The sequence below is a fragment of the Enterobacter cloacae complex sp. ECC445 genome (assembly GCF_021892025.1).
Taxonomy (GTDB): domain Bacteria; phylum Pseudomonadota; class Gammaproteobacteria; order Enterobacterales; family Enterobacteriaceae; genus Enterobacter; species Enterobacter chengduensis.
The window spans coordinates 1-54041 of the sequence record NZ_JAKLRZ010000031.1; the positions used below are offsets into that span (position 1 = coordinate 1).

Consider the following 54041-nt stretch of genomic DNA (forward strand, 5'->3'; position numbering starts at 1 on the left):
GGGTAAGGGGGGATTGGGTGTAGGGGTAGGAATAGGGTCTTTTCCAACAGGAGAGATCCATTGGTTAAGTAGATCACTGTCTTAAGGGCGCAATTTAAAAAACGTCTGTATCAGCAAAGTAGTACAAAGCGCTCAGGCGCAGAGAAACGAAAAGGGTTCTTCCTGGAAGAGTGATTTTTTCAGAGGAGCTGAATCAGAAGGGAGGCTGGCAGCCTTTGGGGAGGCCACCAGCCATGTGAGGGGGAATCCATGAAAACCACATCACAAAATTATTATCTCATCAGCACGGGAGCTGCACAATGGAGCTGACGATCACGCCGAATTTTGCACAGGAACGAGCGCTCAACATGTTGCGCCGTGACTGGAGGGCAAATGACACTTTCATGGTGTACTCGCCAACCGGTAGCGGTAAAACGGGTTTGGCCGCCTTCATCGTTGCCGGGTTTGTTAGCCGTGGTATGCGCGTCCTGTTCTGTGCACCGTACACCATCCTGATTGGTCAGACGGCTAATCGCTTCGTGGAGTATGGGTTACCGGGGGATGAAATCGGTTATATCTGGGCGGATCACCCGAACTACGATCCGGACCGGAAAATCCAGATTGCCAGCGCCGACACGCTTATCCGTCGTGTTTTTCCTGAAAATATTGATCTGCTGATTATCGACGAAGCACACCTGCGTAAAAAACGCATCCTGAAGGATATCGAACGTCTGCGCGGCAAAGGCGTAAAGGTGATTGGCCTGTCGGGTACTCCGTTTTCCCCGTTCCTGGGCAAATACTATGACCGACTGATTAAGCCGACCACCATCGGCGAGTTAATCCAGCGTGGAGATCTGAGTAAATACGAATTTTACGCGCCAACTAAGCCGGATCTGAAAGGTGTTAAAACCAAAGCATCGCTTGAGTACGGCAGCGATTACAACGAAACGCAGCTGGCTGAAATCATGTGCGGCTCTACGCTGGTGGGCGACATCGTACAGAACTGGCTGGAGAATGGCCGGGATCTGCCTACCATCGCTTTCTGCGTCAACGTAGCCCACGCCAATTACCTGACAATCCAGTTTAACCTGGCGGGTGTTAATGCTGAGGTCATGACCGCCGACACTCCAGTGGATGAGCGCCAGACCATCATTCACCGCTTTGAAACCGGTGCAACGAAAATCATCGTTAGTGTGGGCGTTCTGGTGGCCGGCTTCGATAGTGACGTTCGTTGCATCATCTACGCCAGGCCAACAAAAAGCGAAATTCGCTGGTTGCAGGCGCTCGGGCGTGGCCTGCGCACCGCACCGGGTAAAGAGTCCTGCCTCATCTTCGATCACAGCGGCACCGTACACCGTTTGGGTTATCCGGATTCAATCGAGTACGACGATCTTCCCGGTAAATCTGACGGCATGGAGGAAAGCGCGCGCCGCGCAGCTGAGGAACGGGCCGAAAAGCTGCCACACGAATGCTCTCAATGCCATTACATGAAGCCAGCTGGCGTCTATGTATGCCCGAAATGTGGGCATAAGCCGCTGGGCGGTGAGGACGTCGATACCGACACCGGCCGCAAACTCAAAAAGCTGGGTAAAAACCAGCATCAGCCCACTAAGGCAGAGAAACAGGCCTGGTGGAGTCAGATCAAATTCTATCAGCGCCAGCGCGTATCGCAGGGGAAAAAGCCCGTCAGCGATGGCTGGTGTGCAAATACCTTTCGAGAACGGTTTGACGAGTGGCCTAACGGGTTGAGCGATTTCCCGATGGAGATCACGCCGACCGTCTCTAATTTCATCCGGCACAAATTGATTGCGTATGCGAAAGGGCAGGAGAAGGCCAAGCGCCTGCAGGAGGCATCAGGCACGGTTGCCCCATCCTCAGTACAACAAGCACAGAAAGCGATTAGCGATATCAAACAGCAGTTAGGAAAACGAGCATGAAGACGGCAGAAGCGGCAAAAGGTCAATGGGCAATGATTTTTGAGCACTTCGGGTTACCCCCCATTAATGCCAGAAATCATTTTAAAGGCGAATGTCCGGTATGTGGTGCGCGGGGAAAGCTCCGTATTGATGATCGGGATGGCCGGGGAACATGGATCTGTACCTGCGGCAGCGGTGACGGAATGAAGCTTGTCACTCTGACACAAGGGAAGCCATTCAATGAAATTTGCAGGGAAATAGACCAGCTGATTGGTAACAACTTTACCCGCGAAGCGTTCCCGCGCACTTCAGATGCAGTAAGCGCCCGTGATCGGGTTCTGTCCAAATTTTCGAAACTGGTCAACCTGAAAGGAACTACCGGGGCGGATTATCTGCAGTCCAGGGGAATTTATCAGCTCCCACAAGAGGCGGTGAAGTTCAATGATAAACAACGCTACGGCGGTAAGGTTTACCAGTGTCTGTATTCACTCGCAACCGACGATAAAGGCGAGCTTTGCTATCTGCACAGAACCTTACTGGACGGTAACCGGAAAGCCCAACTAAGGGATTCTGCCGGAGCGAAGCGCCAGAAATCTCTTCAGGACGAAAGTTATCTGGATCATGCCCGTTCTGTCGCTATTCGCATGTTCCCGGTAGCGACGACCCTCGGAATTGCCGAGGGTATCGAAACGGCTCTTTCCTGCAAGCAGCTGTACAACGTTAACACCTGGGCCACCATGACCAGCGGATTCATGAAGAAATTCCGTGTTCCTGCAGGTGTGAAAAATTTGATTATTTTCGCAGATCGAGACGTAAACAGCGCCACTGGATTGGCTGCGGCCACGGAATGCGCCCATGCCAACTTACTGGCAAAAAATGACCTGGAAAAAATCAGCATCTACTACCCGGATCTCGGGGATTTTAACGACATGCTCATGAACGGCGATCAGGTTCGTGAGGTGGTTTTCTTCAAGAAAAAGGCGGCTGCGTAATGCGTACTGATAACAACGAACATAAAGCACTATTCACCATCCCGACGGCAGCGCACAGCTCCGCCCTCGCAAACATCAAGCCTCTGCCCGAGCAACGGAGAATCACCGGGCATAAGCAGACGGATGCTTATCTTTGGGTGCTGGAGGTTATCCGCCTGAACGAACCCGTGCATCTGGACGCAGCTGAAGCCGCGCTGGAGAAAATTAAAATCTCCCCAAAAGAAGCCGAGGAACGCTATTCGCGTTATCTGCTGGCGAATGGTGGCGATCCTTTCCAGGTTGCTTTCGGTACCATCGGTATGGATAACCCGGCTCGAGCTATCAAGAACGCCCGGGAGAGTATCAAAAAAGCAGCATCGGTCAGGGCTACGTTCGGCAGCTATGATGCAGCACTCGAAGATGTGGAAGCTGAGCGAGTAATCATGTCTTCCTCTAAATTTATCGACGATCACCTTTGGGGATGGACTCCGGCCGAGAAGAAAGCTGGCAGCATTAACGGCAGCCGTATGAACGAAATTGATGAACAGCGCCGGGCATTTGTTGAAGGCTATCGTGATGTGCTGCCAGAGCCCAATACGCTTTCTGACGTTGTCCGTGAGTTTGTTTACTGGGACTGGCTCTACAGCGTTCGCCACACTGCAACTAAAGAACAGGGCTATGAGTTTGGTTACTCCGAGCATCACGAATCGGTATATGACCGCGAGCGCTACCTTGAAAAATTGCTTGCTACCATCAAACCCGTGACGCGAGCTGAAGCTATCGAGGTATGTCGTTGGTTCCTTGAAAGTGAAAAGGCCCAGTACATGGAAAACGACGGCGCGGCGGTGATTCTTAACCTGGTAGGGGAGTGTGAAGAATGAAACTGGAGGCATCACTCAAACATTTTAGCCCTCAGGGAATGCACATCAGCGACGACGTGAAAGGAACCTCTCCGGATCGTATCACCGGCACCGATGTTATGGCGGCCATTGGTACCACCAGCAGCCGAGCGCGGTTTGGTCTGGCTGCCTTCTTTGGTAGGACCGGGATCAGCAAAAGCGATGAGCAATTGGCTGTACAGGCTCTGGCGCGTCATGCAATGGAATCAGCGCCCAGGAATGTACGTAAAGCAGCGGCAGGCGAGTTTGGCTGGTGCATGATGGTGCTCGCACAATTCGCCTTTGCCGAATACTCCCGTTCTGCGGAAACCAGCGTGACGTGTCACAGCTGCAGCGGCAGCGGATTAATCTCTCAGTATGAGGATGTGATCAAACATCCTGGAGTCTTCAACTCTGACGGAATGGAAATCGTACCGCCGAAAATCAAGCACGAACTGGTCAAGCGTAAATGCGCGGCATGTAACGGTAAAGGTGAGCTGCTGGCCCGATGCCGTTGCGGCGGCAAAGGTGAGGTGCTCGACCGCAAAGCCACAAGCGAGCGCGGCGCGCCGGTGTTTAAAACCTGCGAGCGCTGCAGCGGAAATGGATTTTCTGGGGTACCGTCTACTGCAGCCTATAAAGCGATACTGAAGCGAGTCCCAGATCTGCACGTCAGAACGTGGACCCGTAACTGGAAACCGTTCCTGGAGGTGCTTGTCGACGTCTGTCACCGGGAAGAACAAAAAGCAGACTCTGCGTTTCAGGGCGCAACGAGCTTACGTGACGATGTGAACAAAATTTAGCATATTAGCGACTTTAAGCTTGATTTTGTCCGAACTTGTCGTGTATGCTTCAAATCGTAGGTTATTGCGCCTGCACGAAATCAAACCCGCCTCCGAGCGGGTTTTTTTATGCCTAAATTTGGTCGCCGCGAATGAATACATTCATCATTTGTGCATCCGGCCCGTCTCTCAATAAATCAGATTGCGAACTGATCTCCGGATCGGGGCTGCCGGTTATTGCTGTTAACTCCACCTGGCGAGCCGTGCCTGATTGTGAATACATTTACGCGGGTGATCTGCGCTGGTGGGATGCAAACATCGATGTTCTGCCGTCCTCCGCCTCTCGCTGGACCTGTAATTACCGGGCTCATAAACGCTATGGGCTAAATCTGTTTGATACAGATACCCGGTGGGCCTTCAACTCCGGGCAGCGCTCGATTCTCTTTGCTGCGAGCCTGGGGGCGAAAAACATCATCCTGTTAGGGTTTGACTGCTCCATTAATTGCGGTAGTCACTGGCATGGTGATCACGTCGGGCTGGATAATCCTACAGCAGAGAGTGTTACGCGATGGCGCGGGGAGTTTGCCAATACCGCCGGAGCGCTGGCCGGTAAGGTGAATATCATCAACAGTAGCCGCCAGACTGCGCTTAAGTGCTTCCGGCGTCTCGGCCTCAATGAGGCTTTACGCGAGGTAGCATGTTAAACGTTCCTCTATTCATTGAAGGCATGCTGGGCATGGGTGACAACATCTACCAGCGCGCTTTCGTTAAGCAGTTGGCCGCCGGTACTTATATCCGGACCGCCTGGCCCGAACTGTATGAAGATTTGCCCGTTCTGCCCGTTCGCAGTTTTACAACGCTCCGCACGCAGCGCAAAAACGAGTACCGGACGCAGGCAGCTTTTCACCTGCCGCCAGATATGCGCCAGACAAAACGGATTTTCTACGGTCCGGATCATCTACGGCGCGGTTCAATATTTGACGCGATGCGCCAGCAGTTTGGCACCGAGCCGTCAGAACTCGACTTGCCCTCTTACGGACCCGCTGAATTTACGTCTGAAAAGCCGATAGCGGTAATTCGTCCGGCATCAGTTCGCAGCGAATGGCGCAGCGACTCCCGTAATCCTGATCCGGATTACCTGCTGCAGGCATCCCGGCTACTGAGAAAGCATTTCTGCGTAATCAGCGTGGCTGACCTGCAGGAGGGGGAGGAGTGGGCCGTCGGTGAACTTCCCGAAGCAGATCTGCGCATGCACTCCGGCCAGCTCAACTTCAAATCGCTGATGCGCCTGATTGAGCACGCCGCCGTGGTGGTTACGCCGGTGGGCTGGGCGCTTCCTGCTGCTATTGCCTATAAAACGCCGGTGTACGTTGTCGCTGGTGGGCGAGGTGGTCACAACGCCCCGGAAATCGTAACCGATCCGGCGATGGACCTCTCCCGGGTTGGCTGGGCAATTCCCGACAATTACTGCCGCTGTGAAGCATGGGATCACCACTGCGACAAGCGGATTTCAAATTTCTCCGATAAATTCGAGGCCTGGCTCCATGAAGTCGTTTTATCAGGAACTGGAAAGCGGGCTGGTATTTTTACCGGAGCTGGGGATCGGACGTTATCCCGTTCCGGCATCACGCCCGTATGACGAGCAGTATTTCGCGAAGTATCAGCAGCTGGCCGACACCGAAACGGGCAGAGCTTTAACGCAATCCCGTATTGAGCTGGTGGAGCGCCATTTTCACGGCCCTGTTCTCGACGTTGGTATCGGTGCCGGTCAATTCGTCTCAACCCGACCGGGAACGCTTGGGTATGACGTTAATCCGGCAGGTATTGCCTGGCTGAACGAGCGGGGCGCATTCGCAGATCTCTACGCCAATAAGTGGCGAGCACTGACGATGTGGGATGTACTTGAACACATCGACGAGCCGGAGCTGGCGGTACAGCAGGCCAGTGAATACGTGTTCGTGTCGATCCCGATTTTCACTGATGCCGGAGACATTCTCCGCTCCCATCATTTCAGAAAGAACGAGCACATCTGGTATTTCACTGATGAAGGTATCAGGCGCTGGTTTGCAGAGCAGGGCTTCACCTGCGCAGAGCAAAACACAATCGAATGCCAGTTAGGGCGTAGAGGCGTCGCGTCGTACGCTTTCCGCAGAATTTAACTTCCTTTCACACACACAGCACCCCGAACCCGGAGGTGTGGAATGCACAGAACTATGCCTGACAAAATCGCATCGATAGCGGGGTACTGTACATCCGGCGGCCTCATTTGCTGGGGTGGCATAGCAAAATGGATACATGACCTTGACTGGAACCTTGTCGCAGTCGTCGGCGGCTTCGTTATTGGCTTGCTGACTTTCTTCGTTAACTTTTACTTCAAACGCCGCCAGACAAAAGCCTATGAGGCAGCGCTGGCGCGTGGCTATGTTACCCCTCCACCGCAGGACAACTAATCATGGCATCCATGAAAAGCAAGCTCAGCGCGGCCATGCTTGGGTTATTGGCTGCCGGTGCCACTGCGCCGGTGCTCATGAGTCAGTTTCAGGATGAAAAAGAAGGCACCAGCCTGGTTGCTTACCCTGATGCTGGTGGCGTGTGGACGATTTGCGGCGGTGTGACTCGCGTTGACGGCAAACCCGTGGTTAAGGACATGCAGCTGACGCGCCAGCAGTGCGATAAAATCGACAAGGCAGAACAGGCAAAAGCTTTGGCCTGGGTGGAAAAAAACGTTCGAGTTCCGCTGACCGAGCCACAAAAAGTCGGTATAGCGTCCTTCTGCCCCTGGAACATCGGCCCCGGAAAATGCCTGCCGTCAACGTTCTGGAAAAAGCTCAATGCTGGTGATCGGCCTGGTGCCTGCGCAGAGATAAAACGCTGGATCTATGACGGTGGTCGCGATTGTCGTATCCGTTCGAACAATTGTTACGGGCAAGTTCTACGCCGTGACCAGGAATCCGAACTGGCATGCTGGGGGCTCGATAAATGACCCTGAAAACCTGGTTACTTCTGGGCGTTGAGCTGCTGCTGTCCGGAATCATTATTTTTGTGCTGCTGGGACAGATTAGCGAACAGCGTGGCAGGGCAGAAAAAGCAGAGAAAGAGGTCGATGGCCAGCGGCAGGTGATAGCCACTCAGGCTTTCAACATCAATCGTTTCAATCAGATTGCCGACTATACCAACCGGAACAATTCACTGATTGATGCCAGCACCGATAACACGGTTATCGAATACCGGGAGATTCTCCGCCGTGAAAAAACCTGTGATCTGCCTGTTCCTGCTGATGTTGCTGGTGGGTTGCTCGAATACGCGAACCGTTTACGTGCCAGCGCAATGCACCCCGATACCAGCAACGCTGACGCAGCCAATGATAGTGCCGCTGCCGCCGGCACAATAACGTACTGCCAGGCTGTGCTCTGGATTAAGCCGCTGCTGGCCGTGATTGAGAAGGGCAACAATAACCTGGCTGGCATACGGCAGATTGAAAAAGAGCGCCAGTAAGCTTTTAAAAAAGCATGGCAGGCGAACTGCCAGAAGGAGAACGCTGAATTGAAGTAGCAAAACGGTAAGACCGCAGCCGAAAGGTAATGCAGCAGTCATGATGCTGCCCCGAGTCGCGTAGTGGCGAGCAGGTATAGCAGACCGTTGTGAGGGTAAATAAGGGGACATGCTCCGGTAAAGCAGCGCGAACGCCAGACGCGCACCGGTTATAAGCGGCGATGAAGCGACAGCAACTCAAAGGCATGAGCGTGGCCACTCCGGGAAGTGGCAGCCATTACAAAGCTCATCTGCTGGTGGGCTCGATAATGCTTATCCCCTTACGCGGATAAGTAACCATATATCCCTTTAAGGGGATAAATAGAGCCTCGCAATCAGCGGGGCTTTTTTCTGCGCCTCGTACGCGCACTCTAGAGAGTCTTTCAGCAGTGAGCCTGAGGAGCATCGTTAAAGGTGGCGACCTCTCTCGGGCGGTGCTCCTGTACGACAGGCTCACACCTCAAAGGAAACGCAATGAAGAAATTTTTCACTAGTGCAGTAGCAAAAATAACCTTTTACGTGCTGCTCGCCGTTTTGCTATTTGCTGTTATGACCGGGGCTAGTTCTTTATTGAGAGTAGTAGCTGCCGCCTACTGGGTGATCGTATTGCTTGGCGCGATAGTCGGTTTGTTAGCGCTAGTTATTACGTTTGGTGTCGAGTATTCAAAGGATGAAAAGTCCCGGCGTGAAGGCATTGAATACCTTAAACGCTTTGCTAAGCGCAAGAACGCAATAGCGAGAGTATGGGGATGGTTCTGCCTGGTGCTGGGGGCTTCCCTGCTTGCATACGGTGGGTGGGTGTTTACAGCGGTAGCCTACGTAATAGCGTCCTTGTTTGTGCGCCTGTGCTGTTCGCTTGCTCGTGATAAGGTCGAGAAACTAACCGAAAAGAGGCGGCCTGATGTCTCGCTTAAATATTGAAGTAATCCCGCCGAGCAATGAGCAGATAAATCAGGTGATTGAAGAAATAAGCCGGAAATACGCCGGAAATACGCACGTAAGCCACTTACCCCTCAGATCGAAGGCGAGCTCCAGCGTGAAGCCGCTCGACTGGTGCGCCGGTTTACAAAAACGAAAGTTACTTTAGTGCGAGATTAACGCGATGAAAAAAATAACAGTCACTGTATCGGGGCTTTCTCCATTTGAAATGGAAGTGGACTATCGCCCGGAAAAAAGTGAATTAGGTAATATTCTTCGCGCCCTTTCATGCGCAACTGTAAAAACTTCAAAAGAGGCGGTGAAAATCGGCGAGGAAATACCAGTTTATATACTTCGTGAAACTGAATTATTCTATCATTTAACTGATTGTGAACCTGCTGATACCGGGAAAACCGTTTATGAGGCGGTTTTTGAACTGAATGATGGTAAAAAAATCCTCGGCTATTCGGATCAAGACCAACCGAAGGCGAACGGAGAATATTACCACTGTGCAGCTACCAAAGACATGAAAGGGCGAGTTATCGTAGTGGCTAAATATGTCACTAATTTCCGTTTTACTCCTCTTTAAAGCTGATATTACAGAAGCTCTTCACTGAGGGGCTTCGATAATGTTTTTTGAGTGAGGATTGTTCAGCATGGCTTCGATAAAAGAATCCACTGATGCCAATGGACAATCAAAATATTACGTCCACTGGAAGGATGAAAAATCCGGTCATGGACGCCGCCGCATTTTTAAGACTATTGATGATGCCGCACATCTTTTCTGGCAAAAACAGAATATCGAGCTGGATTGTCGAACCGCCAGCTGGACCGGAATAGACCATTCCTGGACTTTCCGAAAGTTAATTCTGTTTTATCTGGGGTATCAGGCCGGCAAGCTGGAAAAAAATATCATACGGCTGTCGTCATATACGAAATGCCGTCACGATCTTCTCGCTGTAGACGGGCCGATACTGGAAAAAAATATTCTCCATATCAGCCATCGCGATATCGTTGATTCGGTTCGCACCGGCTGCCATCGCTGGATTCGTTCGGCTTTCTTCCTGCTGGTGGAAAAGCGGCTTATCACCTTTAACCCAGTTGATCGCCCCGCGCGCCGGAAGCGCCGACCCATCACCATACCACCATCATCATCGGTCAGGGAGCTACTGAATAACGCGCCAGTTCGTGAGCGTATCGCGTGCTGGTTCGGGATTTGTGGCCTGCGCATCGGTGAGGCTCTGGCGGTTACTTATAACGACGTGTCAGCAGACTGGATCGATATCCGGGCGCATGTTGTTGATGGCGTTATACATGAAGGTTTAAAAAGAGGGGTAGAGCGCCGGGTAAGAATGCCCCGTGAGCTTTTCGCGTTGCTGGATAAAAGTAAGCTCGGTTCCTGTGAACCTCTTATCTGCAACCAGTTCACTGGGGCTTGCCTCGCTACCAGCTATGGCACTCAGGGGATTCTCGTCAAAACCTTGAACGCCTATGGCATTAAGCGGTTCCATCATCTTCGCCACTTTGCTGTTTCTCGCCTGGCAAACAAAGGTGTCGATATCCTGAAGGTTTCCCGACTGATTGGACACTCAAACATCAAAACAACGATGGATGTATACGGCCACCTGTTCGGTGAAGCGGTGGCGATGGATTTGGACTGAGTTATCCACATAGTGGAAATATTAGGGCGATCCACTATCTCCCCATTCTGCGCGGCCTCAGGGCATCAAATCGCAGTTTTCCCGAAAAAAAGGATATGCCGCATTTTTACCCCCTTTGATATGCCGCACTCGGCACCAGAGAGGACGCGGCCTGCGCGCCAGAATTTACCGCGTGATACGCCGCACCCGGATCGGAGAAAATGGATTTTGAACAAAAAATAATCACATTGACTTAGGCGGAAGTATGGCTCCTAAAAAAAGCTTCAGAAAAGCCTACGTCGGTATCGTTATGGACATGGCATTAGCCCGTAGCAAAATCAGCAATCGGATGGTTGCTCAGCGCTTAGGTGTGGATGAGACGACGATCCGTCGCTGGCGTAAAGAGAATATCGAGTTTGAGCGTGCTTTTACTGAGGCTCGCGAAGCTCTCAGAGAGAAGATTAACCGCGTGGCTGGTAAGAGCCTGGACGTTCGTAAGCGGAAGGTGATCACCACATCGCCTGATGGTGTTAAGACCACCATAGAAGATGTTCTGCCCACTCATAACGATATTGCTGTTTTCTCGAAGGCGCTCGGTCTTGGTACCAGCGTGTATAGCGAGGAAGAACGCCAGCGTGATGCGCTTCGTGAAGTGATGAAACAGAAGGTCGCCGGAAAATATTCCGCGCTTCAGGCGGCGCAGCTGCTTGAGGCTGAGGGGATAAAGGTTCCTCAAACCCTGCTTATGGAGCTGGGAGCACCGAAAATCTTCGAACCGTTCACCAATATGGACGAGGCAGCCAAAGCCGACGCGGCGAATCTAACTCCGCACGAAGCCGCTGATCTCTACAAAAAATACATGGGGTGAGAAATGCAAAAACAGGCGTTTCGAATCGAAAAAACGCTATGCAATTTCACCCCTGTTTTATGCACGTTTTATTCACTCGTTTTTACCCTGCATCAGGGGCTTAACCCACACTAATAAACGCTTCATGCATTTAACGTAATGAACCCATTTTTGATAGTTCGTGTAACGGTCATTATGTTAAATCGGGGCGTTTTTGAGGAATTTATCTGTGCCGATTCCGTTTCCCTTTGACTTCCGAAAACCGGATTACACAGCCGTGTTTGAGTGGAGAATGGAGAGGCTGGAGCGGATCAGGAAAGCGCCTGAAATGCTTCCGGCGCTCCGTGAGTTTTACCGTACTAACCCGGCCCAGTTCATCATCGACTGGGGCATGACGACAGACCCGCGTAACCTCGATTATGGCCTGCCTGCGACCATCCCGTTTTTGCTGTTCCCCCGCCAGGAGGAATGGATTCACTGGATCATGGACAGGCGCGCGAGTCTTGAGCATGGACTGACAGAAAAAAGTCGCGAAATGGGGCTGAGCTGGACCTCTATCGGTCTGGCCTGTTCGCTTTGCCTGTTCAACAAAGAAATGGTGATCGGGTTCGGTTCCCGTAAAGAGGAATATGTCGATAGCACCGGCGACCCGAAAGCGCTGTTCTGGAAGGCACGGAAGTTTGTCGAGCTGCTGCCGGTTGAGTTTCGCGGTTCATGGAGTGACAAAAAACATGCCCCTTACATGCGCGTGGAGTTCCCGGAAACGGGCGCGGTCATTAAGGGAGAGGCTGGCGATAACATTGGCCGTGGTGACCGTACCACGCTTTATTTCGTGGATGAGTCGGCATTTCTCAAACGGCCATTACTCATCGATGCCGCGCTCTCTCAGACGACCCGCTGCCGTATAGACCTCTCATCCGTCAACGGCATGAATAACCCGTTTGCCCGTAAGCGCCACAGCGGAAATATCCCGGTGTTTACGTTCCACTGGCGCAGCGACCCGCGCAAGGATGATGAGTGGTACCGCAACGAATGTCTGAAAATTGATGATCCGATTATCGTTGCTCAGGAACTGGACCTGAACTACAGCGCATCCACAGAGGGGATTCTCATTCCTTCTGAATGGGTGCAGGCTGCCGTCGACGCGCATTTCAAACTGGGTATTCAGCCCAGCGGCCAGCGCCTCGGCGCAATGGATATCGCAGACGAAGGGAAAGACAAAAACGGCTTTTCTTGCCGCTATGGCTTCCTTCTGCAGAACGTTCACGAATGGTCTGGCATTGGCAGCGACATCTACGCTTCTGTCGTTAAATCGTTTGGATACTGTGACGATTACGGTCTGGATGAGTTCCGTTTCGATGAGGACGGTCTGGGTGCTGGTGCACGTGGCGATGCTCGCGTGATAAACGAGCTCAGGCAAGCTGAAGGCCGGGGAACAATCACAGCTACGCCTTTCCGTGGTAGCGGTAGCGTATTCGATCCGGAAGATGAAGCCGTTCCTGGTGATAACGGTAAAGCGGCGCGCCTGAATAAAGACTTCTTTGCGAACGCGAAAGCACAGAGCTGGTGGCATCTTCGCAAGCTGTTTCGTAACACCTTCCGCGCGCTGAACGGGATGGACTACAACCCCGACGAAATCATTTCGATAAGCAGCGAGATAGAAAATATTGACCGCCTGTTGATGGAGCTTTCACAGCCTACATGGTCGAAAAACGCCGTCGGTAAAATCCTCGTGGATAAACAGCCGGAAGGCACAAAATCGCCGAACCTTGCAGACGCCGTAATGATTAATTACGCGCCGATGGATTCCTCTCTTGATACCTGGGCCAAACTGGCCGGAGCGTGACATGTCCCGAAAGAACCGCCAGAACGGCGCACAGCAGCCCGTTAGGACATCTGACGGGTACAACAATTTCACGGCCAAACTTGGCAGCGACACCAGAAACATCCAGACGGGCGGAATGTACATGCCGGGGTACATCAGCCGTAACAGGGTGATGCTGGAGTTTGCGTATCGTTCATCGTTCCTAGTGGGGGCCGGTGTGGATGCGATGGCCGATGATATGACCCGCAAGGGCATTAACATCAGCTCAAAGCTGAAACCCGGGCAAAAGGGCAAGCTCGAAACCTTCTGGGATGAGCTCGCTATATGGGATGGGCTTAACGATAACCTCAAATGGTCCCGATTGTACGGTGGCGCGGTGCTGGTGGTCCTGCTTGAAGGGCAGGATATGTCCTCCCCACTGAAACTGGATCGTATTAAAGAGGGGCAGTTTAAGGGCGTGATGAGCCTTGACCGCTGGATGGTTAACCCGAGTTATTACGATCTCGTTACTGATTACGGTCCCGATTTTGGGAAACCGAAATATTACAAGGTAATCACGAACCAGCAGGGGATTCCCCCCTGGAAGATCCACCATAGCCGCGTTATCCGCATGGAGGGTGATACGCTACCTTTCCAGCAGGCCAAGACGGAAAACGGCTGGGGGATGTCTGTTGTGGAGCGTATTTTCGAGCGTATCGAGGCGTTCGATACTGCAACGGTCGGCACCACACAGCTGATCCACAAAGCACATCTGCGAACCTACAGCATTGAAAAGCTTCGTGACATCCTTGCCAAAGGCGGTGATCTGGAAAAGTCGCTGATGAAGCACATGGACATGATTCGTGAGTTTCAGACCATCGAAGGCATGACCATGATGGACTCAAGGGATAAATTCGAGACTCACAGCTATACGTTCGCCGGTATCGCGGATGTCCTCCTGCGCTTCGCTGAGCAGGTTTCTGGCGCGACGGGAATTCCTCTCGTCCGCCTGTTCGGGCAATCCCCTGCAGGTTTCAACACCGGCGACGGCGATCTGGAAAACTACTACAGCCGGGTTAACTCGCTGCAGGAGAGACGCTTACGCCGTCATATCCGCTGGCTGCTCGATATCTCCTGGCGTTCTCTGTTCGGTGAACCACTACCTGACGATTTTACTTTCGAGTTTAACAAGCTCTGGGAGATGTCAGACGTGGACCGCGCAACGATGGCGAACAATGTGGTTACTGCACTCGGTACCGCCGTTCGTGACCTCGGAATGCCTCCGGCAGCCGCGCTTAACGATCTCAGGAACATTTCTGATGTGATTGGGATCGGTGGTTCTATCACTGACGAGGACATAGAAGATGCGAAGGCCCAGTGGGAGGAGGATGAACCTGAAACCATCCCTCCGCCGCCGTTCGGAGATCCAGTATCGAAAAAGCCTGTTGGCGATAGCAAACCAGATAGGGCAGATCGTCGATGGTACCTACGATGGTTCACAGGCCAGCGCTGACAGCATTTCGAAAACGCTGGTGGACTATTCCGAGGTAATCAGCGACTGGGCAGAGCAGGTCGGGCGAAGGATGTTTGCCCAGGTCGAGCAGGAGGAATGGAACCTGTGGAAATCGGTATCAGAGGAAATCGGCGCTGGCCTGCGCGATGTGGTGGGTAATACCCCCGTCGGTCAGGTGGCGCAGGATATCGTGTATCGCCAGATTCAGCTGATGAAGTCCCTGCCGCTGGAAGCAGCCGATCGCGTGATGGACATACAACAGCGCGCAATGCAGGCGGTTATCAGTGGCGAACGTCCGGACGAGCTCTACGAGATGATCATGGCCTCCGGTGACGTGGCCGCCAGCAGGGCGCAGCTGATTGCCCGTACAGAGATTGGACGAGCCACCGGCGCGCTGACGCAGGCCAGAGCCCTTTCGGTTGGCTCAGAGGGCTACTGGTGGCGTATTGAGGGGGCCGGAACGCGGGATTCTCACCGCAAGATGAAAGATAAATTTGTGCGCTGGGATAACCCGCCGACGCTGGACGGTATGACCGGACACGCCGGATGTTTGCCGAACTGCAAATGCTGGCCTGAAGTACAGATTCCAGCACCGAGAAAATGAAAAATACGGCTTTGAGCATTCATTCCATGCGAACTGCAATACCCGCGAAATGTTATGAAAATGTTGTATTCGAAAAGGCCGATTTTCAGCCCAGTTAATCGCTACTTTTACGGCTTTAAGGGTACATTTTAATCGAGTCCATTTTCGTCGGTGCGGGTAAGAACCCTTATGTTAAATAGCCCGTTATTTCGAACATTTTTCCCATCTCACAAGGTCGCCTCCGGGCGGCCTTTTTGTTGCCCGTAATCGAGCAGGTAACCCATGAAATATTTCTTCACTACACGCCTGGGCGAAACGCGCTATCTGCAGGCGGACGGCTCTCTGCTGTGTAAAGACGTGCCGATCGCACGCACAGGGACGCAGGTCTATTTACCTGAGGAAATCGACCTCGAACCGGACGGCACCGGCACGGTGACAGTCTGGCGAACAGAAGACGAGGTGTTTTCCCCTGAGACGATGGCGAGCTTTGAGGGCGTAGCCGTCACGCTAGGGCATCCAGAGGACAGTCTGGGCAACATCGTTTTCGTGAACCCTTCTAACTTCGCAGAGCTGGCGCACGGACACATTCAGAACGTCCGGCGCGGCACCGGCGATAAATCGGATCTGCTCATTGCTGACGTGCTGATTAAACGGCAGGAAGCAATCGACGCGGTGAATTCTGGCCTGACCGATGTCAGCTGTGGCTATGACGCGCAGTACAAGCAGCTGGCACCTGGTAAGGGCAAGCAATACCAAATCACAGGTAACCACCTCGCTGTCGGCATCGACCGGGGGCGTGCTGGTGGCCGCTGTGCAATCGGGGATTCCATCCCATCAACAACAAAGGAGAAGCCTGTAATGTCATGGCTTAAAAAACTGGCTCAGGCCATTAAGACGAAAGATGAGGATGCGCTGGCAAAACTCATCGACGAAGCGCCGGATATGCCGTCTGATGGCATGCCTTCAATCCCCGGTTCCTCTATCACCATCAACATTCCTTCACAGGCCACAGCCTTACCTGAAGGCAATCGCACCACTACGGACGAAGGCGATCCGAACAAAAACAAAACCGGCACCGGCGATGAAGAAATTCCGGCCTGGGCGAAAGAGCTGCTGGCTCGTCTGGAAAAGCTGGAGGGTAAAACCACCGACGGCGATCCGGACCCGGGCAACATGACCACTGATGAAGACGAAGAAGAAAACCGCAAAGTGACGGGTGATGCAGCTTTTAAGCGCAACCTGATCGCCGATGCGGAAATTATCTGCCCTGGCTTCCAGCCTGCTGGTGATAAGAGTCTGAAGCGTCAGGTGCTGAATCATGCAATGCGCACCGGCGACAGCCTGAAATCGTTCGGCGTGGATGATTTCTACAAAGCGCCAAAGGCTACGGTCGACGCGGTGTTTACTGCCGCTGTGGCGCTGCATAAGGCGAAAAATCAGCTGACCCCGCTGAACAATATTACCCGCACCACGGACAGCGGAATCAGCACTAAGCACCTTTCCCCGGCAGAACTGAACAAGGTCAACGCCGAATTCTGGGCAAAAAACAAATAAGGTAAATCATCATGGCAGGTACTGCATATTTAACGCGCATGCCCCTGGGCATTGCCGGGGGCGTTACCCGTCCTCGTGATCTCACCATCGAGCCGGTTAGCCTGGACCACACGAAGCAGTTCGCGTCCTACGGGCTGGTTGGTAAATACGTGAACGATAAATTCGTTCCGCTGGAATCTGGCGACACCATCAGCAAAGTGAAAGGGATTCTGGTTCGTCCGTTCCCGATCACCTCTGCTCTGGAACTTGCTTACATCGGTGTGACGGCTAATCAGGTTGGTGACAACCTGAAACGTGGTTACATCTGCGTAACTGCTACCGCAGGCAACGCGGCGACCGCGAAAAAGGGCGATCCGGTTTACGTTCGCGTGGCTGGTGGCACCACTCAAAGTCCGGTTGGCTCCTTTGTGCTGTCTCCGGACTCTACCGCATCAAATACACCTCAGCTGCCAAATGCAGAGGTCATGGGGCCGGGTGAAGCCGACGGCCGTATTGAAATCGCTTATAACATCTGAGGGAATAATTAATGTTTACAATTGACAGAGCGACCATCGACTCCACCGGCGCGTTTCTCGTCGGCGAACTGGAGCGCATGGATCAGACGCTGAACATGCCTTTAGTGTCCTACAAATGGTCACGCGACATGCCGCTGCGCAGCGATATTTCTATCGCTGATGAAGTGTCATCCTTCACTAACACCGATTTCGTCGGCGTTGGTGGTCCAAACCCTAACGGTAAAAACTGGATCGGTAAAAAAGCTACTGCCATTCCTGGTATCGAACTCGATATTCAGCCTACCCGTAACAACCTCACCTTGTGGGGGCAGGAAATCAGCTGGACGGTACCGGAACTGGCTTCTGCCCAGAAACTGGGCCGTCCGGTTGATGTCCAGAAATACGAAGGCATGAAGCTGAAGTGGAACATGGACACCGACGAACAGGTTTATATCGGTGATAACGAGCTCGGCGTTGCTGGCCTTCTGAACCTGCCGGATGTTACTCCTGTTGCTGCAGCTGCAGCGTGGACCGCAACCACCGATCCGGATGTGATTGTCCAGGATATCAACCTGGTGCTGTCTGATGGCTGGGTTCGTTCTGGTTATGCGGTCTGCCCGGCAAAAATCGGCCTTGCGCCGGAGCTGTTCGGCCTGCTGGCGAGCAAAAAGGTTTCCTCTGCAGGGAATATCTCCGTGCTGGAATACGTGAAGATTAACACCATCGCGTTCCAGGAAAACGGCACACCACTGGAGATCGTCTCTATGAAGTGGGCCTCCAAGCGTGGCGCTGGTGGCGCGCATCGTATCGTTGCTTACACCCAGGACGAAAAATACGTTCGCTTCCCTATGGTTCCTCTGCTGAACACTCCGCTGGAGTATCGCGGCCTGCAGCAGTTGACCACTTACTACGGCAAGCTGGGCCAGGTGGAAACCCCGTATTCCAATACGATCTCTTACCTGGACGTTCCGGCGTCTTAACCTGAAACAGGCGGGGAAACCCGCCTTTTTTTATGGAGCAAAAACATGAAATACGTTGTTTCCGGTGGCGCGACTCTCAGCTTTGCCGACGGTTCTAAATTTGAGCTGTCTCAGGGCATCCACGACAGTTCCTCTTTCCCGAAAGAAGTTAAGGACCACTGGGCCTTTAAAGCCTATGCGCGCCCGATTGACGAAGCCGACCTGGCGAACGAGCAGAGCAATGAAGACCTTTCCGCGAGCCTTGTTCTCCTGGCAGAAGAAAATAACACACTGAAAGTGCAACTGGCTGAGCATGAAAAAACCATCACCGCGCTCGGGAATGAAAACACAGACCTGAAAGCGCAGCTGGCAGCCGCTCAGGCACCAGCAGGCGGTAAACCTGCCGACAGCACGGACAAAACCGATAACACCGGCGGGGACGCGAAAAATGCCAAAAAACAGCAGGCTTCCGACTAACGAGCAGTTCCGCACCGACTTTCCCGAGTTCGCCGATAAAACTCGCTACCCTGACCCCTCAGTGAATTTCTATCTGGGGCAGGCCGATTCGCTTCTGAATCAGGACGTACAGGGCGATCAGTTCGTCTACCTGGCCGAACTATTCACGGCTCACTATACGGAGTTGCGCGGCCGCACGCTGGCCGCCGCTGCCGCTGGTGGTGTGAACAGCAACGGCGCAGCAGGTGTCGTGTCCTCTAAATCAGTGGATAAGGTTTCAGTGAGCTATGACGTGTCCGGGGTAATCAATCCGGATGCCGGTTTCTGGAACAGCACCGCCTACGGGCGCGAGTTCTATTGGTGGTGGTCGATGTTCGGCGCTGGTGGCAGGCAGCTGTTATGAAAAGCGGGTTAACGGTTCGCGCTGATAACGCCGTGGCTGTTCTGGAATCCCTCCGGCAGCTATCCGGAATGGATGTGCTGGTGGGAATACCTGAGGACAAGGCGGGGCGTGAGGATGGCTCTCCGATTAATAACGCGGAACTGGGCTACCTCCACTCGACGGGCGCAACGGTGGAAATCGACGGTACAACGGTCACGCTTCCCCCACGTCCTTTTCTGGATATGGGGATCGAGGATTCAAAACCCCGAACCACTGCACACCTCAAGGCAGCGGCAACCGCCGCGCTGGAGGGGCAGACTGAAGCAGCAGTACGTGAGCTGGAGAGCGCCGGACAGATTGCCCGTGACGCTGCAAAAGCCGTTATCGGTGCTGGCGACCGGCTGCAACCACTTTCTGAGAAAACCCTCGAACGCAGAAGAGCCGAAGGCATTCCAGGCGACAAGCCGCTGTATGCCCACGGTTACCTGCTGCGCTCAATTAACTACGTCGTGAGGAAAAAATAATGCCTCTTCTCGATGTGAGCGATGTTCTTCTCGATCCCGACTTCATGGACACCAGTCTGGTTTGTCACCGGCAGGTTCAGACGGTGGATGAGGACAATTTCACGAAAAACACAGCTCAGGATATCCCGTTCTCTGGCGTGGTGACGGTCGACCGTTCTCTGGAAGCCAGGCGAATGGCGGCAGGCCAGAACATTAGCGGCGCGATCCTCATCGTGACGCAGTTCAGATTAACCCAGGGCCAGCCCGGTACAGACAGCGCCCCGCGACTTGATGCCGATATCGTGAGCTATAACGGGCGTGCTTACCGGGTGACATTTGTCGATCCGTACACCAGTTACGGAGCCGGATTCGTCCAGGCGCATTGTGAGCTGGTGGACTTTAACGGAGGGACGCCAGTTGAGTAACGATAGCACCGTGCGCGGTTATCTGACGCCTGTCGGGGATAGCCCCCAGTATGACGAGGCGCTGGAGCGTGAAATCAGCCGGTGGATTCGGGGTGTTTCTGGCTTGCCGGCCGCGCTTGTTTTCCCCCGATGGACTGACCCGCAGCCGCAGATCCCCAACAACGGGGTAACGTGGTGCGCCTTCGGTATCACTACCGTTCCTCAGCCGTTGAGCCAGTCCGATGTTCAGGTTTCGGAAGAACAGTCCGAGCAATGGACATGGGAACAGGTAACGGTGATTTGCTGCTTCTATGGCCCTCTGGGAGCCAACACTGCATCAACTTTCCGCGCGGGTATATTCGTCGAGCAAAACAACGCCGAGCTGAATCGCTCGGGGCTTTCGCTGGTGGAGGCCGGGACTATCTACAACCTGCCCGAGCTCATTAATAACCAGTGGGTGAGGCGCTACGACCTCACCATCACGCTGTCCCGCAAAAACATTCGTACCTACAACGTCCGGACGCTGAAAGATGCGCCCGTCTCATTTTTCGGAGACTAAATTATGCTGCAGGGATTACCTGTATCTAACGTCGTGAATGTCGACGTGATCATTGGGCCGCGTGCGGCTACTGGTCGAAACTTTGGTTCACTGCTCATTCTCGGGAGCTCGACGGTTATCCCTGTTTCTGAGCGTATTCGCCTCTACTCATCCCCTGAAGATATCGGCTCTGATTTCGGCGTGGATAGCCCGGAATATGAAGCCGCGACCGTGTATTTCTCACAGTCACCGAAACCTCAGCAGGTGTATGTCGGTCGCTGGGCTAAAACGCTGGTATCGGCTGAAAGCGGTTCGACGGAAACGCTGCTGCAGGCGGTGAACGCCGTTCTGAATTACACGAACTGGTACGGTCTGGCCGTGGCTGACGATGAAGATATCGACGATGCCGACTGGCTGAGCGTGGCCGCTGCGATCGAGGCCTCCAGTCTCAGCCGAATTCTGGCGATTACCACTGCAGAGCCTGAGACGGTAAACGCGACCTCCACTACCGACCTGGCTTATAAGCTGAAGGCGGCAAAATACGCTCGCACGTTTGTGCAGTATTCCACCAGCAGCAAGTACGCCGCACTGTCTGCATTTGGCCGCGCGTTTACGGTGAATTTCAACGGCAGTAACACCACCATTACCCTGAAGTTCAAACAGGAGCCGGGGATCACGTATGAAACCCTGACCACCAATCAGGCGGCGGCGCTGGATGCCAAGAACTGCAACGTATTTGTGTACTACCAGAACGATACAGCCATCCTGCAGCAGGGCGTCATGTCCAGCGGTGATTTCTTCGACGAACGCCACGGGCTCGACTGGCTGCAGAACTACGTTCAGACCAACCTGTACAACCTGCTCTACACCAGCACAACCAAAGTCCCACAGACCGATGCTGGCGTTACGCGTCTGCTTTCCAATGTTGAACAGTCGATGGATCAGTCAGTCACGAACGGGCTGGTGGCTGCTGGCGTATGGAACGGTGGCCCGATTGGGCAGCTGGATTCCGGCGACACGCTGACAAAAGGCTATTACGTCTACGCGCAGCCGATTTCAGAGCAGGCGCAGGCAGACCGTGAAGCACGTAAGGCACCGGTTATTCAGGTGGCCTGTAAGTTGGCGGGTGCAGTTCATTTCGCTGATGTGCAGATCAACGTCGTTCGCTAAGGAGAACATGAATGGCTACTTATTCTTTTATGGACGTCACGGCGTCCCTCTCCGGCCCGACCGGCGAGATTGATCTGGGCTACGGTTCCGCCAGTTCAGAGGAGGGGATCACCGTTGCAATGGGCGGCCCCAAAAATACCATGACCATCGGCGCTGACGGCGAAGTGATGCATAGCCTGCACGCGGATAAAAGCGGCACGGTAACCGTCAACCTGCTGAAGACCTCGCCGACAAACAAAAAGCTGTCGCTGGCGTACAACGCACAGAGTCAGTCCTCAGGTACCTGGGGAAACAACGTCATTGTGATCCGAAACAAAGTGAGCGGTGACATCATCACGGCGCGCAGCGTGGCGTTCCAGAAACAGCCAGATAACGCCAACGCTAAAGCCGGTAATACGATGCCCTGGGTGTTTGACTGCGGCAAAATCGACCAGGTTCTCGGAGAGTTTTAACAGATGGAATGCTCAATCAAAGGCCACGATTACCGCGTGGCAAAACTCAGCGTTTTTGACCAGCTGAAAGTGACCCGCAAACTGCTGCCGGTGCTGGCGGGCATGATGTCAGATTTCGGGAGCATTCGCTCCCTTCTGCATGCTGATGGCAAAATCGACACCGTGAAATTTGATCAACTGAAACCGGTGTTTGAAACCCTGCTCCCGCGTATCGCTGAGGAACTGTCTTCCCTGACCGAAGAAGACACCAACGCGATTATTCATCCGTGCCTGGCTGTGGTATCACGCAAGCACATGGACGGATGGACGCCGGTATTCAACAGCGGTCAGCTGATGTTCGATGATATCGACCTGCTGACCATGCTGCAGCTGGTGGCGCGGGTGGTCGCCGATTCACTGGGAAATTTTTTGCCCGTGAGCCCTACCAGCGCGACGCCGGGCCAGCCTCAGGGTTAACCCTCAACAGCCTGCCTGACGGGCTGTCTTATCTCCTTGACCCGGTTGACGCCGGGTTAATCCCTTATTACGCGCTGAAGGATGGATCTGTCGATCTGTGCGATATCGCGCTGATGAATGACCTCCTGGCCGTTAAGGCTGACAACCAGCGTCGTATTGAGAAATGGAGAGAGGATAATGAACGCTGAGACTATTAAAGATTTTCTCGTCTCGCTCGGCTTCGATATCGACGAAGCAGGCGCGGAAAAATTCGATTCAGTCCTCGCAGGTACGACCGCAAACGCCATCAAAATGGGGCTGGCCGTCGAAGGTGCTGCGCTTACCGTGGTGGCCTTCACGGCTAAGATCGCCTCCGGTCTGGATAATCTCTACTGGGCGTCACAGCGCACCGGCGCGACGGTTCAGGGGATTCAGTCTATTGGCTATGCGGTTTCGCAGGTAGGCGGCAGCGTTGACGCGGCGCGATCCTCTCTGGAAAGCCTCTCCCGTTTTGTCCGTAACAATCCCGGCGCGGAAGGCTTCCTGAATCGCCTGGGCGTACAGACCCGTGACGCCAGCGGTAACATGCGTGACATGGCCGCTATCTTTACGGGTGTCGGCCAGAAGCTCAGCAGCATGCCATATTACCGGGCTAACCAGTATGCGCAGATGCTGGGCATTGACGAAAATACCCTCATGGCGATGCGCCGGGGTGTGGGCGGTTTCTCCGGGCAGTACAGCGCAATGGCGAAAGCTATCGGCTTCAATGCTGACGAGGCGGCCAGAAGCTCCAACAAATTCATGACCTCCCTACGCGAGTTCGGCGCGATGGCAGGGATGGCCCGTGACAAAATCGGCTCTAATCTTGCTGGTGGTCTGGCGGGTTCGCTGGACACGCTGCGCCGACACATCCTGGATAACTTCCCGCGCATCGAGCAGACCCTGACGAAAGCCATAAAAGGCATTCTGGCGCTCGGGGACATTATCGGGCGGCTGTTCTTCAGGCTTATTGAGGGGACATCCAGCCTTATCACATGGTGGCAATCGCTGGATAAGCAAACTCGGGAGCTGATCTCGCTGTTTGGCGCGCTGACGATTGCGCTGCGCATTCTGAACAGTACGTTCTGGATGTCGCCGATTGGCCTAATTACCGCACTTGCGGCGGGAATTGCCCTTCTGTGGGAGGACTATCAGACCTGGAAGGAAGGCGGGGACAGCCTGATTGACTGGGGCAAGTGGAAGCCGGAAGTCGACGCCGCGCTGAAGATGGTTCGTGACCTTAAAACGACCGTTAACGAACTGGCGAAAGCGCTGGCGAAACTGCTCAATATTGACCCCAAATCATGGTCCCTGAAGTGGGATTTCAGCAACTTTATCGACCAGATGGGCGAGTTCAGCAAAATGCTGAATATGATCGCCGACCTGCTCAACGCCATTAAAGATGGCCGCTGGGCTGATGCCGCCAGCATCGGCAAACAGATGCTTAATCAGGGCAGCGAAAATCCGTCAGCGATGCCGATGGTAACAGACAGCGCCAACGGTACCGCCGACTGGATTAAAGAGCACTGGGGATTCGATCCTCGCAGCGTGGGCCGAACGGTGCGCGGCTGGTTTGGTGATGATGAACCTGAACAGCTCGGCCAGTCAGTCAAGCGGCCACAGCCAACCAAAGCGGGCTCTGAACTGCTGGGTTGGATGCAGCCGATGCTAACCAACCTGGAGCAGCTCTATCGGCTTCCGGAAGGTTTGCTGCGCAGTGTGGCCATCACGGAATCGGGCGGTAATCAGTTCGCTGTTTCAGGCGCTGGCGCTAAAGGCCTGTTTCAGTTTATGGACGGCACGGCGCGCGACATGGGGCTGCGCGGGAATGATGTTTTCGACCCGGAGAAGGCCGCGCAGGCAGCCGCAAAGTATCTCTCACAGCTGCTGCAGGCGAACGGCGGTGACCTGAGCAAGGCGCTGGCCTCTTATAACTGGGGGATCGGTAACGTGCAGAAGCACGGGATGGCCCTTATGCCTCAGGAAACCCGCAACTACATTCCGAAGGTGTTAAGCAACATGCCCGCGCCCGGTGCTCAGGTACAGCAACAGAACACCTATCACATCTACGGTGGTGGTGACCCGCGTTCTGTCGGTACCGAGGTCGAGCGTCGGCAGCAGTCGGCAAACGCCCAGGTCATGCGCGGTAATCAAACGAAGGTGGGTTAATGGATATTCTCTCTACGCTCTTTCAGCAGCAGAGCCGAAAAATAGGGATGATTGTCCCCAGCGTGGTTGTTTCTGAGAAGCATACCGACACGCTGGAGATAACAGAGCACCCTGTCGAAGTTGGGGCAGCTATCGCTGACCATGCCTACAAAAAACCGTCTGAAGTGGTGATGGAGGTCGGTTTCGCTGGCGGCGGAGCGTTGCTGGATTTTGCCAGTAACCTTACGGCAACCAGCCTGCTCGGGCTGAGTCCTCAGCAGACGTATCAGGAGATACTCGACCTGCAGGCTAGCCGTATTCCTTTCGATGTAGTGACCGGCAAACGGCTGTACAGCAACATGCTGATCCGCGCGCTGGAAGTGACGACAGACAAGACAACCGAAAACGTCCTGTCTGCCGTTCTCACCCTGAGGGAGGTTCTTATCTCGCAGACGCAGCAGATCACCGTCGCGGATAAAACTAACATGAAGGACGGGGCCAGCACGTCGGCGGTACTGAACACCGGCAACAAAACCACAAAGCCGCCAAATACCTCGCTGCTGAAAAGCATCACGGGTAACGCGGCGTCATTACTGGGGCTCGGCTAATGGCAATTCAGGAAATCCCGCTGACAGCGGATAACCAGCAATTCAGCATCATTCTGGCGGGGACCACCTGGCGGATTAGTATCACCTGGCGCGATCTGTACTGGATTATGGACCTACAGAACGACAGAGGGGAGCCGGTAATCTCCGGTATTCCTCTCGTCACCGGCGCTGACCTGCTGGCGCAGTACGCCTATATGGGCCTCGGCTTTAAGCTGGTGGTGGTCTGTGACGACAGTACACAGGATTATCCGACGAAAACCGACCTGGGCGGCCGCAGTCATTTACTGGTATCAACGGAGTAAGCATGTCACAGAACTGGATGAGACATTTCGAGTTGCAGCTCCTGGACGAGAACGGGCAGGGGATTGAGCTCAGCGATTTTAAAGTGACCTTTACGATCGACTGGTTCAACATCAGCAGCGCGTCACGGGTGGGGACGTTCAAAATTTACAACCTGTCTGCAGATACCTCCAACCGTATAACCGGCAAAGAGTTTTCGAAAGTTCGGCTGATTGCCGGTTACGACGGTATCGCGCCGGAGGTATCGGCAAGCGACGTCGGGACCGTGCGCGAAGTCGACGCGGCGGACGTGGGACAGAGTGATGGCCGCAACTATGGACTTATTTTCAGCGGTGAAATTCGCTACTCGGTCACCGGTAAAGACAGTCCTATTGATTCCTACGTCCTGATTCAGGCAGCCGATACGGATCTGGCTTTTGCCACCAGCATAACGTCGCAGACGCTGGCGGCCGGTTACACGGTCGCAGACGTGAACCGCGCGCTGATGAAAGACTTCGAGGCCAAAGGTGCGACCGAAGGCCTGACGCCTGAAATGCCTGCTACCGTATTCCCCCGGGGCCGGGTGCTGTTCGGCATGACACGGCACCTTATGGATAACGTGGCCGGACAATGTGGCGCAACATGGCAGTTCGTAGACGGCCAGCGGCAGATGGTAGCGAATAACGAGTATGTTCACGACGCGATTGTGCTCAACAGCGCTACCGGGCTGATCGGTATGCCACAGCAGACCATCGGCAACGGCGTAAACGTCCGCGCGCTGATTAACCCGAACATCCGGGTTAACGGGCTCATTCAGCTGGATCAGGCTTCCGTGTATCGTACCGCGCTGTCGAACAACGATATCGCTATGGCCGGTGGGCAGATCACCGACCAGAACACGGACGGAAATATCACGCTCAGCGGCACCACGGCGCAGCCTGCCAGCATCGCAACGGATGGCGTTTATATTGTGCGCGGGATTATGTACACTGGCGACACAAGGGGGCCGCCGTGGTACATGGATATGATGTGCGAAGCGCGTGGCGCGGCGGATCTCCGTTCGGCGTCGTCTTTACAGCGGGAGGTAGGATAGTGAAAAAGTGGATTGTTATCGGACTCTGTTTTCTTCCTGGATTGGCGTTTGCTACGAATCCTGGCGGCATCACACTTCAGTGTGGTGGCTACAAATTGGAGTTGATACCTGATTCGCTGTTCAGGATTAATGGTGAGACTGTTACCTCCCAGAAAATTAAAACTCTTGGTAATGGCAATGGAATGAAGGCTGATATGGGCCTCATGCCGGCCAAAGACGGTAACAATTACGGTTTCGAGTTTATTCGCCGCCCGGGTACCGAAAAGCGTTTCTTGAATGTTCAGCTTCTACAGAACAGCATGGATGCCCCAAAGATTATTGGCTCGTTTCCTTGCGTGAAGGTGAGCGGCTGAATGGTCGGAAGTTCGCTTTTTTTAATCCTGATTCTTGTGGCCGTAGCAGTAATTCCCCGCTGGATAAGCCGCCATAAGAAGAAAAAAGATGATGAATTTCTGCGTAGTATCAATTACTCCCATCGCATACCGGAAGTAAAGTCTAAGCCTAAAAATGGAAAGCGCCGAAGTTCTGAAGAGGTTCTTGCCGATGGTATAGCTTATCAAAAGCTATTAGGTGATGATTTCAGGAAGAAAGCGAAAGCCACGCAAATTCAGGCTGAACGAATTGGATCTCCGGGGTATGTTTGGCAGGGTTCGGATTGTTGCCCTGCATGCGATAAGCAGGCGGGGAAGAAATTTAAATGGGCTAAGCCACCAAAAACGGGCCACCCAGGTGAAGGGAAGTTATGCCCAAACGGTTACTGTCGATGTTGGGCTGAGGTCATCATTCCTCGACCAAAGATTAAATAGCTGAATTATCACTTAACCCGCCACCTGGCGGGTTTTTTCTTTCTGGAGCCTACCAAATGGCAGTATCTGACCAGACCCGCAGCGGCGACCTTGCCGAAACGTTCAAATCTGAGCGGGAGACAACAAAGAACCAGATCCGCGTCGCTCTGCCTGGCATCGTTCAGTCATTCGATCCTGATGCGGTTACGGCGGTTGTGCAGCCTGCTATCCGTTCGGTTGAAACTGATAACGACGGGAACCGCATTACCAAAAATTACCCGCTGCTGGTGGATGTACCGGTAGTATTTCCGCGCGGCGGGGGATGCACGCTAACGTTCCCGGTTAAAGCCGGTGATGAATGCCTGGTGATTTTCGCCGATCGCTGCATCGATTTCTGGTGGCAGAACGGCGGGGTGCAGGAGCCTGTCGATGACCGGGTGCATGATTTATCGGATGCGTTCTGTATCGTCGGGCCGCAGTCGCAGGCGGAGAAAATCAGCGGAATAAGCACCAGTGGCGCACAGCTGCGTACTGATGATGGTGCTGCGTTTGTGGAAGTGGCCGCAGGTCATAACATCACGGTAAAAACTCCCGGCGCGCTGACGGCGACCGCAGAAGGAGGAACCACGATCACATCACCCACCATCACGCTAAACGGCAACGTGACAATAAACGGGAATCTCTCTCAGGGTATGGGCGAAAGTGGCGGTACCGCGACGATGCTCGGACCTGTCACGGTAACTAACGATGTGAAAGCTGGTGGTAAGAGCCTGATGACGCATACGCACGGCGGAGTACAGACTGGCGGCGGTAATACAGGAGCGCCTAACTAATGCGATACAGACGTGAAGATGACGATGGCGATTACACCTTTGGCAGCGGCGATGATACCTGGCTGATTAACTCACCGGATGCCGTGGCGCAGGCCGTGAAAACGCGATTCGAATTGTGGTACGGGCAATGGTTTCTCGACACCACGGAGGGGACACCGTGGATTCAGTCCGTACTCGGTAAGCAGAAGCCGGAAACCTACAACCTGGCGATCCGTAAGCGCATCCTCGAAACGCGGGGCGTTAAATCCATCATCTCTTTCAATACGACAGTGAATACTACGACGCGCCGCGTCTCCTTCACTGCTGAAATCGACACTATCTACGGAACAACGACAGTAACCAGCGAGGCATAAATGGCCCTCAATTTGGACACACTCGGCTTATCGGCAACGGTAACCGCTGAGGGGATCAGCGCGCCTGATTACCAGACGATACTCGATACCCTGACGAGCTATTTCCAGCAGATTTATGGCAGTGACGCTTATCTGGAGCCAGACAGTAAAGACGGCCAGATGGTGGCGCTGGTGGCGCTGGCTATTCACGATGCCAATAACACGGCCATCTCCGTTTATAACTGCTTCTCACCTGCTACGGGTTACGGTGCAGCGCTGACGAGTAACGTAAAAATTAACGGTATCGCGCGCCGGGGAGCGACGAACTCTACCGTGGATCTGCTTCTGACCGGTACCGCCGGGACATCCATCACAAACGGGACCGTGAAAGACACGAATAACGTGATCTGGCGGCTTCCTGCCTCGGTGACGATTGGTGTCGGCGGTACCGTGACGGTAACTGCAACCTGTTCAAACAGCGGAGCGGTTGCGGCGCTGGCCGGGACGATTACCACTATCAACACGCCGACCCGTGGCTGGGCATCGGTAATCAACCCGGCGGCGGCCACCGTAGGCGCACCGGCTGAAAACGACGCAGAACTGCGCATCAGGCAGGGGCAAAGCGTCGCTCTGCCGTCACTCACACCGTTTGAAGGTGTCGACGGTGCGATCGCCAACGTTGCAGGCGTGACGCGTCACAAGCTCTACGAGAATGATACTGGTGCAACCGACAGCAACGGGCTGCCGCCTCATTCCATTTCCGCCATCGTCGATGGAGGTGATGTTACCGAGATAGCCCAGACAATCCGGGGAAACAAAGGGCAGGGAACGGCAACTTACGGGACAACCTCTGTCACGGTACCGGATACCTACGGCAATCCACACGTGATCAGCTTTTCGCGGTCTACTGATGTCCCGATTTACGGGCATATCACCCTGAAAGCATTCACCGGCTACACGTCGCAAATTGGCGTACAGATTCAGCAGGCCGTCGCGGATTACATCAACGGGCTGACCATCGGCGACGATGTGCTGCTGAGCAGGATTTATTCTCCGGCGAACCTCGGCGTAGTGAGTGGCGGCAATGCGCGTTACTACGACATACAGGAGCTGCTGATTGGCAAATCAGCCGGTAGCGTAGCGGCGGCAAACATCATTATCGCCTACAACGAATCCGCGTCGTGTAAACCCGAAAACATTGTTCTAACGGTGACGTCATGAGCAAGTACACGGACCTAATCACCAACTATCACGCCACTAAGCCCAGATTCTTTGATCACGTCGACCTGAGCACGCGGCCACTGATTGATATCACTGCCTCCACCCGGGGGCTGGTAAGCGCTTTCGACATCGATACCGCTGTCGGAGTCCAGCTCGATACGCTCGGCCTCTGGATTGGCCGCAGTCGCATAGTCAGCCAGCCGATAAGTGGCGTTTATTTCTGCTGGGACACAGACGGGCTCGGATATGACCAGGGCGTATGGCAAGGCCCGTATGACCCGGATTCAGGTTACACCACTTTAAGTGATGCAACTTACCGCATCGTTCTTAAAGCAAAAATTGCTATCAACAACTGGGACGGTCGCAATGATTCGCTGCCTCCCATCCTTGACGCTGCAACTGCAGGCTCCGGCCTGAAGATGCAAATCGTCGACAACCAGGACATGACGATCTCGGTCTGGGTATTTCCCGAGACTGACATTTCTGAAGTGTCCCTCGAACTGATAGCCGCTATCAAGCAGGGCTATCTCACTGTTAAAGCCGCTGGCGTATGGGCCGGTGATGTTGAAACGCCTTCGGTAGAAACACCGTCCGAGGGTTCAAAATTCTTTGGGTTTGATATGGATAACGAATACATCGGCGGGTTCGATGTTGGAGCATGGGGGACTTTACTCTAATGGCAACAAATAACTTTAAAGCGTTCGCACTTGATCCTAACGCTAACGTCACATCACAGGCAGAGTGGGAAGCACTTCCGGCTCTGCTTTCTGGCTTTACGGCAGGCAAAGCATCCAGCGCACAGGTCAACAAAGCAATTCGCCAGGCGACCACGATCGCTGCGCTGGTGGGCCAGTTTATTGCGAACTCTGGCGCGGATGCACTGGACAATGCTGACGTTAACGGTCTGGTGACAAAATTCACGAATGCGCTTATCGCAAACCTCCGTTTGGGAGCAGGCGCACCAGCGATCGGAATCCCGTTCTTCTGGCCGTCCTCCGCAATGCCGAATACCGTAATGACCGAATGGGCTGATATGGTGTTTCTGAAGTTCAACGGAGCGACATTCTCAGCGACAACTTACCCGAAACTGGCGCTTGTTTTCCCTGGCCTGGTTCTTACTGAATCACGGGGCGAATTTCTTCGTGTCTGGGATGATGGTCGCGGCGTTGATAGCGGACGAACGTTATTGAGTGCTCAGGGCGATGCGCTGCAAAACATTACCGGCAGTTTGCTGGATGTTACCGCAGGGCCAAATAACACAACTACAGGCGCTTTTAGCTCAAGCACGCTTACGCCAAACCTCTCTTCCATTCCTACTGGTGGGAATTACAAACAATCGAACTATTCGTTTGATGCCTCTCGTGTCGCACGAACTTCAGCAGAAACCCGTCCACGTAACATTGCATTTAACTTTCTCGTAAGGGCGAAATAATGAAACCTGTTTTTGATAAAAATGGTCTGGCTACAGAACCGGGCGACATCCGCTGTTTTTATTATGATCCGGATACCGGGGAATATACCGGTTGGTCTGATGAGTACATTAATACTGGTGTAAGCATGCCCGGGCATTCAACAGACATTGACCCTGGTGATGGAGTGGCGGGACAAGTAGCCGTATTTAAAAATGGAGCCTGGAGTCAGGAAGAAGATAATCGGGGCGAGATTGTCTACTCAACCACTGACGGAATGCCATCCACTATTGATTATATTGGCCCTGTGCATGTTGGGTACACTACCACCGCGCCTTCAGGCCCGTATGATAAATGGGACGGTGAAAAATGGGTTACTGATGCGAATGCGGAACATGCAGCTGACGTTGCGGCTGCAGATGAAGAAAAAATAAATAAAATTGATCAGGCCAATGAGTACATGAACAGTAAACAGTGGCCTGGTAAGGCTGCTATGGGCCGTTTGAAGGATACAGAGAAGGAACGATATAACGAATGGCTTGATTATCTGGATGCGCTGGAAGCTGTCGATACCACCAGCGCACCAGATATCGAGTGGCCTACGCAGCCTTAAGGCGACGCATAAACCCAAAAAAGGCTGTCGGGGATATTCCGGCAGCCTTATTCACATCACAGACCAACCTGACGAACTGTCGGGAATTCAGAAACCAGCCACATGTCGGATTCTTCAAACATATCCTCCAGCATACGATTCAGTTTTTCCCGATCGCTTTTGCTGGCATCGCTATTTAAACCGTTCGCCTGCATCGGCTTCACCTTCACCTCGGCATCCGGGAAAATCTGGTGCACCCGCTTCGTTAGTTCGGCCAGGATAATCTCTCTGGCTCCTTCAAGTCCCTCTACATTTCGCTTGTCATAAACCAGTTCAACGAACATTAAAGCCTCCGGAAAACCACTGTGGTTGCATACAGTATTTTTACTGTAAAAATAAACAGTGTCAAGGCGAGCGCAGCGCGAGGAAGGGGTGTATTTTTGTTACCATTAGTTACAAATAGAAAAACCCCAGACCGTGAAATCTGGGGTTCTTTTAAAGTGCACGTGCATTTCACGTGCATTTTTTTGTCTTTTCTCGGTCTGCACTCTGTCTGGTCAGAGTCCGTAAGTGGCTGTTTTTATTGCCGCTGTCCGGTTGCAGTCCTATCAAAAATGGTGGAGCTGGCGGGAGTTGAACCCGCGTCCGAAATTTCTACATCCTCGGTACTACATGCTTAGTTTGTCTTTACATTCGCACGCCAGCTGCGGACAGACACGCCACTAACGAACTAGCCTGATTAGTTTTAACGCTTCAACCCCAGGCAGGGCTTCCACGCGATCTCTTTTGGGTTTGACCTCTCTTTGATCCCCGTCTTAAGAGCGGAAGCTAGGGAGAGAGGGCTCAGAGCAGGTTATTAAGCTGCTAAAGCGTAGTTTTCGTCGTTTGCGACTATTTTTTTGCGGCTTTTAACGAGGCAAACCGCCCCTCGGCATGCACCTTGGGTTTCGCAAATCCCGTCGAATCCAGAATCAGCCCCAATAGTGTTGAACTGAGTATACCAGATTTCACTTCCTGGATACCAGCCCGGAACGCTAACTTATTGAATAGTACAATAAGTGTGCAGAATCAACGTCCTGCGTTTTTCATAATGCGCGCTTTGTCCAACTGCCACTCGCGCTCTTTCAGGTCAGTACGTTTGTCGTGCTGTTTTTTACCCTTCGCGACGCCAACCTTCACTTTGCACCAGGCGTTTTTCCAGTACAGCGACAGGGCAACCACGGTGAAACCTTCACGGTTAATGCGCCCGTAGAGGGATTCCAGCTCGCGCTTGTTCAGCAGCAGTTTACGCGTGCGCGTTGGGTCACACACGTAGTGCGACGAGGCGACGGTCAGCGGCGTAAAGTTCGCGCCGAACAGGAAGGCTTCGCCATCTTTCAGGATCACGTAGCTATCGCCGATGTTGGCTTTCCCGGCGCGCAGCGATTTTACTTCCCAGCCTTGCAACGCAAGGCCAGCTTCGAATTCTTCTTCAATGAAATACTCGTGGCGAGCACGCTTGTTGAGCGCAATGGTCGCCGAGCCTGGTTTATGTGCTTTTTTCTTCGTCATAAGTGTCGTAAAGCCGTCGGTAATCTGATTTCAAAAAGTCACCTCATTGCGTCCCGTGAGGTCTAACGCGCTATCTTAGCACGAGATGAGGCTTAGCGTTTTTTTAACAGGTGATAAATGTTATTATTTGTCCGTTGTGTGATCATGGAAAATGCTATGCCTCAGATTAGCCGTACTGCGCTTGTGCCTTACAGCGCGGAACAGATGTATCAGTTAGTGAACGACGTTCAGTCTTATCCGGAGTTTATTCCGGGGTGTACCGGGAGCCGCGTTCTGGAGTCCGGCCCGACGCAGATGACCGCGGCGGTGGATGTCTCCAAAGCGGGGATCAGCAAGACGTTCACCACCCGCAACACGCTGACCAGCAATCAGAGTATTTTGATGCATCTGGTGGATGGTCCGTTTAAAAGCCTAATCGGGGGCTGGAAGTTTACGCCGCTGAGCGCAGACGCCTGCCGCATAGAGTTCCAGCTGGATTTTGAGTTTACCAACAAGCTGATTGAACTGGCGTTTGGCCGCATCTTTAAAGAGCTGGCTTCGAATATGGTTCAGGCGTTCACCACCCGCGCCAAAGAGGTTTACAGTGTCGCATAAGATTGCTGTCGAAGTGGTGTACGCGCTGCCCGAGAAGCAGTATCTGCAGCGCGTGACGCTGGAAGAGGGGTCGACAGTTGAGGCGGCTATCCACGCTTCCGGCATCCTTGAGCTTCGCAGCGATATCGATCTGGCGAAAAATAAGGTCGGTATTTACAGCCGTCCGGTGAAGCTGGGTGACGTGCTGAAAGAGGGCGATCGGGTGGAGATTTATCGTCCGCTGATTGCCGACCCAAAAGAGCTGCGTCGCCAGCGTGCGGAGAAATCGGCTAAGTAGCGCTTTCTTCCCCTCACCCTGATCCTCTCCCCAAAGAGACTAGGGGATCAACACAAAACAAAAAAGGTGCTCATTGAGCACCTTTTTGCATTTCTGACGCCGGATTATTTGGTCAGGGCAGGCTTGTTGTCGATGTTGGTCAACACACCGGCGCTGCTGAAGGTCAGCGTCAGGGTCTGCTGGGTCGCATCTTCATGGCCCGGCTTTTGACGGAATACATAGAACCAGGTGTTAGTGCCGAACGGATCGGACATCATCGGGGTTCCCAGTGCATAAGCGACCTGCTGTTGTGTCATACCCACGCGGATTTTGGACACATCGTTAGGGGTAAGGTAGTTCCCCTGGTTGATGTCAGGACGGTAAACCACTTTCTCCAGAGTGGAACAGCCTGCGGTCAACATCAGAAGAACCGCTGCGGCAGCGGTCAGCATTTTACAACGCATAGTGATTTGATTCCTTTTCGGGCCCGAGCAGAACGCGGCTCATATGTAATATGCCGATGATAATAGACCTTGCCCCACTTTGAAACCGGTCTGGCGGCGTTTTTGTTGTTCTCTATGACCCTGAGATCCCGAAAAAGTTTATGCCGCCAGCAGTTCTTTCGCGTTCGCGAGCGTGTTACGCGTGACTTCGCTGCCGCCGAGCAGGCGTGCCAGCTCCTGCAGACGCGCACGTTTATCCAGCGGCTTCATGTGCGTTTCGGTCATTTCGCCGTCGGTTTCTTTGCTGACGATAAAGTGATGATGTCCACAGCCCGCGACCTGCGGCAGGTGGGTGACACACATTACCTGCGTGGATTCACCTAGCTGGCGCAGCAGTTTACCCACCACCGCCGCCGTAGGACCGCTGATACCAACGTCCACTTCATCGAAGATCAGCGCCGGGGTGTCCATTTTACGCGCGGTGATCACCTGAATCGCCAGCGCAATACGCGATAGCTCACCGCCGGAGGCCACTTTGGAGATCGCCTGCAGCGGCTGCCCCGGGTTGGTGGTAACGCGGAACTCGATGCGATCCGCGCCTTCCGCCGTCAGGTGGTTCTCTTCAAAGCGAACGTCAATGGTGAAGACGCCGTGCGGCATCGCCAGCGTGTGCATGCTGTCGGTTATATGCTGGCTGAGCTCCTGAGCGTAATGCTGACGGATTTCATGCAGCTTTTGGGCCGTCGCCAGCGCCTGTTCATGGTGCAGGTTCACCGCCAGAGAGAGGGTTTCCTGCGAGTCAGCCTGATCGTCAAGCTGCTGCTGTTCTTCCAGCAGAGCCTGATAGTAGCCCGGCAGCTCTTCTGGCGTGACGTGGTGCTTGCGCGCCAGCGAAATCTGACGGGAAATGCGCTGTTCCAGCTCAAACAGACGGTTCGGGTCGAGATCCAGACGTTCACAGTAGTGGCGCAGCTCGTCACCGGCTTCGGAGATCTGGATCGCCGCTTCTTCCAGCATATCCAGGACGCCAGAAAGCTTGCTGTCCATACCGACCAGTTCGGTAATCAGCTGACGGACGTTATACAGCTGGCTCTGCAGGTTTACGTCTTCGCCATCCGCCAGCAGGTTGAGCGCATTCTGACTGGTTGAGAGCAGTTGGCCGCTGTTCGCCAGGCGCTTGTACTCTTCATCGATTTGCTCAAATTCACCGGGCTGCGGGTTGAATTCGTTCAGCTCTTTAAGCTGGTACGCCAGCAGCTCCGCACGGGCGGCGCGCTCCTGGCTTTGCTGCTGGTGCTGGGCCAGCTCGCGGCAGCTCTGATGCCACTGGCGATAGTGCTCCGCCATAAGCTGAGTAAGCGCGTACTCACCCGCATAGCCATCCAGCAGCGCTTTCTGCTGTTCAGGTTTGACGAGCTGCTGATGGGCGTGCTGGCCGTGGATCTGGATAAGCAGCTGGCCGAGTTCGCGAAGCTGGGAGAGCGGAACCGCCGTGCCGTTGATAAAGCCGCGTGAGCGGCCGTCGCTGCTGATGACGCGGCGAAGTAAACACTCACGTCCATCTTCAAGCTGGTTCTGTTCCAGCCAGCGCTGGGCGGCAGGGGTGTCCTTCAGAGAGAAGCGGGCGCACAGGTCGGCGCGGTTTGCGCCCATGCGCACCATGTCGCCCTCAGCGCGGCCGCCAAGGCACAAGCCGAGGGCATCAATGGCAATGGATTTACCCGCACCGGTTTCGCCGGTGATCGCCGTCATGCCGCTGTGGAAATCGATCTCAAGCTCACGAACAATGGCAAAGTTGCTGATGGTCAGTTGTGCCAGCATAATTGTTTTCCTGTATGAAAAACCATGACTGTTTTTTCATACAGTATAAACTGGTTTTTTATACAGTAAAGACCTGGATGCAAAATCAGAACAATTTTTTTGACCAGCCAAGCTTCGAGCTTAATGTGTTGAAATAGCTGTAATCTTTCGGGTGAATCAAATTAAGGTGGTAATCACACCGACGAATCAGGACATCTTCACCTTCCTGAATCGGCAGCGCTATCTGGCTGTCGCAGCTGATCTCCAGGTCGTTACGCCGGTGCGAGAAGCGCAGACGGATCGTGCTGTCGCCGTTGATGACCAGCGGGCGGGCGGAGAGCGTGTGCGGGAACATCGGCACCAGGGTAATGGCATCCAAAGAGGGCGTCAGGATCGGGCCGCCGGCAGAAAGCGAGTAGGCGGTTGAGCCGGTGGGGGTGGAGATAATCAGGCCGTCAGAACGCTGGGAGAAGGCAAAGATCTCGTCAATATAGACTTCAAACTCAATCATATGCGCCACTTTACCAGGGTGAAGGACGACCTCGTTAATGGCGGTGCTGATGCGTTTCTGACAGTCCTGCTGGCACACCTGCGCTTCCAGCAAGAAGCGTTTTTCGCTGATATAGTGGCCTTCCAGCACGTCCGCCAGCTGCTGCTGCGCATTGTCCGGGTCGAGGTCGGTTAAAAAACCGAGATTGCCGCGGTTGATGCCGATGACCTTGATGTCATAGCGCGCCAGCGTGCGGGCCGCGCCGAGCATGTTGCCGTCGCCGCCCACCACCACGGCGAGATCGGCCTGTTGGCCAATTTCCGCCAGCGTGCCGGTTTTGACGCTCTTCAGCTGCAGCTCCTGCGCAATCTGCTGCTCGACCATCACTTCATAGCCTTTGCTACACAACCAGCGATACAACATTTCATGTGTCGTTAGTGCGGTAGGGTGACGCGGATGCCCGACGATCCCAATACACCTGAAATGATTATTCATTTTCTGGAGGTCCTTGTGCCTGATGAATGATGACAATCTGTCTTGTTCCCTTGAATCCCGGAAACTGATCCCCATAATAAGCGAAGTTAGCGAGATGAATGCAGAAAAACGCGGAGAAATTCATGAGTAGTAAAGAACAGAAAACGCCTGAGGGGCAAGCCCCTGAAGAAATTATCACGGAACAGCACGATGAAGTTGAGGCTGTAGAGCCAGACGCATCTGCTGAGCAGGTGGACCCGCGCGATGAAAAAATTGCGAATCTGGAAGCCCAGCTGGTAGAAGCACAGAATCGCGAACGCGATGGTGTTCTGCGCATCAAGGCGGAAATGGAAAACCTGCGTCGTCGTACCGAGCAGGACGTTGAGAAGGCGCATAAATTTGCGCTGGAGAAATTCGTCAACGAACTGCTGCCGGTCATCGACAGCCTCGATCGCGCCCTTGAAGTGGCTGACAAAGCAAATCCGGACAACGCGGCGATGATCGAAGGTATCGAACTGACGCTGAAATCCATGCTCGACGTGGTGCGCAAGTTTGGCGTGGAAGTGATTGCCGATACCAACGTTCCGTTGGATCCAAACGTTCATCAGGCGATTGCCATGGTTGAATCTGAAGAGATTGAAGCCGGTAAGGTGCTGGGCGTGATGCAGAAAGGTTACACCCTGAACGGCCGTACCATTCGCGCAGCGATGGTGACCGTGGCGAAAGCGAAAGCGTAATTTGCTACCTGTAGCGCCGGGTGGCGGCGTTCGCCTTACCCGGCCTATATTTTATTCGGCAATACTTTCCCGAAGCGGCGTGACGGGCAGAACCTTCACCTGCTTAATCATATTGTCCTGCACGTCCAGGATATCAATGTCGTACTGCTCAATGCGCACCCGCGTGCCCGCCGCCGGGATCTCTTCCAGCGCTTCCAGAATCATCCCGTTAATGGTCCGGGCCTCGTCTTCCGGCAAATGCCAGTTAAAGGCTTTGTTGAGTTCACGAATGTTCGCGCTACCGTCAATCAGCACCGAGCCGTCGTTTTGCGGAGTAACCTCTTCCGCGAGGGAAGGCGACATTGACGTGGTAAAGTCCCCGACGATCTCTTCCAGAATATCTTCGACCGTCACCAGCCCCTGAATATCGCCGTACTCGTTGACCACCAGGCCGACCTTTTTCTTGTTGCGCTGGAATTTCACCAGCTGCGTGCTGAGCGGCGTTCCTTCCGGCACGTAGTAAATCTCGTCGGCGGCGCGCAGCATGACCTCTTTGGTGAACTCTTTTTTCTCGGTCATCAGGCGGTAGGCTTCGCGCACGCGCAGCATGCTGATGGCGTCGTCCAGCGAGTCGCGATAAAGCACAATACGCCCGTGCGGGGAGTGCGTTAGCTGGCGGACGATGGCTTTCCAGTCATCATTGATGTCGATGCCGACGATTTCGTTACGCGGCACCATGATGTCGTTCACGCTCACCTTTTCCAGATCCAGCACCGACAGGAGCATGTCCTGATTGCGACGGGAGATCTGCGAGCGGGATTCATGCACGATGGTGCGTAACTCCTCTTTGCTGAGCGCGCTGCTGATGGTGACGTCGGCTTTGATGCCCACCATCCGCATCAGGACGCGCGTCACCATGTTCAGCAGCCACACCAGCGGCATCATCAGGATCTGCAGCGGCGCGAGCAGGAAGCTGCTCGGGTAGGCGACCTTTTCAGGGTAAAGCGCGGCGATGGTTTTCGGCAGCACTTCGGCAAACACCAGCACCACGAACGTCAGCACGCCGGTGGCAATCGCCACCCCGGCGTTACCGTACAGACGCATCCCGACGATGGTGCCGAGGGCGGAGGCCAGAATATTGACGAGGTTGTTGCCGATGAGCACCAGGCTTATCAGGCGATCCGGCTTGCGGAGCAGTTTTTCAACGCGACGTGCGGCACGGTTACCCTGCTTAGCGCGATGCCGTAACCGGTAGCGGTTTAAGGTCATCATGCCGGTTTCCGAGCCGGAGAAATAGGCGGAGATGACCACCATGACGATCAGCGTAACGATCAGCGTGGTGGTAGAGATGTGTTCCAGGGGGAACTCCTTTGTTTCTTAGCCAGCAAATTGCTGTATGAAGCGGCTGCCAAAATAGGCAAGGGTCAGAATGCCCGCACCCGCGACGTTGAACCAGACCACGCGACGTCCGCGCCAGCCTTCATGGTAATGGCCCCATAACAGGACAATATAGACAAACCACGCGATGATGGAGAGCACCGCTTTGTCGATATTCTCCACGCTGAACAGGTTCTTCATGTAGAACAGACCCGTGCAGAGCGTCAGCGTGAGCAGCACTACCCCCACCTGGGTGATGTGGAACATCTTACGCTCAATGACCATCAGCGGCGGCATCTCGTGGTTAAACGCCAGCTTTTTGTTTTTGAGCTGGTAGTCAATCCAGGCGAGCTGCATGGCGTAAAGCGCGGCGATGATGAGCGTCGCGTAGGCAAAGAGCGACAGGCCGATATGCACCAGCATCCCTGGCGTTGCCTCCAGATGCGTAATGAACTCATTAGGCATAAAGGTGGCTAAAGCCAGATTGATCAGCGCAAAGGTGTAGACAATCGGCAGCAGCAGCCAGCCGCGATTTTTAGACGCGACGATGGTCATCACCGTGCAGATCATCAGGCTGACCAGCGAGCCGACGTTAAGGACGCTCAGGTTTTGCACGCTGCCGTCGCCGGGGATGATGCGTGATTCCAGCGCAAAGGCGTGGCTAATCAGAGCGATCACCGCGGAAAGAATGGCCATGCGCCGCCAGCCGCTGTTTTTTTGCAGCAGTCCGGGAACGATCAGCGCGAGGCTGACAGAGTAGGCAACAAGGGCGATCAGTGCGAAAACAGGCATATAGGCATCGACAGTTGTCTTAATAAGAAAGAGAAGCAGTATAACGTTACGTGACGCCTGCTCCAACCGTTGCATAACAACAAAGGCGCCTTCATGTTATACTCCGGCAAAATTCTGTGTATGTGTCGCCCATGGCGGCCCAACGTTTCTACTCAGGCGAGAGACAATGTTTGATAATTTAACCGATCGTTTGTCGCGCACGCTGCGCAACATCAGCGGCCGCGGGCGCCTTACTGAAGAGAACATCAAGGAAACGCTGCGCGAAGTGCGCATGGCGCTGCTGGAAGCAGACGTCGCGTTGCCGGTTGTTCGTGATTTTATCAACCGCGTAAAAGAGAAGGCGGTTGGTCATGAAGTTAACAAGAGCCTGACCCCGGGTCAGGAGTTCGTCAAAATCGTTCGCCAGGAGCTGGTTTCGGCGATGGGCGAAGAGAACCAGGTGCTTAACCTGGCCGCTCAGCCACCGGCCGTTGTGCTGATGGCGGGCCTGCAGGGTGCGGGTAAAACGACCAGCGTCGGCAAGCTGGGTAAATTCCTGCGCGAAAAGCACAAGAAGAAAGTGCTGGTGGTCTCTGCGGACGTCTATCGCCCGGCGGCGATCAAGCAGCTGGAAACCCTGGCCGAGCAGGTCGGCGTGGATTTCTTCCCGTCCGACGTGGCGCAGAAGCCTGTTGACATCGTTAACGCGGCGCTGAAAGAGGCGAAGCTGAAGTTCTACGACGTGCTGCTGGTGGATACCGCCGGTCGTCTGCACGTTGACGAAGCGATGATGGACGAGATCAAGCAGGTGCATGCCTCTATCAACCCGGTAGAGACCCTGTTCGTTGTCGACGCCATGACCGGTCAGGATGCGGCGAATACCGCGAAAGCGTTTAACGAAGCGCTGCCGTTAACCGGCGTGGTGCTGACCAAAGTGGACGGCGACGCCCGCGGCGGTGCGGCCCTCTCGATTCGTCACATTACCGGTAAGCCGATCAAGTTCCTCGGCGTGGGCGAAAAAACCGAAGCGCTGGAGCCGTTCCACCCGGACCGTATTGCCTCCCGTATTCTCGGCATGGGCGACGTGCTGTCGCTGATTGAAGATATCGAAAGCAAGGTTGACCGCGCTCAGGCTGAAAAACTCGCCAGCAAGCTGAAAAAAGGCGACGGTTTCGATCTCACCGACTTCCTTGAACAGCTGCGTCAGATGAAAAACATGGGCGGCATGGCCAGCCTGATGGGCAAACTGCCGGGCATGGGCCAGATCCCTGACAACGTGAAAGCGCAGATGGATGACAAGGTGCTGGTGCGTATGGAAGCGATCATCAACTCAATGACGCTGAAAGAGCGCGCTAACCCGGACATCATCAAAGGCTCCCGTAAACGCCGTATCGCAGCCGGTTGCGGCATGCAGGTACAGGACGTTAACCGCCTTCTGAAACAGTTCGACGACATGCAGCGCATGATGAAGAAAATGAAGAAAGGCGGCATGGCGAAGATGATGCGCGGGATGAAAGGGATGATGCCTCCCGGTTTTCCAGGGCGTTAATCGGCCTGGCTTGTTTGCCATTTTGACGCCGGGGAGTGCTCGAAATGCTCACGTACTACGTGTACGCTCCGCTTTCTGCGCGCTCGCCGACGCCAAACTGGCTGCACCGCCGACGGCCTTTTACAGCAGACTTATCAACTGCTGATTGCATTTCCCCCAAAAATCAGTAAAATTTTCGGGCTTTTAATATGACACCCGGGCTCCGTTCCTCGATGGGGCCCGGTTGTTTTATTCACACAAGAGGATGTTATGGTAACTATTCGTTTAGCTCGTCACGGCGCTAAAAAGCGTCCGTTCTACCAGGTTGTTGTAACCGACAGCCGTAATGCACGCAACGGTCGCTTCATCGAGCGCGTTGGTTTCTTCAACCCACTGGCCGCTGGCGCAGAAGAAGAAACTCGTCTGGATCTGGATCGTATCGCTCACTGGGTTGGCCAGGGCGCGACTGTTTCCGATCGCGTTGCTACGCTGATCAAAGCAGCAAACAAAGCAGCTTAATCTGTCACGGTGGTCATGATGAGCAATAAAGCACCTGTTGAACCGATCGTATTGGGAAAAATGGGTTCTTGCTACGGTATCCGTGGTTGGCTCAGAGTGTTTTCCTCCACTGAAGACGCTGATAGCATTTTTGATTACCAGCCCTGGTTTATCCAGAAAGGCGGTAAGTGGGAAGAGGTCGAGCTGGAAAGCTGGCGTCACCACAATCAGGACATCATCATCAAGCTGAAAGGCGTTGACGATCGTGATGCCGCGAATGCGCTGACTAATTGTGAAATTGTCGTGGATTCGTCGCAGTTGCCACAGCTGGAAGAGGGCGACTACTACTGGAAAGACCTTATGGGTTGCCAGGTAGTCACTACCGAAGGCTACAGCCTGGGGAAAGTCATCGATATGATGGAAACCGGGTCAAATGACGTTCTCGTCATTAAGGCAAACCTGAAAGATGCATTTGGCATCAAGGAGCGGCTGGTCCCGTTCCTCGATGGACAGGTTATCAAGAAAGTCGATCTCACTACTCAAACCATTGAAGTAGATTGGGATCCTGGTTTTTAAATTCTCCGGATAAACGGTAAAAGACGGCGCTATGTGGATTGGCATAATTAGCCTGTTTCCTGAAATGTTCCGCGCGATTACCGATTACGGGGTAACTGGCCGGGCAGTAAAGAATGGCCTGCTGAGCATCCAGAGCTGGAGTCCGCGTGACTTCACGCATGACCGGCACCGTACCGTGGACGATCGTCCCTACGGCGGCGGACCGGGGATGTTGATGATGGTGCAACCCTTACGGGACGCCATTCACACAGCAAAAGCCGCGGCAGGTGAAGGCGCAAAGGTGATTTATCTGTCACCTCAGGGACGCAAGCTTGATCAAGCGGGCGTGAGCGAACTGGCAACGAATCAAAAGCTGATTCTGGTCTGTGGTCGCTACGAAGGGATAGATGAGCGCGTAATTCAAACCGAGATTGACGAAGAATGGTCTATCGGCGATTACGTACTCAGCGGTGGTGAGTTACCGGCAATGACGCTGATTGACTCCGTCGCCCGGTTCATACCGGGGGTTCTGGGCCATGAAGCTTCGGCAACGGAAGATTCCTTTGCCGACGGGTTGCTGGACTGTCCACACTATACTCGTCCTGAAGTGTTAGAAGGGATGGACGTCCCGGCGGTGTTACTGTCTGGAAACCATGCCGAGATACGTCGCTGGCGTTTGAAGCAGTCGCTGGGCCGAACCTGGCTTAGAAGACCTGAACTTCTGGAAAACCTGGCTCTGACTGAAGAGCAAGCAAAGTTGCTGGCCGAGTTCAAAACTGAACACGCGCACCAGCAGCATGAACATGATGGGAATGCGTAATACGCTCCCGAATATCAGTTTACCCAGGATAAGAGATTAAATTATGAGCAACATTATTAAGCAACTTGAACAAGAGCAGATGAAGCAGGACGTACCTTCCTTCCGTCCAGGTGACACCGTGGAAGTGAAAGTATGGGTTGTTGAAGGTTCCAAAAAACGTCTGCAGGCATTCGAGGGCGTGGTTATCGCTATTCGTAACCGCGGTCTGCACTCTGCATTCACTGTTCGTAAAATTTCCAACGGCGAAGGCGTTGAGCGTGTCTTCCAGACTCACTCTCCGGTAGTTGACAGCATTGCTGTTAAACGTCGTGGTGCTGTACGTAAAGCTAAACTGTACTACCTGCGTGAGCGTACTGGTAAGTCTGCTCGTATTAAAGAGCGTCTGAACTAAGATTCGCTTAAGCGACATCCTGTTAGAAAGGGCTGGCCGAAAGGCTGGCCCTTTTTTTATCCCATCGCACCTCTCGCGTTAACCCTTTTGTCATAAATCATTTACAATGCTTGCCTCTTGAGTGGAGGGGACGTGGATAACGTACTGCATCAGCCTGACCGGAAACACACAGCGGCATTGACCGCGCTGTTTGCGATCCTGCTGATCGTGGTGGCGCCGCTGATCTCCGTCTCGCTGCAGAAAGATCCCATGAGCACCATGCCGGGCATGCATCATGACATGAGCATGATGTCGATGGACGCGCATCATGGCGACATGCCGTCGCACACGATGCCTGTCGACCATGCGGAAGCGTGCGGCTACTGCGTGCTGTTGGCGCATGTGCCTGGCGTGATGCTGGCGCTGATTGTCCTGCTCAGCGTGGTGCTGCAGAGGCTTCGCGTTAATCCACCGCGTCAGGCGGTCAGCCACTGGCACTTTTTCCCCTGGCTTTATCCTGATACCCGCGCGCCGCCGCGGGAGTCTGCTTTTTCCCTTTAAAAATATCGCTAACTTACTGCCTTAAAAAGGAAAAGTATGACTACCTGCACCTCGCGCGCGGCATGGGGAAACCTGCTGCGTCGCCTTCATTTTTACGTTGGGCTGTTTGTCGGCCCGTTTATCTTCTTTGCCGCGCTGACCGGTACGCTGTATGTAGCCACCCCACAGCTGGAAAACGCGCTCTATCGGCACGCGATCCACGCTGATTCCGTGGGCGAGCCGCAGCCGCTGGCGGAACAAATTGCCGTGGCGGAGAAAACCGTTGGATCGGATTTGCGTTTGCACGCCGTGCGTCCGGGGCTGGCTGAAGGTGAAACCACCCGCGTGATGTTTGCCGATCCGGCGCTTGGGCCCTCGGAGAACCGGGCTATCTTCGTCGATCCGGTAAGCCTGGCGGTGCTGGGTGACATGACGGTATACGGCACCAGCGGGATTTTACCGCTGCGTCAGACCATTGATTATTTGCATGCCTCTCTGATGCTGGGCGACGTGGGGCGGCTCTACAGCGAACTGGCGGCTTCCTGGATGTGGGTCGCCGCGCTGGGCGGTATTGCCCTGTGGTTTTATACCCGACCCAAGCGGCGGATCGACAATCGCTTCCAGACTCGTCGTCGCCTGCACGTGACGCTGGGCTGGAGCCTGCTGGGCGGGATGCTGCTGTTCTCCGCAACCGGCCTGACCTGGTCCCAGTGGGCGGGAGGGAACGTTGATAAGCTGCGGGCAGAGATGGACTGGCTCACTCCGCAGGTGAATACGACGCTATCCGGCCACCAGGAGACGGTGGATGAACATGCCGAACACCACGCTCATCACGGCGGAATGATGATGCCGGAAATGGCGATGGATTTAACGCAGTTTGACGGGGTACTAAGCGCCGCCCGCAAAGCAGGGATTGACGCCAACAGGCTGGAGATCCGCCCGGCGAAAACCGCGGATCGCGCCTGGACCGTAACGGAAATCGACCGCAGCTGGCCGACGCAGGTGGACGCCGTTGCGGTTGATCCTGCAACGCTGCAGGTTCTGGACAGAACCCGATTTGAGGATTTCCCGTTAATGGCAAAACTGACCCGCTGGGGCGTGGATTTCCATATGGGGATCTTATTCGGACTGGTGAACCAGCTGCTGCTCGTGGCGTTCGGCCTTGCCCTGTGCGTGCTCATTATCTGGGGGTATCGGATGTGGTGGATGCGTCGTCCGGCACAATCGGCAGTGAGTCCGGTACTGACGCTTTGCCAGAGCTGGCTGGCGCTCTCCGGGTGGGGAAGGGCGGTTTCGGTGATAATCAGCGTACTGCTGGGGCTGGCCCTGCCGGTCATGGGCGCGAGTCTGGCGCTGTTTGTTCTGGTGGACTGGCTGCGCTGGCGAGCGGCAACCAGGGCTACGCTCGCCGAATCATCCGCTAAATAATCCTATGGCGTGCTGATCACCACCGCGACGCGGCGGTTTTCAGCGCGCCCTTTCGGGGTACTGTTGCTTGCAACAGGGTATTTTTGACCTAATCCCCGCGTGGTGAGATTGCTGCGCGGGATATTTGCACCCTTCGCCCAGGCATCGGCCACGGCATTGGCGCGTTTTAACGACAGCGCTTCGTTGTAGCTCGCTTCGCCGTAATTATCCGTGTGACCGTCCATTCGCGCGTGGTTCAGGCCGGTTTCCGCCAGACGAGAGGCCATGGAATGGATCTGCGTTTCACTTTCCGAGCGCAGTCTGGCGTCATTTTTATCAAAGAGTATGGTGTCCGACATGCCAAGCGACCAGTCACCGTTCAGTTCGTTAAATCCGTAAGACTTCATCGCCGCAATTTGCTCAGGCGTGAATTTGCCTTCCGGCGGCGACTGACAGCCTGCCAGAACCAGTGAGGCCAGTACTATCGGCGCGAAGTAACGTTTTAACATAGTGTATCCTTTCTAACTTATTGTTTTTGTACGCTGGTTTTTAACCTGGTACATGTTGCGGTCAGCCCTCTCCAGTAATGCTTCCACGGAAGCATTTTCCCACGCCAGAGCAAAGCCAATGCTGAGTGACATCGATGCTTGCTGTCCGTTATGAAGATCAAACGGACGGAGAAACTGCTGCGATAGCGCAGCACAAATATGTTGAACCTCGGGCTCGGAGTGCACGCCGTACAGCACCATGGCAAACTCGTCACCGCCAAGGCGGTAGGACTGATGCCGTTTATCGCCAAACTCCATCATCCTGCTGGCGACCTCTATCAGCACGCAGTCCCCCGCCGCGTGTCCCCAGGTGTCGTTGATAAACTTAAAGTTATCACCGTCGAGGAAGAGCAGGGCCGACTTCGTTTTGGCTGAAGGGTCGTTCATTAAGGCCGCAATGCTGTTACGAAACGCGGCGCGGTTGGCAAGACCGGTAAGCGGGTCGTGCATGGCGGTCCGCAACAGCTGGGCGTTTTTCGCCTGCAGCTTCAGCTGCCACTCTTCCATCTCATCCAGGAGGCTGTTGAAGTCTTCGCCAAACTGGTGAAATTCTTCAATGCGCCCGTCTTTCACCCGGCGAGAGAAATTGCGGTTCGTGCGTACGTCATGCACGACGTCGGTAATATTTTGCAGGGCCGTTACCATCCCATGGTGCAAAGACTGGGTAATGGCGAGCGCGACGACGGTTGCAAAGAGAATGCAGCCGGTGAGAACGGCAAACGACATCCAGATGAAATGGCCAATTAGACTGTCGCGAGCGGTAAGGCGAATTTCGCCGATCGTTGCACCGTTATGCATGATGGGCTGCGCAATCGGTACGGGGAAAAGCCAGCGGCTGACCAGCGCGCCCAGCGTGTCGTTGTTGTCTTCCGGATTCCAGGACCAGTAGGCAAACCGTTTTTTATGCGCGTTGATCACCTCGGCCACGGCAAACTGGCCCTGTTTGCCCAGAGCGGCGAGCGTTTCGTTGGCCGCCAGCGAATCGTTGAACACCAGCGAGGCTTCCAGGCTGTGGCTCATTGTGGCGCCGGTTAATTCGAGATTCTTTTGCGCGTATTGTTTTAACGTCACGACGGAAGCAAAACAGAGCAGCAGCCATATTAAGGTCATGGTGATAATGACGCTTATCATGCTGTTTCGCCTCAACGTTCTTTTAAACGTCGGACGTTGCGTTGAAGTGAAATCTTTATCCATGCTGCTTATTCCGTGCCAGCATTAATACATCCGGATTGACCCTTACGCCACTGCGCGTCAATGCATCCAGGTTGACGGAGAACCGTACCTGGCCGCCATCGATTATCAGGCAAAAGGCGCTACCAATTACACATTCCGGATTTTGCTCTGAGATTAATAGCAACGCTCTACCCTGATATTGACTTATTAATTCAAGTTGCTTTGCCGGTGATTCAGACCCGAAATAAATAGCATCGCACGTCGCGGCCAGTGCTTCCCGATCGTTACGTACAATAACGGGAGTATAAGGTAACTCAGTATGCCCCTCATCGCCGCTGAGCGCGTGCGTATAGTGAGAAGTGGCGTAGACGCAGAGCTTAGGCTGCCCGGAAAGTGATGGCCATCGCGTATAGCTCACAATGCCTGAAACTATCGCGCGTACCGATTTATCCGTTTCCGTAAGCGTGCCTGCCGTCGTAGGGCTTACTATGAGGAACAGCGCTAGCACCAGAGTGAATCGGAAAAAAGAGATCAAGAATAAATTTCTCACCAGAATCCGCCACATCGCTCCGGATATAGTTGTCCTTAAGAGTTGCGGGCAGAATACCATTGTTTATCAGAGCCGTCATTATGTCAGAAATAGCCTCTGGTCGATCTAAGCTAAATCCTACAGTTGTTTGTTTTCCGGTGAATAAAAAATAGCTTAATTCAGCCTGCTGGCACGCAGACTTTCATCCATTCCTTTTTGCCAGGACGCACGCAGTTTTGCTGCATTTTCAGCAGTGTCGCAGCTTGCAGGGAAAGATTTTCCCGCTAATCCCCAGGCGTGCATAAACCCTTCTTCACAGACTTTCTTCTGGCCATCGGCATAGCCGCGAAGGTATTCACTACGATCAACCTGGGTGTCGTTAAAACTATCGGCCAGGGTCTGATTATCTTTAACCGGCTGGCCATTCATGGCGTCTTCTTTACCTGCATCAAACCAGGATGGGCTGGTCCAGTCGGGCTGGAAGGTGTAAGGATTAATCTGGCAGCCCGTTAAAAACAGCGACAACAGCGCGAAAGCAATTGAACGCATAGCCATTCTCCTTTTTTCTTCAGCATAGCCTGGCTAATGGGAAATGGAGTGTAATTTAATCTTTACGATTTTATCGGCTGATTTTTGCAATAAATTGGCTTCTGTAAACTAATGTGTACGTATTTTGGATTGAAATGTTTACTTTTTATGGTATCGTGGTTTCACCTCATTGAGGAAAACAACTATCGCAAACGAGCTTGACAGGATCGCCATCATGCAAAAAGACGCGCTGAACAACGTACACATCACTGACGAACAGGTTTTAATCACCCCGGATCAACTGAAAGCGGAATTCCCGCTGAGCGTTGCGCAGGAGGCTCAGATAGAGCACTCTCGCCAGACCATTTCTGACATTATTGCCGGCCGCGATCCGCGCCTGCTGGTGGTATGCGGTCCTTGCTCCATTCACGATCCTGAAACCGCCATTGAGTACGCTCGTCGTTTTAAAACATTAGCGGAGGAGGTCAGCGATAGCCTCTATCTGGTGATGCGCGTCTATTTTGAAAAGCCACGTACGACCGTCGGCTGGAAAGGGTTGATTAACGATCCGCACATGGATGGCTCGTTTGATGTGGAAGCAGGCCTGAAGATTGCGCGTCGCCTGCTGGTGGAGCTGGTCAGCATGGGGCTGCCGCTGGCAACCGAAGCGCTGGATCCGAACAGCCCGCAGTACCTGGGCGATCTGTTCAGCTGGTCGGCTATTGGCGCGCGTACGACGGAATCGCAAACCCACCGCGAGATGGCGTCTGGCCTGTCAATGCCGGTTGGCTTTAAAAACGGTACTGACGGCAGCCTGGCGACGGCGATCAACGCCATGCGCGCTGCCGCTATGCCACACCGTTTCGTCGGTATCAACCAGGCGGGTCAGGTGTGCCTCCTGCAAACGCAGGGCAACCCGGACGGCCATGTGATCCTGCGCGGCGGTAAAGCACCTAACTACAGCCCTGCGGACGTAGCGCAGTGTGAAAAAGAGATGGAGCAGGCGGGACTGCGCCCGGCTCTGATGGTAGATTGCAGTCATGGTAATTCGAATAAAGATTACCGTCGCCAGCCTGCGGTTGCGGAATCCGTGGTCGCGCAGATCAAAGATGGCAACCGTTCGATTATCGGTCTGATGATTGAGAGCAATATTCATGAAGGCAATCAATCATCTGAACAACCGCGCAGCGCAATGAAGCACGGCGTCTCGGTGACGGACGCCTGCATCAGTTGGGAGACCACCGATGCGCTGCTGCGCGAGATCCATAAAGATTTAAACGGCCAGCTGGCGACGCGTCTGGCTTAAGAGGGTAGTTATGGTTGCTGAATTGACCGCACTGCGCGATCAAATTGATGAAGTGGACAAGGCGCTGCTGGATCTGCTGGCGCGCCGCATGGCGCTGGTTGCCGAAGTCGGCGAGGTGAAAAGCAAATACGGCCTGCCGATTTACGTCCCGGAGCGCGAAGCCTCCATGCTGGCCTCCCGTCGTAAAGAGGCCCAGGCGCTGGGCGTTTCGCCGGATTTAATTGAAGATGTGCTGCGTCGCGTGATGCGCGAATCCTATTCCAGCGAAAACGACAAAGGCTTTAAAACCCTTTGCCCGTCTCTGAGGCCGGTAGTGATTGTCGGCGGGGCGGGGCAGATGGGGCGTCTGTTTGAAAAAATGCTGACGCTTTCTGGCTATCAGGTGCGCATTCTGGAGAAAGAGGACTGGGCCCGGGCACCAGAACTAATGAAAGACGCCGGAATGGTTATCGTCAGCGTGCCTATCCACGTGACGGAGCAGATCGTCGGGAAACTTCCGCCTTTACCGAAGGATTGCATCCTGGTGGATCTGGCCTCCGTCAAAAATGGTCCGCTGCAGGCTATGCTGGCGGCGCATACGGGACCGGTGCTGGGCCTGCACCCGATGTTCGGCCCGGACAGCGGCAGCCTGGCGAAGCAGGTGGTGGTTTACTGCGACGGGCGTCAGCCGGAAGCCTATCAGTGGTTCCTGGAACAGATTCAGGTCTGGGGGGCACGACTGCACCGCATCAGCGCGGTCGAGCACGACCAGAACATGGCGTTCATTCAGGCGCTGCGCCACTTTGCGACCTTTGCCTACGGTCTGCATCTGGCGGAAGAGAACGTGCAGCTTGAACAGCTGCTGGCGCTCTCGTCACCGATCTATCGTCTGGAGCTGGCGATGGTCGGGCGTCTGTTTGCGCAGGATCCGCAGCTGTACGCCGACATTATTATGTCCTCCGAGAACAACCTGGCCCTCATCAAGCGTTACTACCAGCGCTTTGGTGAAGCCATTACGCTGCTGGAACACGGAGATAAGCAGGCGTTTATCGACAGCTTCCGCAAGGTCGAGCACTGGTTTGGCGATTACGCGCAGCGTTTCCAGAATGAGAGCCGGACGCTGCTGCGTCAGGCAAATGACAGTCGCCAGTAATGCGATGATGTATATACTGAAAGCCAGCGATGCTGGCTTTTTTTATTTTGGGGAACCGTCATGTCCGAACCGCAGCTGCTGTTGAATTACACCGGGCATTTGCCTGAATGCCCGACGTGGAGCGCAGAAGAGCAAGCGCTATACTGGGCCGATATTCTGGAAGGGGAGATCCACCGCTATCATCTGCCGACGGCGGAACACTCCGTGCTCTCTTTCCATGAAGAGGTGGGCTGCTTCGCGCTGCGCGAGCGCGGCGGGTTTATCGTCGCCATGCGCACTGGTATCTGGCTTGCCGATAAGCATGGCCTTCTGCAGCGCAAGGTGTGCGATAACCCCTCTAACCCTCAGCTGGCGCGTTTTAACGATGGTGGCACCGACCATCAGGGCCGGTTCTATGCGGGCACGTTCTGGGGGCCGGGAGATTATAACGGTGCCCTGCTGATGCGCATCGACAATGACCTAGCGCCGAAGGTGATCCAGTGCGATATCCACGGACATAACGGTTTAGCGTTTAGCCCGGATAACCAGTGGATGTTTACCTCAGACACGCCAAACGGCGTGATTTACCGTACGCCGCTTGACGAGCAGGGCGAACCCGGCAAACGTGAGGTGTTTCGTCAGTTTAACGAAGGCGAAGGGATACCGGACGGCGCGGCCATGGATGTGGAAGGCTGCTACTGGAGCGCGCTGTTTGACGGCTGGCGTATCGCGCGTTTTTCTCCGCAAGGGGAGCAGCTGGAAGAATACCGCATGCCGGTACGTTGCCCGACAATGGTCTGCTTTGGCGGTGATGACATGAAAACGCTATTTATTACCACCACGCGGGAAAATATGGATGCCGAGGAGGTGGCGAAGTATCCGCTCTCCGGCGCCATCTTCACCCTGCCGGTTAGCGTGGCAGGGATGAAGAAAAGCCGCTTTATCGAACGCTAGCTCGGATCGACCGGCACGACGTTTTCGCTCGGGTAGCAGCCCAGCACTTTCATGGAGCGGGTAATTTCACCCAGTTCACGCAGGGCTTTCTGCATGGCGGCAGACTCCAGGTTGGCCTGGACATCGAGATAAAACATCTCTTCCCACGGGTTACCGTGGATGGGACGTGATTCCAGTTTGGTCATGATCAGGTTGTGGTTGCGCAGCACCAGCAGGGCTTCAACCAGCGCACCGGCCTGCTGGCCGGTCGCCATCAGCAGCGTGGTTTTGGCCGGTACCTGTTCTGACACATTGATGGCCTTGCGTGCCAGCACCACGAAGCGGGTAATGTTTTGCGTCTGGTTTGCCAGGTTGCGTTCCAGTACCTGTAAACCATACAGCGCGCCGCCCGCTTCGCTGCCGAGCGCGGCGACGTTAGGGGAGTTAGCCTGCGCCACTTTTTCCATCGCCGCCGAGGTGCTTTCGGTGTACTCGATTTTCCAGTTCGGATAGCGGTTCAGGAACTGGCTGCACTGCTGGAAGGGCTGCGGGTGACTGTACACCGTTTCGATCTTGTTCAGGTCGGTTGAGCCGGAGACCAGCACGCAGTGATCGATAGGGATCGTCAGCTCGCCGACCAGCGACAGGCTGGTGTGCTGCAGCAAATCGTAGACGTCGTTGATGGCGCCGGAGCTGGTGTTTTCAATCGGCACCACGGCGTAATCCGCCTGGCCGGTCTCGACCTGGTTAAAAATATCGGCAAATTTCGCACAGCCGCTCTCAATAAATTCTTCAAAATGGCGTGCGGCATACTGACGGGCGGCCAGGTGAGAATAGGAGCCTTTTGGCCCGAGGAAAGCGATTCGCGCAGAGTGTGGATTGGTTTTGTTGAGATGCTGCTGGAGCAACGCTTGCTGGGTGAGAACGGAGTCTTCGATGATGAGCTGGAACAGCCGGGTGATGTAGTGGGCATCGAGGTGATGCGATTTACCGAGCTGGATCAGGCGCTCCAGCAGATCGCGCTCGCGGTCGATATCACGGACCGGACGATGGGAGTCCAGCTTGGCTTTGCCCACTTCGATGGCGAGCGCGCGGCGTTCGGCCAGCAGGGCCAGTAATTTTTCGTCCAGCGCGCTGATTTTTACGCGCAGATCCAGTAACGGGTTTTCCGGTGTCATAGTGTTGCCTGTCTCATTTTATCGTTATCAATAAAAAAGGCCCCCCGGTGTGGGAGGCCTTGTTGTTCGTCTTCGCATTCTTTATCACACGACGAAACGCCTCCCGTTCAGGGGAAGGTAAAAAAGAATGCGAAGAAGAACGGCGTGTGTTTCATAAGTCATCCTGTGGTTGATAGGGTTAAAGTACCTGTACTGTTTTCACCCTGTCAATAAAAAACAAAAAACGCGCCCGAAGGCGCGTTGGCGGTACACTCAATTTAAAGGATTACTCTTCTTCAACTTCTTCCGCGAAGCTGGCGTCTTTCACCGACGTTGCGGCGCGACGGGCTTCACCTTTGTGTTGCACTTTATTGAGCTGCCGTTCCAGCTTGTTGATCAAATCGTTAATGGCTGTGTACATATCCTCGTGTTTAGCGCTGGCGACCAGATGGCCGTTTGGAGTATTGATAGTTGCGTCAGCGATGAAACCCTGCGGCTCCTTGGACAGGATGATATGT

General features: G+C 54.2%; 68 protein-coding genes, 1 other RNA gene and 1 other annotated feature (1 of these 70 running past the window's edge). Of the genes, 54 read left to right on the forward strand and 15 right to left on the reverse strand.

What is annotated here, in order from left to right; all coding sequences use genetic code 11:
- The first annotated feature begins 299 nt into the window (after positions 1-299).
- The 41 genes from L6R44_RS20905 (at position 300) to L6R44_RS21105 (ending at position 32069) form a co-directional block, all read left to right on the forward strand.
- Positions 300-1916, forward strand: a complete 1617-nt coding sequence (locus L6R44_RS20905; protein WP_237425312.1) for a DEAD/DEAH box helicase — start codon at positions 300-302, stop codon at positions 1914-1916.
- On the forward strand, positions 1913-2887 hold the full coding sequence (locus tag L6R44_RS20910) for a toprim domain-containing protein (RefSeq protein WP_237425313.1): 975 nt from the start codon (positions 1913-1915) through the stop codon (positions 2885-2887). The genes L6R44_RS20905 and L6R44_RS20910 overlap by 4 nt, the downstream gene beginning before the upstream one ends.
- Positions 2887-3747, forward strand: a complete 861-nt coding sequence (locus L6R44_RS20915) for a helix-turn-helix domain-containing protein (protein ID WP_237425314.1) — start codon at positions 2887-2889, stop codon at positions 3745-3747. The genes L6R44_RS20910 and L6R44_RS20915 overlap by 1 nt, the downstream gene beginning before the upstream one ends.
- On the forward strand, positions 3744-4547 hold the full coding sequence (locus L6R44_RS20920) for an antitermination protein (protein WP_237425315.1): 804 nt from the start codon (positions 3744-3746) through the stop codon (positions 4545-4547). The genes L6R44_RS20915 and L6R44_RS20920 overlap by 4 nt, the downstream gene beginning before the upstream one ends.
- Positions 4548-4678: 131 nt before the next feature.
- On the forward strand, positions 4679-5230 hold the full coding sequence (locus L6R44_RS20925) for a hypothetical protein (RefSeq protein WP_237425316.1): 552 nt from the start codon (positions 4679-4681) through the stop codon (positions 5228-5230).
- Positions 5224-6165, forward strand: coding sequence for a hypothetical protein (locus tag L6R44_RS20930; protein ID WP_237425317.1), 942 nt, complete (start codon positions 5224-5226; stop codon positions 6163-6165). The genes L6R44_RS20925 and L6R44_RS20930 overlap by 7 nt, the downstream gene beginning before the upstream one ends.
- Entirely contained in the window at positions 6071-6685 is a 615-nt protein-coding gene (locus L6R44_RS20935; protein WP_237425318.1) for a methyltransferase domain-containing protein, read from the forward strand. The genes L6R44_RS20930 and L6R44_RS20935 overlap by 95 nt, the downstream gene beginning before the upstream one ends.
- A 42-nt stretch (positions 6686-6727) precedes the next feature.
- Positions 6728-6976 (forward strand): class II holin family protein, encoded by a 249-nt coding sequence (locus L6R44_RS20940; protein WP_023331998.1) that lies wholly within the window; start codon positions 6728-6730, stop codon positions 6974-6976.
- 2 nt (positions 6977-6978) lie between these two features.
- On the forward strand, positions 6979-7509 hold the full coding sequence (locus L6R44_RS20945; RefSeq protein WP_237425319.1) for a lysozyme: 531 nt from the start codon (positions 6979-6981) through the stop codon (positions 7507-7509).
- On the forward strand, positions 7506-8021 hold the full coding sequence (locus L6R44_RS20950) for a hypothetical protein (protein ID WP_237425320.1): 516 nt from the start codon (positions 7506-7508) through the stop codon (positions 8019-8021). Before L6R44_RS20945 ends, L6R44_RS20950 begins: the two co-directional genes overlap by 4 nt.
- Positions 8022-8531: 510 nt before the next feature.
- Positions 8532-8978: a hypothetical protein gene (locus L6R44_RS20955; protein ID WP_237425321.1), complete on the forward strand. Its 447-nt coding sequence runs from the start codon at positions 8532-8534 to the stop codon at positions 8976-8978.
- 181 nt (positions 8979-9159) lie between these two features.
- Positions 9160-9564, forward strand: coding sequence for a hypothetical protein (locus L6R44_RS20960; RefSeq protein ID WP_237425322.1), 405 nt, complete (start codon positions 9160-9162; stop codon positions 9562-9564).
- Between the two features lie 67 nt (positions 9565-9631).
- Complete coding sequence (locus L6R44_RS20965) at positions 9632-10636, forward strand: tyrosine-type recombinase/integrase (RefSeq protein WP_237425323.1); 1005 nt, start codon at positions 9632-9634, stop codon at positions 10634-10636.
- 244 nt (positions 10637-10880) lie between these two features.
- Entirely contained in the window at positions 10881-11483 is a 603-nt protein-coding gene (locus L6R44_RS20970) for a hypothetical protein (RefSeq protein WP_237425324.1), read from the forward strand.
- Between the two features lie 208 nt (positions 11484-11691).
- Positions 11692-13308 carry a TerL protein gene (locus L6R44_RS20975; RefSeq protein WP_237425325.1) on the forward strand — a complete coding sequence of 539 codons (1617 nt, stop codon included), beginning with the start codon at positions 11692-11694 and terminating at the stop codon, positions 13306-13308.
- Between the two features lies 1 nt (position 13309).
- Positions 13310-14779: a DUF1073 domain-containing protein gene (locus tag L6R44_RS20980; RefSeq protein WP_237425326.1), complete on the forward strand. Its 1470-nt coding sequence runs from the start codon at positions 13310-13312 to the stop codon at positions 14777-14779.
- Positions 14780-14849: 70 nt separating this feature from the next.
- Entirely contained in the window at positions 14850-15383 is a 534-nt protein-coding gene (locus L6R44_RS20985) for a phage head morphogenesis protein (protein WP_032625740.1), read from the forward strand.
- Between the two features lie 261 nt (positions 15384-15644).
- Positions 15645-16916, forward strand: a complete 1272-nt coding sequence (locus L6R44_RS20990; RefSeq protein ID WP_237425327.1) for a DUF2213 domain-containing protein — start codon at positions 15645-15647, stop codon at positions 16914-16916.
- An 11-nt stretch (positions 16917-16927) separates the two neighbouring features.
- Positions 16928-17431 (forward strand): structural cement protein Gp24, encoded by a 504-nt coding sequence (locus tag L6R44_RS20995; RefSeq protein ID WP_237425328.1) that lies wholly within the window; start codon positions 16928-16930, stop codon positions 17429-17431.
- 11 nt (positions 17432-17442) lie between these two features.
- A complete protein-coding gene (locus tag L6R44_RS21000) occupies positions 17443-18390 on the forward strand; it encodes a DUF2184 domain-containing protein (protein WP_016247459.1) in 948 nt (315 codons plus the stop codon).
- Between the two features lie 45 nt (positions 18391-18435).
- Entirely contained in the window at positions 18436-18846 is a 411-nt protein-coding gene (locus L6R44_RS21005) for an STY1053 family phage-associated protein (RefSeq protein WP_237425329.1), read from the forward strand.
- Positions 18818-19228 (forward strand): DUF4054 domain-containing protein, encoded by a 411-nt coding sequence (locus L6R44_RS21010; protein WP_023150225.1) that lies wholly within the window; start codon positions 18818-18820, stop codon positions 19226-19228. Before L6R44_RS21005 ends, L6R44_RS21010 begins: the two co-directional genes overlap by 29 nt.
- Complete coding sequence (locus L6R44_RS21015; RefSeq protein ID WP_114675969.1) at positions 19225-19731, forward strand: hypothetical protein; 507 nt, start codon at positions 19225-19227, stop codon at positions 19729-19731. Before L6R44_RS21010 ends, L6R44_RS21015 begins: the two co-directional genes overlap by 4 nt.
- Positions 19731-20135: a hypothetical protein gene (locus L6R44_RS21020; protein WP_032625723.1), complete on the forward strand. Its 405-nt coding sequence runs from the start codon at positions 19731-19733 to the stop codon at positions 20133-20135. The genes L6R44_RS21015 and L6R44_RS21020 overlap by 1 nt, the downstream gene beginning before the upstream one ends.
- The gene (locus L6R44_RS21025; RefSeq protein ID WP_063931075.1) at positions 20128-20673 is read left to right on the forward strand and encodes a phage neck terminator protein; all 546 of its coding nucleotides are present in this window, start codon (positions 20128-20130) and stop codon (positions 20671-20673) included. Before L6R44_RS21020 ends, L6R44_RS21025 begins: the two co-directional genes overlap by 8 nt.
- Before the next feature lie 3 nt (positions 20674-20676).
- Complete coding sequence (locus tag L6R44_RS21030; protein WP_237425330.1) at positions 20677-21822, forward strand: DUF3383 family protein; 1146 nt, start codon at positions 20677-20679, stop codon at positions 21820-21822.
- Between the two features lie 11 nt (positions 21823-21833).
- Positions 21834-22274, forward strand: coding sequence for a DUF3277 family protein (locus L6R44_RS21035; RefSeq protein ID WP_000257260.1), 441 nt, complete (start codon positions 21834-21836; stop codon positions 22272-22274).
- A 3-nt stretch (positions 22275-22277) separates the two neighbouring features.
- Positions 22278-22730, forward strand: a complete 453-nt coding sequence (locus tag L6R44_RS21040; protein ID WP_237425331.1) for a phage tail assembly chaperone — start codon at positions 22278-22280, stop codon at positions 22728-22730.
- A 23-nt stretch (positions 22731-22753) separates the two neighbouring features.
- Complete coding sequence (locus L6R44_RS21045) at positions 22754-22918, forward strand: DUF6889 family protein (protein ID WP_406943440.1); 165 nt, start codon at positions 22754-22756, stop codon at positions 22916-22918.
- A complete protein-coding gene (locus L6R44_RS21050; RefSeq protein ID WP_237425332.1) occupies positions 22908-24917 on the forward strand; it encodes a transglycosylase SLT domain-containing protein in 2010 nt (669 codons plus the stop codon). The genes L6R44_RS21045 and L6R44_RS21050 overlap by 11 nt, the downstream gene beginning before the upstream one ends.
- The gene (locus L6R44_RS21055; protein WP_060569230.1) at positions 24917-25504 is read left to right on the forward strand and encodes a phage baseplate protein; all 588 of its coding nucleotides are present in this window, start codon (positions 24917-24919) and stop codon (positions 25502-25504) included. Before L6R44_RS21050 ends, L6R44_RS21055 begins: the two co-directional genes overlap by 1 nt.
- Complete coding sequence (locus L6R44_RS21060) at positions 25504-25806, forward strand: phage baseplate plug family protein (protein WP_032666013.1); 303 nt, start codon at positions 25504-25506, stop codon at positions 25804-25806. Before L6R44_RS21055 ends, L6R44_RS21060 begins: the two co-directional genes overlap by 1 nt.
- A 2-nt stretch (positions 25807-25808) precedes the next feature.
- Positions 25809-26876: a hypothetical protein gene (locus L6R44_RS21065; protein ID WP_237425333.1), complete on the forward strand. Its 1068-nt coding sequence runs from the start codon at positions 25809-25811 to the stop codon at positions 26874-26876.
- Positions 26876-27229, forward strand: a complete 354-nt coding sequence (locus L6R44_RS21070) for a hypothetical protein (protein WP_237425334.1) — start codon at positions 26876-26878, stop codon at positions 27227-27229. The genes L6R44_RS21065 and L6R44_RS21070 overlap by 1 nt, the downstream gene beginning before the upstream one ends.
- Entirely contained in the window at positions 27230-27682 is a 453-nt protein-coding gene (locus tag L6R44_RS21075; RefSeq protein WP_237425335.1) for a hypothetical protein, read from the forward strand. It begins immediately after the preceding gene.
- Positions 27683-27738: 56 nt separating this feature from the next.
- Entirely contained in the window at positions 27739-28494 is a 756-nt protein-coding gene (locus tag L6R44_RS21080; RefSeq protein ID WP_063927899.1) for a Gp138 family membrane-puncturing spike protein, read from the forward strand.
- Complete coding sequence (locus L6R44_RS21085) at positions 28494-28847, forward strand: hypothetical protein (RefSeq protein ID WP_237425336.1); 354 nt, start codon at positions 28494-28496, stop codon at positions 28845-28847. Before L6R44_RS21080 ends, L6R44_RS21085 begins: the two co-directional genes overlap by 1 nt.
- A complete protein-coding gene (locus L6R44_RS21090; RefSeq protein WP_237425337.1) occupies positions 28848-30047 on the forward strand; it encodes a baseplate J/gp47 family protein in 1200 nt (399 codons plus the stop codon). It begins immediately after the preceding gene.
- Positions 30044-30724 (forward strand): DUF2612 domain-containing protein, encoded by a 681-nt coding sequence (locus L6R44_RS21095; RefSeq protein WP_237425338.1) that lies wholly within the window; start codon positions 30044-30046, stop codon positions 30722-30724. Before L6R44_RS21090 ends, L6R44_RS21095 begins: the two co-directional genes overlap by 4 nt.
- Positions 30724-31479 carry a phage tail protein gene (locus L6R44_RS21100; protein WP_237425339.1) on the forward strand — a complete coding sequence of 252 codons (756 nt, stop codon included), beginning with the start codon at positions 30724-30726 and terminating at the stop codon, positions 31477-31479. Before L6R44_RS21095 ends, L6R44_RS21100 begins: the two co-directional genes overlap by 1 nt.
- On the forward strand, positions 31479-32069 hold the full coding sequence (locus L6R44_RS21105; RefSeq protein WP_237425340.1) for a tail fiber assembly protein: 591 nt from the start codon (positions 31479-31481) through the stop codon (positions 32067-32069). Before L6R44_RS21100 ends, L6R44_RS21105 begins: the two co-directional genes overlap by 1 nt.
- A 56-nt stretch (positions 32070-32125) precedes the next feature.
- Here the strand turns inward: L6R44_RS21105 and L6R44_RS21110 are convergent, their stop codons facing one another.
- The 3 genes from L6R44_RS21110 to smpB all read right to left on the reverse strand — a co-directional run bounded on the left by L6R44_RS21110 (position 32126) and on the right by smpB (position 33599).
- Positions 32126-32392: a DinI family protein gene (locus L6R44_RS21110; protein WP_182405422.1), complete on the reverse strand. Its 267-nt coding sequence runs from the start codon at positions 32390-32392 to the stop codon at positions 32126-32128.
- 271 nt (positions 32393-32663) lie between these two features.
- Positions 32664-33027, reverse strand: a transfer-messenger RNA (tmRNA) gene (gene ssrA, locus L6R44_RS21115).
- Positions 33028-33116: 89 nt separating this feature from the next.
- Positions 33117-33599, reverse strand: a complete 483-nt coding sequence (gene smpB / locus L6R44_RS21120) for an SsrA-binding protein SmpB (protein WP_008502505.1) — start codon at positions 33597-33599, stop codon at positions 33117-33119.
- A gap of 156 nt (positions 33600-33755) precedes the next feature.
- Here smpB and L6R44_RS21125 point away from each other — a divergent pair, with 156 nt between their 5' ends.
- On the forward strand, positions 33756-34193 hold the full coding sequence (locus tag L6R44_RS21125) for a type II toxin-antitoxin system RatA family toxin (RefSeq protein WP_195757742.1): 438 nt from the start codon (positions 33756-33758) through the stop codon (positions 34191-34193).
- Positions 34183-34470, forward strand: a complete 288-nt coding sequence (locus L6R44_RS21130) for an RnfH family protein (RefSeq protein ID WP_237425341.1) — start codon at positions 34183-34185, stop codon at positions 34468-34470. The genes L6R44_RS21125 and L6R44_RS21130 overlap by 11 nt, the downstream gene beginning before the upstream one ends.
- 104 nt (positions 34471-34574) lie before the next feature.
- Here the strand turns inward: L6R44_RS21130 and bamE are convergent, their stop codons facing one another.
- From bamE to nadK, 3 genes are all read right to left on the reverse strand, one after another.
- Positions 34575-34913 carry an outer membrane protein assembly factor BamE gene (gene bamE, locus L6R44_RS21135; RefSeq protein ID WP_008502502.1) on the reverse strand — a complete coding sequence of 113 codons (339 nt, stop codon included), beginning with the start codon at positions 34911-34913 and terminating at the stop codon, positions 34575-34577.
- A gap of 138 nt (positions 34914-35051) precedes the next feature.
- A complete protein-coding gene (gene recN / locus L6R44_RS21140) occupies positions 35052-36713 on the reverse strand; it encodes a DNA repair protein RecN (protein WP_237425342.1) in 1662 nt (553 codons plus the stop codon).
- 85 nt (positions 36714-36798) lie between these two features.
- A complete protein-coding gene (gene nadK / locus L6R44_RS21145; RefSeq protein ID WP_008502500.1) occupies positions 36799-37677 on the reverse strand; it encodes an NAD(+) kinase in 879 nt (292 codons plus the stop codon).
- A gap of 122 nt (positions 37678-37799) precedes the next feature.
- Between nadK and grpE the strand changes: the two genes are divergently transcribed.
- Positions 37800-38393, forward strand: a complete 594-nt coding sequence (gene grpE / locus L6R44_RS21150) for a nucleotide exchange factor GrpE (RefSeq protein ID WP_032642866.1) — start codon at positions 37800-37802, stop codon at positions 38391-38393.
- 51 nt (positions 38394-38444) lie between these two features.
- Here grpE and L6R44_RS21155 read toward each other — a convergent pair whose 3' ends face one another.
- Both L6R44_RS21155 and L6R44_RS21160 read right to left on the reverse strand, forming a co-directional pair.
- Positions 38445-39731: an HlyC/CorC family transporter gene (locus tag L6R44_RS21155; RefSeq protein WP_032642864.1), complete on the reverse strand. Its 1287-nt coding sequence runs from the start codon at positions 39729-39731 to the stop codon at positions 38445-38447.
- An 18-nt stretch (positions 39732-39749) separates the two neighbouring features.
- Positions 39750-40541, reverse strand: coding sequence for a cytochrome C assembly family protein (locus L6R44_RS21160; RefSeq protein ID WP_014884879.1), 792 nt, complete (start codon positions 40539-40541; stop codon positions 39750-39752).
- A 166-nt stretch (positions 40542-40707) separates the two neighbouring features.
- Here L6R44_RS21160 and ffh point away from each other — a divergent pair, with 166 nt between their 5' ends.
- From ffh to L6R44_RS21195, 7 genes are all read left to right on the forward strand, one after another.
- Complete coding sequence (gene ffh, locus L6R44_RS21165; protein ID WP_032642862.1) at positions 40708-42069, forward strand: signal recognition particle protein; 1362 nt, start codon at positions 40708-40710, stop codon at positions 42067-42069.
- Positions 42070-42318: 249 nt separating this feature from the next.
- Positions 42319-42567 (forward strand): 30S ribosomal protein S16, encoded by a 249-nt coding sequence (gene rpsP, locus L6R44_RS21170; RefSeq protein WP_003863133.1) that lies wholly within the window; start codon positions 42319-42321, stop codon positions 42565-42567.
- A gap of 15 nt (positions 42568-42582) precedes the next feature.
- Positions 42583-43122 carry a ribosome maturation factor RimM gene (gene rimM, locus L6R44_RS21175; protein ID WP_029741020.1) on the forward strand — a complete coding sequence of 180 codons (540 nt, stop codon included), beginning with the start codon at positions 42583-42585 and terminating at the stop codon, positions 43120-43122.
- A 31-nt stretch (positions 43123-43153) separates the two neighbouring features.
- Entirely contained in the window at positions 43154-43921 is a 768-nt protein-coding gene (trmD, locus tag L6R44_RS21180) for a tRNA (guanosine(37)-N1)-methyltransferase TrmD (RefSeq protein WP_010434154.1), read from the forward strand.
- A gap of 43 nt (positions 43922-43964) precedes the next feature.
- Positions 43965-44312, forward strand: a complete 348-nt coding sequence (rplS, locus tag L6R44_RS21185; RefSeq protein WP_002914145.1) for a 50S ribosomal protein L19 — start codon at positions 43965-43967, stop codon at positions 44310-44312.
- 132 nt (positions 44313-44444) lie between these two features.
- Entirely contained in the window at positions 44445-44852 is a 408-nt protein-coding gene (locus L6R44_RS21190) for a DUF2946 domain-containing protein (RefSeq protein WP_237425343.1), read from the forward strand.
- A 36-nt stretch (positions 44853-44888) separates the two neighbouring features.
- Complete coding sequence (locus L6R44_RS21195; RefSeq protein ID WP_237425344.1) at positions 44889-46259, forward strand: PepSY-associated TM helix domain-containing protein; 1371 nt, start codon at positions 44889-44891, stop codon at positions 46257-46259.
- A 2-nt stretch (positions 46260-46261) separates the two neighbouring features.
- On the opposite strand, the gene L6R44_RS21200 is transcribed toward L6R44_RS21195, so the two are convergent.
- The 4 genes from L6R44_RS21200 to L6R44_RS21215 form a co-directional block, all read right to left on the reverse strand.
- Positions 46262-46747, reverse strand: coding sequence for an OmpA family protein (locus tag L6R44_RS21200; protein ID WP_237425345.1), 486 nt, complete (start codon positions 46745-46747; stop codon positions 46262-46264).
- Positions 46748-46759: 12 nt separating this feature from the next.
- Complete coding sequence (gene dgcN / locus L6R44_RS21205; protein ID WP_032642849.1) at positions 46760-47980, reverse strand: diguanylate cyclase DgcN; 1221 nt, start codon at positions 47978-47980, stop codon at positions 46760-46762.
- A complete protein-coding gene (locus L6R44_RS21210; protein WP_237425346.1) occupies positions 47973-48524 on the reverse strand; it encodes a YfiR family protein in 552 nt (183 codons plus the stop codon). Before L6R44_RS21210 ends, dgcN begins: the two co-directional genes overlap by 8 nt.
- Positions 48525-48662: 138 nt before the next feature.
- On the reverse strand, positions 48663-49037 hold the full coding sequence (locus L6R44_RS21215; protein WP_032642848.1) for a DUF2799 domain-containing protein: 375 nt from the start codon (positions 49035-49037) through the stop codon (positions 48663-48665).
- A gap of 214 nt (positions 49038-49251) precedes the next feature.
- Here L6R44_RS21215 and aroF point away from each other — a divergent pair, with 214 nt between their 5' ends.
- The 3 genes from aroF to L6R44_RS21230 are packed head-to-tail and all read left to right on the forward strand — an operon-like array spanning position 49252 to position 52387.
- A complete protein-coding gene (gene aroF / locus L6R44_RS21220) occupies positions 49252-50322 on the forward strand; it encodes a 3-deoxy-7-phosphoheptulonate synthase AroF (protein WP_024908343.1) in 1071 nt (356 codons plus the stop codon).
- Positions 50323-50332: 10 nt separating this feature from the next.
- Positions 50333-51454 (forward strand): bifunctional chorismate mutase/prephenate dehydrogenase, encoded by a 1122-nt coding sequence (gene tyrA, locus L6R44_RS21225; RefSeq protein ID WP_032642845.1) that lies wholly within the window; start codon positions 50333-50335, stop codon positions 51452-51454.
- Positions 51455-51514: 60 nt separating this feature from the next.
- Entirely contained in the window at positions 51515-52387 is an 873-nt protein-coding gene (locus L6R44_RS21230; RefSeq protein WP_237425347.1) for an SMP-30/gluconolactonase/LRE family protein, read from the forward strand.
- On the opposite strand, the gene pheA is transcribed toward L6R44_RS21230, so the two are convergent.
- The 3 genes from pheA to raiA all read right to left on the reverse strand — a co-directional run.
- A complete protein-coding gene (gene pheA / locus L6R44_RS21235; RefSeq protein WP_237425348.1) occupies positions 52384-53544 on the reverse strand; it encodes a bifunctional chorismate mutase/prephenate dehydratase in 1161 nt (386 codons plus the stop codon). The genes L6R44_RS21230 and pheA overlap by 4 nt on opposite strands.
- 30 nt (positions 53545-53574) lie before the next feature.
- Positions 53575-53700 (reverse strand) — a sequence feature (Phe leader region).
- The gene (gene pheL / locus L6R44_RS21240) at positions 53652-53699 is read right to left on the reverse strand and encodes a pheA operon leader peptide PheL (RefSeq protein WP_001386991.1); all 48 of its coding nucleotides are present in this window, start codon (positions 53697-53699) and stop codon (positions 53652-53654) included. It overlaps the preceding feature by 48 nt.
- 109 nt (positions 53701-53809) lie before the next feature.
- On the reverse strand, positions 53810-54041 hold the 3' portion of the coding sequence (gene raiA, locus L6R44_RS21245; protein ID WP_003863162.1) for a ribosome-associated translation inhibitor RaiA. It continues 110 nt past the right edge of the window; only the last 232 of its 342 coding nucleotides appear in the window; its start codon lies off the right edge, out of view; its stop codon occupies positions 53810-53812.

What these genes read in the sequence shown, in the direction of transcription:
- L6R44_RS20905 (WP_237425312.1), top strand. Translation starts at nt 300, where the DNA reads ATGGAGCTGACGATCACGCCGAATTTTGCACAGGAACGAGCGCTCAAC.
- L6R44_RS20910 (WP_237425313.1), top strand. Translation starts at nt 1,913, where the DNA reads ATGAAGACGGCAGAAGCGGCAAAAGGTCAATGGGCAATGATTTTTGAG.
- L6R44_RS20915 (WP_237425314.1), top strand. Translation starts at nt 2,887, where the DNA reads ATGCGTACTGATAACAACGAACATAAAGCACTATTCACCATCCCGACG.
- L6R44_RS20920 (WP_237425315.1), top strand. Translation starts at nt 3,744, where the DNA reads ATGAAACTGGAGGCATCACTCAAACATTTTAGCCCTCAGGGAATGCAC.
- L6R44_RS20925 (WP_237425316.1), top strand. Translation starts at nt 4,679, where the DNA reads ATGAATACATTCATCATTTGTGCATCCGGCCCGTCTCTCAATAAATCA.
- L6R44_RS20930 (WP_237425317.1), top strand. Translation starts at nt 5,224, where the DNA reads ATGTTAAACGTTCCTCTATTCATTGAAGGCATGCTGGGCATGGGTGAC.
- L6R44_RS20935 (WP_237425318.1), top strand. Translation starts at nt 6,071, where the DNA reads ATGAAGTCGTTTTATCAGGAACTGGAAAGCGGGCTGGTATTTTTACCG.
- L6R44_RS20940 (WP_023331998.1), top strand. Translation starts at nt 6,728, where the DNA reads ATGCACAGAACTATGCCTGACAAAATCGCATCGATAGCGGGGTACTGT.
- L6R44_RS20945 (WP_237425319.1), top strand. Translation starts at nt 6,979, where the DNA reads ATGGCATCCATGAAAAGCAAGCTCAGCGCGGCCATGCTTGGGTTATTG.
- L6R44_RS20950 (WP_237425320.1), top strand. Translation starts at nt 7,506, where the DNA reads ATGACCCTGAAAACCTGGTTACTTCTGGGCGTTGAGCTGCTGCTGTCC.
- L6R44_RS20955 (WP_237425321.1), top strand. Translation starts at nt 8,532, where the DNA reads ATGAAGAAATTTTTCACTAGTGCAGTAGCAAAAATAACCTTTTACGTG.
- L6R44_RS20960 (WP_237425322.1), top strand. Translation starts at nt 9,160, where the DNA reads ATGAAAAAAATAACAGTCACTGTATCGGGGCTTTCTCCATTTGAAATG.
- L6R44_RS20965 (WP_237425323.1), top strand. Translation starts at nt 9,632, where the DNA reads ATGGCTTCGATAAAAGAATCCACTGATGCCAATGGACAATCAAAATAT.
- L6R44_RS20970 (WP_237425324.1), top strand. Translation starts at nt 10,881, where the DNA reads ATGGCTCCTAAAAAAAGCTTCAGAAAAGCCTACGTCGGTATCGTTATG.
- L6R44_RS20980 (WP_237425326.1), top strand. Translation starts at nt 13,310, where the DNA reads ATGTCCCGAAAGAACCGCCAGAACGGCGCACAGCAGCCCGTTAGGACA.
- L6R44_RS20985 (WP_032625740.1), top strand. Translation starts at nt 14,850, where the DNA reads ATGTTTGCCCAGGTCGAGCAGGAGGAATGGAACCTGTGGAAATCGGTA.
- L6R44_RS20990 (WP_237425327.1), top strand. Translation starts at nt 15,645, where the DNA reads ATGAAATATTTCTTCACTACACGCCTGGGCGAAACGCGCTATCTGCAG.
- L6R44_RS20995 (WP_237425328.1), top strand. Translation starts at nt 16,928, where the DNA reads ATGGCAGGTACTGCATATTTAACGCGCATGCCCCTGGGCATTGCCGGG.
- L6R44_RS21000 (WP_016247459.1), top strand. Translation starts at nt 17,443, where the DNA reads ATGTTTACAATTGACAGAGCGACCATCGACTCCACCGGCGCGTTTCTC.
- L6R44_RS21005 (WP_237425329.1), top strand. Translation starts at nt 18,436, where the DNA reads ATGAAATACGTTGTTTCCGGTGGCGCGACTCTCAGCTTTGCCGACGGT.
- L6R44_RS21010 (WP_023150225.1), top strand. Translation starts at nt 18,818, where the DNA reads ATGCCAAAAAACAGCAGGCTTCCGACTAACGAGCAGTTCCGCACCGAC.
- L6R44_RS21015 (WP_114675969.1), top strand. Translation starts at nt 19,225, where the DNA reads ATGAAAAGCGGGTTAACGGTTCGCGCTGATAACGCCGTGGCTGTTCTG.
- L6R44_RS21020 (WP_032625723.1), top strand. Translation starts at nt 19,731, where the DNA reads ATGCCTCTTCTCGATGTGAGCGATGTTCTTCTCGATCCCGACTTCATG.
- L6R44_RS21030 (WP_237425330.1), top strand. Translation starts at nt 20,677, where the DNA reads ATGCTGCAGGGATTACCTGTATCTAACGTCGTGAATGTCGACGTGATC.
- L6R44_RS21035 (WP_000257260.1), top strand. Translation starts at nt 21,834, where the DNA reads ATGGCTACTTATTCTTTTATGGACGTCACGGCGTCCCTCTCCGGCCCG.
- L6R44_RS21040 (WP_237425331.1), top strand. Translation starts at nt 22,278, where the DNA reads ATGGAATGCTCAATCAAAGGCCACGATTACCGCGTGGCAAAACTCAGC.
- L6R44_RS21050 (WP_237425332.1), top strand. Translation starts at nt 22,908, where the DNA reads ATGAACGCTGAGACTATTAAAGATTTTCTCGTCTCGCTCGGCTTCGAT.
- L6R44_RS21055 (WP_060569230.1), top strand. Translation starts at nt 24,917, where the DNA reads ATGGATATTCTCTCTACGCTCTTTCAGCAGCAGAGCCGAAAAATAGGG.
- L6R44_RS21060 (WP_032666013.1), top strand. Translation starts at nt 25,504, where the DNA reads ATGGCAATTCAGGAAATCCCGCTGACAGCGGATAACCAGCAATTCAGC.
- L6R44_RS21065 (WP_237425333.1), top strand. Translation starts at nt 25,809, where the DNA reads ATGTCACAGAACTGGATGAGACATTTCGAGTTGCAGCTCCTGGACGAG.
- L6R44_RS21075 (WP_237425335.1), top strand. Translation starts at nt 27,230, where the DNA reads ATGGTCGGAAGTTCGCTTTTTTTAATCCTGATTCTTGTGGCCGTAGCA.
- L6R44_RS21080 (WP_063927899.1), top strand. Translation starts at nt 27,739, where the DNA reads ATGGCAGTATCTGACCAGACCCGCAGCGGCGACCTTGCCGAAACGTTC.
- L6R44_RS21085 (WP_237425336.1), top strand. Translation starts at nt 28,494, where the DNA reads ATGCGATACAGACGTGAAGATGACGATGGCGATTACACCTTTGGCAGC.
- L6R44_RS21090 (WP_237425337.1), top strand. Translation starts at nt 28,848, where the DNA reads ATGGCCCTCAATTTGGACACACTCGGCTTATCGGCAACGGTAACCGCT.
- L6R44_RS21095 (WP_237425338.1), top strand. Translation starts at nt 30,044, where the DNA reads ATGAGCAAGTACACGGACCTAATCACCAACTATCACGCCACTAAGCCC.
- L6R44_RS21100 (WP_237425339.1), top strand. Translation starts at nt 30,724, where the DNA reads ATGGCAACAAATAACTTTAAAGCGTTCGCACTTGATCCTAACGCTAAC.
- L6R44_RS21105 (WP_237425340.1), top strand. Translation starts at nt 31,479, where the DNA reads ATGAAACCTGTTTTTGATAAAAATGGTCTGGCTACAGAACCGGGCGAC.
- L6R44_RS21110 (WP_182405422.1), bottom strand. Translation starts at nt 32,392, where the DNA reads ATGTTCGTTGAACTGGTTTATGACAAGCGAAATGTAGAGGGACTTGAA.
- smpB (WP_008502505.1), bottom strand. Translation starts at nt 33,599, where the DNA reads ATGACGAAGAAAAAAGCACATAAACCAGGCTCGGCGACCATTGCGCTC.
- L6R44_RS21125 (WP_195757742.1), top strand. Translation starts at nt 33,756, where the DNA reads ATGCCTCAGATTAGCCGTACTGCGCTTGTGCCTTACAGCGCGGAACAG.
- bamE (WP_008502502.1), bottom strand. Translation starts at nt 34,913, where the DNA reads ATGCGTTGTAAAATGCTGACCGCTGCCGCAGCGGTTCTTCTGATGTTG.
- recN (WP_237425342.1), bottom strand. Translation starts at nt 36,713, where the DNA reads ATGCTGGCACAACTGACCATCAGCAACTTTGCCATTGTTCGTGAGCTT.
- nadK (WP_008502500.1), bottom strand. Translation starts at nt 37,677, where the DNA reads ATGAATAATCATTTCAGGTGTATTGGGATCGTCGGGCATCCGCGTCAC.
- grpE (WP_032642866.1), top strand. Translation starts at nt 37,800, where the DNA reads ATGAGTAGTAAAGAACAGAAAACGCCTGAGGGGCAAGCCCCTGAAGAA.
- L6R44_RS21160 (WP_014884879.1), bottom strand. Translation starts at nt 40,541, where the DNA reads ATGCCTGTTTTCGCACTGATCGCCCTTGTTGCCTACTCTGTCAGCCTC.
- ffh (WP_032642862.1), top strand. Translation starts at nt 40,708, where the DNA reads ATGTTTGATAATTTAACCGATCGTTTGTCGCGCACGCTGCGCAACATC.
- rpsP (WP_003863133.1), top strand. Translation starts at nt 42,319, where the DNA reads ATGGTAACTATTCGTTTAGCTCGTCACGGCGCTAAAAAGCGTCCGTTC.
- rimM (WP_029741020.1), top strand. Translation starts at nt 42,583, where the DNA reads ATGATGAGCAATAAAGCACCTGTTGAACCGATCGTATTGGGAAAAATG.
- trmD (WP_010434154.1), top strand. Translation starts at nt 43,154, where the DNA reads ATGTGGATTGGCATAATTAGCCTGTTTCCTGAAATGTTCCGCGCGATT.
- rplS (WP_002914145.1), top strand. Translation starts at nt 43,965, where the DNA reads ATGAGCAACATTATTAAGCAACTTGAACAAGAGCAGATGAAGCAGGAC.
- L6R44_RS21195 (WP_237425344.1), top strand. Translation starts at nt 44,889, where the DNA reads ATGACTACCTGCACCTCGCGCGCGGCATGGGGAAACCTGCTGCGTCGC.
- L6R44_RS21200 (WP_237425345.1), bottom strand. Translation starts at nt 46,747, where the DNA reads ATGTTAAAACGTTACTTCGCGCCGATAGTACTGGCCTCACTGGTTCTG.
- dgcN (WP_032642849.1), bottom strand. Translation starts at nt 47,980, where the DNA reads ATGGATAAAGATTTCACTTCAACGCAACGTCCGACGTTTAAAAGAACG.
- L6R44_RS21210 (WP_237425346.1), bottom strand. Translation starts at nt 48,524, where the DNA reads ATGTGGCGGATTCTGGTGAGAAATTTATTCTTGATCTCTTTTTTCCGA.
- L6R44_RS21215 (WP_032642848.1), bottom strand. Translation starts at nt 49,037, where the DNA reads ATGCGTTCAATTGCTTTCGCGCTGTTGTCGCTGTTTTTAACGGGCTGC.
- aroF (WP_024908343.1), top strand. Translation starts at nt 49,252, where the DNA reads ATGCAAAAAGACGCGCTGAACAACGTACACATCACTGACGAACAGGTT.
- tyrA (WP_032642845.1), top strand. Translation starts at nt 50,333, where the DNA reads ATGGTTGCTGAATTGACCGCACTGCGCGATCAAATTGATGAAGTGGAC.
- L6R44_RS21230 (WP_237425347.1), top strand. Translation starts at nt 51,515, where the DNA reads ATGTCCGAACCGCAGCTGCTGTTGAATTACACCGGGCATTTGCCTGAA.
- pheA (WP_237425348.1), bottom strand. Translation starts at nt 53,544, where the DNA reads ATGACACCGGAAAACCCGTTACTGGATCTGCGCGTAAAAATCAGCGCG.